50 protein-coding genes and 1 pseudogene (1 of these 51 cut by a window edge) are annotated in these 51,516 nt (G+C 62.0%); 22 read left to right on the forward strand and 29 right to left on the reverse strand.

The annotated features are described in order from the left end of the window. A protein-coding gene (locus PQQ96_RS14205; protein ID WP_408292584.1) for an L-rhamnonate dehydratase crosses the window boundary here: on the reverse strand, positions 1-794 show its 5' portion. 382 nt of this gene lie to the left of the window's left edge; only the first 794 of its 1,176 coding nucleotides appear in the window; its start codon is at positions 792-794; its stop codon lies beyond the left edge, outside the window. Positions 795-902: 108 nt separating this feature from the next. Between PQQ96_RS14205 and PQQ96_RS14210 the strand changes: the two genes are divergently transcribed. Continuing rightward, positions 903-1,829: a LysR family transcriptional regulator gene (locus PQQ96_RS14210; protein ID WP_408292586.1), complete on the forward strand. Its 927-nt coding sequence runs from the start codon at positions 903-905 to the stop codon at positions 1,827-1,829. Between the two features lie 48 nt (positions 1,830-1,877). Here PQQ96_RS14210 and PQQ96_RS14215 read toward each other — a convergent pair whose 3' ends face one another. Beyond that, positions 1,878-3,194: an MFS transporter gene (locus tag PQQ96_RS14215; RefSeq protein WP_408292588.1), complete on the reverse strand. Its 1,317-nt coding sequence runs from the start codon at positions 3,192-3,194 to the stop codon at positions 1,878-1,880. Positions 3,195-3,541: 347 nt separating this feature from the next. Here PQQ96_RS14215 and PQQ96_RS14220 point away from each other — a divergent pair, with 347 nt between their 5' ends. After that, a complete protein-coding gene (locus tag PQQ96_RS14220; protein ID WP_408292590.1) occupies positions 3,542-4,108 on the forward strand; it encodes a chromate transporter in 567 nt (188 codons plus the stop codon). A 2-nt stretch (positions 4,109-4,110) separates the two neighbouring features. Beyond that, positions 4,111-4,683, forward strand: coding sequence for a chromate transporter (locus tag PQQ96_RS14225; protein WP_408292592.1), 573 nt, complete (start codon positions 4,111-4,113; stop codon positions 4,681-4,683). 10 nt (positions 4,684-4,693) lie between these two features. Here the strand turns inward: PQQ96_RS14225 and PQQ96_RS14230 are convergent, their stop codons facing one another. The 10 genes from PQQ96_RS14230 to PQQ96_RS14275 form a co-directional block, all read right to left on the reverse strand. Beyond that, the gene (locus PQQ96_RS14230) at positions 4,694-5,941 is read right to left on the reverse strand and encodes an enolase C-terminal domain-like protein (protein ID WP_408292594.1); all 1,248 of its coding nucleotides are present in this window, start codon (positions 5,939-5,941) and stop codon (positions 4,694-4,696) included. Between the two features lie 55 nt (positions 5,942-5,996). Continuing rightward, a complete protein-coding gene (locus tag PQQ96_RS14235) occupies positions 5,997-7,037 on the reverse strand; it encodes an L-idonate 5-dehydrogenase (protein ID WP_408292596.1) in 1,041 nt (346 codons plus the stop codon). Between the two features lie 58 nt (positions 7,038-7,095). Continuing rightward, complete coding sequence (locus PQQ96_RS14240; RefSeq protein WP_408292598.1) at positions 7,096-8,424, reverse strand: MFS transporter; 1,329 nt, start codon at positions 8,422-8,424, stop codon at positions 7,096-7,098. Positions 8,425-8,531: 107 nt separating this feature from the next. Then, positions 8,532-9,824: an MFS transporter gene (locus PQQ96_RS14245; protein WP_408292600.1), complete on the reverse strand. Its 1,293-nt coding sequence runs from the start codon at positions 9,822-9,824 to the stop codon at positions 8,532-8,534. An 80-nt stretch (positions 9,825-9,904) separates the two neighbouring features. After that, positions 9,905-10,672: an SDR family oxidoreductase gene (locus PQQ96_RS14250; protein ID WP_408292602.1), complete on the reverse strand. Its 768-nt coding sequence runs from the start codon at positions 10,670-10,672 to the stop codon at positions 9,905-9,907. Positions 10,673-10,830: 158 nt separating this feature from the next. Then, a complete protein-coding gene (locus PQQ96_RS14255) occupies positions 10,831-11,550 on the reverse strand; it encodes a FadR/GntR family transcriptional regulator (protein ID WP_408292604.1) in 720 nt (239 codons plus the stop codon). A gap of 198 nt (positions 11,551-11,748) precedes the next feature. Further along, on the reverse strand, positions 11,749-12,744 hold the full coding sequence (locus PQQ96_RS14260) for an ABC transporter substrate-binding protein (RefSeq protein WP_408292606.1): 996 nt from the start codon (positions 12,742-12,744) through the stop codon (positions 11,749-11,751). Positions 12,745-12,869: 125 nt separating this feature from the next. Further along, complete coding sequence (locus PQQ96_RS14265) at positions 12,870-13,673, reverse strand: BPSS1780 family membrane protein (RefSeq protein WP_408292608.1); 804 nt, start codon at positions 13,671-13,673, stop codon at positions 12,870-12,872. Between the two features lie 78 nt (positions 13,674-13,751). Then, on the reverse strand, positions 13,752-14,918 hold the full coding sequence (locus PQQ96_RS14270; RefSeq protein WP_408292610.1) for a DUF1700 domain-containing protein: 1,167 nt from the start codon (positions 14,916-14,918) through the stop codon (positions 13,752-13,754). After that, positions 14,915-15,256: a PadR family transcriptional regulator gene (locus tag PQQ96_RS14275; RefSeq protein ID WP_408292612.1), complete on the reverse strand. Its 342-nt coding sequence runs from the start codon at positions 15,254-15,256 to the stop codon at positions 14,915-14,917. Before PQQ96_RS14275 ends, PQQ96_RS14270 begins: the two co-directional genes overlap by 4 nt. Before the next feature lie 387 nt (positions 15,257-15,643). Here PQQ96_RS14275 and PQQ96_RS14280 point away from each other — a divergent pair, with 387 nt between their 5' ends. From PQQ96_RS14280 to PQQ96_RS14295, 4 genes are all read left to right on the forward strand, one after another. Then, positions 15,644-17,002: an MFS transporter gene (locus PQQ96_RS14280; protein WP_408292614.1), complete on the forward strand. Its 1,359-nt coding sequence runs from the start codon at positions 15,644-15,646 to the stop codon at positions 17,000-17,002. Positions 17,003-17,011: 9 nt separating this feature from the next. Beyond that, entirely contained in the window at positions 17,012-17,695 is a 684-nt protein-coding gene (locus tag PQQ96_RS14285; RefSeq protein WP_408292616.1) for an RraA family protein, read from the forward strand. A 107-nt stretch (positions 17,696-17,802) separates the two neighbouring features. Further along, positions 17,803-18,579, forward strand: coding sequence for a class II aldolase/adducin family protein (locus PQQ96_RS14290; protein ID WP_408292680.1), 777 nt, complete (start codon positions 17,803-17,805; stop codon positions 18,577-18,579). A gap of 22 nt (positions 18,580-18,601) precedes the next feature. After that, positions 18,602-19,528 carry a 2-hydroxyacid dehydrogenase gene (locus PQQ96_RS14295; protein ID WP_408292618.1) on the forward strand — a complete coding sequence of 309 codons (927 nt, stop codon included), beginning with the start codon at positions 18,602-18,604 and terminating at the stop codon, positions 19,526-19,528. 34 nt (positions 19,529-19,562) lie between these two features. On the opposite strand, the gene PQQ96_RS14300 is transcribed toward PQQ96_RS14295, so the two are convergent. Then, positions 19,563-20,516, reverse strand: coding sequence for a LysR family transcriptional regulator (locus PQQ96_RS14300; RefSeq protein ID WP_408292620.1), 954 nt, complete (start codon positions 20,514-20,516; stop codon positions 19,563-19,565). A 141-nt stretch (positions 20,517-20,657) separates the two neighbouring features. Between PQQ96_RS14300 and PQQ96_RS14305 the strand changes: the two genes are divergently transcribed. The 3 genes from PQQ96_RS14305 to PQQ96_RS14315 all read left to right on the forward strand — a co-directional run bounded on the left by PQQ96_RS14305 (position 20,658) and on the right by PQQ96_RS14315 (position 24,222). Next, positions 20,658-21,890 carry a Zn-dependent hydrolase gene (locus PQQ96_RS14305; RefSeq protein ID WP_408292622.1) on the forward strand — a complete coding sequence of 411 codons (1,233 nt, stop codon included), beginning with the start codon at positions 20,658-20,660 and terminating at the stop codon, positions 21,888-21,890. After that, a complete protein-coding gene (locus PQQ96_RS14310; RefSeq protein ID WP_408292623.1) occupies positions 21,887-22,789 on the forward strand; it encodes an HpcH/HpaI aldolase/citrate lyase family protein in 903 nt (300 codons plus the stop codon). Before PQQ96_RS14305 ends, PQQ96_RS14310 begins: the two co-directional genes overlap by 4 nt. Before the next feature lie 122 nt (positions 22,790-22,911). Further along, complete coding sequence (locus tag PQQ96_RS14315) at positions 22,912-24,222, forward strand: MFS transporter (RefSeq protein ID WP_408292625.1); 1,311 nt, start codon at positions 22,912-22,914, stop codon at positions 24,220-24,222. Between the two features lie 72 nt (positions 24,223-24,294). Here PQQ96_RS14315 and PQQ96_RS14320 read toward each other — a convergent pair whose 3' ends face one another. The 8 genes from PQQ96_RS14320 to PQQ96_RS14355 form a co-directional block, all read right to left on the reverse strand. Then, a complete protein-coding gene (locus tag PQQ96_RS14320) occupies positions 24,295-24,972 on the reverse strand; it encodes an SDR family NAD(P)-dependent oxidoreductase (protein WP_408292627.1) in 678 nt (225 codons plus the stop codon). A gap of 63 nt (positions 24,973-25,035) precedes the next feature. Then, positions 25,036-25,803, reverse strand: coding sequence for a DeoR/GlpR family DNA-binding transcription regulator (locus PQQ96_RS14325; protein ID WP_408292629.1), 768 nt, complete (start codon positions 25,801-25,803; stop codon positions 25,036-25,038). A gap of 138 nt (positions 25,804-25,941) precedes the next feature. Next, positions 25,942-27,141: a sialidase family protein gene (locus PQQ96_RS14330; RefSeq protein ID WP_408292631.1), complete on the reverse strand. Its 1,200-nt coding sequence runs from the start codon at positions 27,139-27,141 to the stop codon at positions 25,942-25,944. Between the two features lie 25 nt (positions 27,142-27,166). Next, the gene (locus PQQ96_RS14335; RefSeq protein WP_408292632.1) at positions 27,167-28,591 is read right to left on the reverse strand and encodes a sodium:solute symporter family protein; all 1,425 of its coding nucleotides are present in this window, start codon (positions 28,589-28,591) and stop codon (positions 27,167-27,169) included. A gap of 131 nt (positions 28,592-28,722) precedes the next feature. Continuing rightward, positions 28,723-31,062: a 4-hydroxythreonine-4-phosphate dehydrogenase PdxA gene (gene pdxA / locus PQQ96_RS14340; protein ID WP_408292634.1), complete on the reverse strand. Its 2,340-nt coding sequence runs from the start codon at positions 31,060-31,062 to the stop codon at positions 28,723-28,725. Then, a complete protein-coding gene (locus PQQ96_RS14345; protein WP_408292636.1) occupies positions 31,059-32,228 on the reverse strand; it encodes an iron-containing alcohol dehydrogenase in 1,170 nt (389 codons plus the stop codon). The genes pdxA and PQQ96_RS14345 overlap by 4 nt, the downstream gene beginning before the upstream one ends. A gap of 31 nt (positions 32,229-32,259) precedes the next feature. Next, positions 32,260-33,150 (reverse strand): 4-hydroxy-tetrahydrodipicolinate synthase, encoded by an 891-nt coding sequence (gene dapA, locus PQQ96_RS14350; RefSeq protein ID WP_408292638.1) that lies wholly within the window; start codon positions 33,148-33,150, stop codon positions 32,260-32,262. An 89-nt stretch (positions 33,151-33,239) separates the two neighbouring features. After that, positions 33,240-34,403: a porin gene (locus PQQ96_RS14355; RefSeq protein WP_408292641.1), complete on the reverse strand. Its 1,164-nt coding sequence runs from the start codon at positions 34,401-34,403 to the stop codon at positions 33,240-33,242. A 339-nt stretch (positions 34,404-34,742) separates the two neighbouring features. Between PQQ96_RS14355 and PQQ96_RS14360 the strand changes: the two genes are divergently transcribed. After that, positions 34,743-35,036 (forward strand): DUF1330 domain-containing protein, encoded by a 294-nt coding sequence (locus tag PQQ96_RS14360; protein ID WP_408292643.1) that lies wholly within the window; start codon positions 34,743-34,745, stop codon positions 35,034-35,036. 165 nt (positions 35,037-35,201) lie between these two features. Here the strand turns inward: PQQ96_RS14360 and PQQ96_RS14365 are convergent, their stop codons facing one another. Continuing rightward, a complete protein-coding gene (locus tag PQQ96_RS14365; RefSeq protein WP_408292645.1) occupies positions 35,202-35,603 on the reverse strand; it encodes a DUF302 domain-containing protein in 402 nt (133 codons plus the stop codon). A 189-nt stretch (positions 35,604-35,792) separates the two neighbouring features. On the opposite strand from PQQ96_RS14365, the gene PQQ96_RS14370 reads away from it, so the two are divergent. Together PQQ96_RS14370 and PQQ96_RS14375 are read left to right on the forward strand one after the other, a co-directional pair. After that, positions 35,793-36,125, forward strand: coding sequence for a DUF4148 domain-containing protein (locus PQQ96_RS14370; protein ID WP_408292647.1), 333 nt, complete (start codon positions 35,793-35,795; stop codon positions 36,123-36,125). Between the two features lie 114 nt (positions 36,126-36,239). Continuing rightward, positions 36,240-36,566: a DUF4148 domain-containing protein gene (locus PQQ96_RS14375; RefSeq protein ID WP_408292649.1), complete on the forward strand. Its 327-nt coding sequence runs from the start codon at positions 36,240-36,242 to the stop codon at positions 36,564-36,566. Between the two features lie 55 nt (positions 36,567-36,621). Here PQQ96_RS14375 and PQQ96_RS14380 read toward each other — a convergent pair whose 3' ends face one another. Both PQQ96_RS14380 and irlR read right to left on the reverse strand, forming a co-directional pair. After that, entirely contained in the window at positions 36,622-38,079 is a 1,458-nt protein-coding gene (locus tag PQQ96_RS14380; RefSeq protein ID WP_408292651.1) for a heavy metal sensor histidine kinase, read from the reverse strand. Beyond that, positions 38,067-38,747: a heavy metal response regulator transcription factor IrlR gene (gene irlR, locus PQQ96_RS14385; protein ID WP_408292653.1), complete on the reverse strand. Its 681-nt coding sequence runs from the start codon at positions 38,745-38,747 to the stop codon at positions 38,067-38,069. Before irlR ends, PQQ96_RS14380 begins: the two co-directional genes overlap by 13 nt. Before the next feature lie 278 nt (positions 38,748-39,025). Here irlR and PQQ96_RS14390 point away from each other — a divergent pair, with 278 nt between their 5' ends. From PQQ96_RS14390 to PQQ96_RS14410, 5 genes are all read left to right on the forward strand, one after another. Then, complete coding sequence (locus tag PQQ96_RS14390; protein ID WP_408292655.1) at positions 39,026-39,694, forward strand: carbonic anhydrase; 669 nt, start codon at positions 39,026-39,028, stop codon at positions 39,692-39,694. Positions 39,695-39,767: 73 nt separating this feature from the next. Beyond that, entirely contained in the window at positions 39,768-41,327 is a 1,560-nt protein-coding gene (locus PQQ96_RS14395; RefSeq protein WP_408292657.1) for a SulP family inorganic anion transporter, read from the forward strand. A 221-nt stretch (positions 41,328-41,548) separates the two neighbouring features. Then, the gene (locus tag PQQ96_RS14400) at positions 41,549-42,307 is read left to right on the forward strand and encodes a dimethylarginine dimethylaminohydrolase family protein (protein WP_408292658.1); all 759 of its coding nucleotides are present in this window, start codon (positions 41,549-41,551) and stop codon (positions 42,305-42,307) included. A 92-nt stretch (positions 42,308-42,399) separates the two neighbouring features. Continuing rightward, entirely contained in the window at positions 42,400-42,864 is a 465-nt protein-coding gene (locus PQQ96_RS14405) for an Lrp/AsnC family transcriptional regulator (RefSeq protein ID WP_408292660.1), read from the forward strand. Positions 42,865-42,895: 31 nt separating this feature from the next. After that, positions 42,896-44,440, forward strand: a complete 1,545-nt coding sequence (locus PQQ96_RS14410) for an amino acid permease (protein ID WP_408292662.1) — start codon at positions 42,896-42,898, stop codon at positions 44,438-44,440. A gap of 134 nt (positions 44,441-44,574) precedes the next feature. Here PQQ96_RS14410 and PQQ96_RS14415 read toward each other — a convergent pair whose 3' ends face one another. Both PQQ96_RS14415 and PQQ96_RS14420 read right to left on the reverse strand, forming a co-directional pair. Beyond that, complete coding sequence (locus PQQ96_RS14415) at positions 44,575-45,258, reverse strand: group II intron maturase-specific domain-containing protein (protein ID WP_408292664.1); 684 nt, start codon at positions 45,256-45,258, stop codon at positions 44,575-44,577. Further along, on the reverse strand, positions 45,149-46,462 hold the full coding sequence (locus PQQ96_RS14420; RefSeq protein WP_408292666.1) for a recombinase family protein: 1,314 nt from the start codon (positions 46,460-46,462) through the stop codon (positions 45,149-45,151). Before PQQ96_RS14420 ends, PQQ96_RS14415 begins: the two co-directional genes overlap by 110 nt. 444 nt (positions 46,463-46,906) lie before the next feature. Between PQQ96_RS14420 and PQQ96_RS14425 the strand changes: the two genes are divergently transcribed. The 3 genes from PQQ96_RS14425 to PQQ96_RS14435 are packed head-to-tail and all read left to right on the forward strand — an operon-like array spanning position 46,907 to position 50,039. Continuing rightward, the gene (locus tag PQQ96_RS14425) at positions 46,907-48,145 is read left to right on the forward strand and encodes a tyrosine-type recombinase/integrase (RefSeq protein ID WP_408292668.1); all 1,239 of its coding nucleotides are present in this window, start codon (positions 46,907-46,909) and stop codon (positions 48,143-48,145) included. Further along, positions 48,139-49,050 (forward strand): tyrosine-type recombinase/integrase, encoded by a 912-nt coding sequence (locus tag PQQ96_RS14430; RefSeq protein ID WP_408292670.1) that lies wholly within the window; start codon positions 48,139-48,141, stop codon positions 49,048-49,050. The genes PQQ96_RS14425 and PQQ96_RS14430 overlap by 7 nt, the downstream gene beginning before the upstream one ends. Then, entirely contained in the window at positions 49,047-50,039 is a 993-nt protein-coding gene (locus PQQ96_RS14435; RefSeq protein WP_408292672.1) for a tyrosine-type recombinase/integrase, read from the forward strand. The genes PQQ96_RS14430 and PQQ96_RS14435 overlap by 4 nt, the downstream gene beginning before the upstream one ends. Here PQQ96_RS14435 and PQQ96_RS14440 read toward each other — a convergent pair. From PQQ96_RS14440 to PQQ96_RS14450, 3 genes and pseudogenes are all read right to left on the reverse strand, one after another. Then, complete coding sequence (locus PQQ96_RS14440) at positions 50,019-50,504, reverse strand: recombinase family protein (RefSeq protein WP_408292674.1); 486 nt, start codon at positions 50,502-50,504, stop codon at positions 50,019-50,021. The two genes, PQQ96_RS14435 and PQQ96_RS14440, sit on opposite strands and share 21 nt — an antisense overlap. Positions 50,505-50,647: 143 nt before the next feature. Next, positions 50,648-50,941 (reverse strand): hypothetical protein, encoded by a 294-nt coding sequence (locus tag PQQ96_RS14445; RefSeq protein WP_408292681.1) that lies wholly within the window; start codon positions 50,939-50,941, stop codon positions 50,648-50,650. Between the two features lie 112 nt (positions 50,942-51,053). Continuing rightward, positions 51,054-51,242: pseudogene (locus PQQ96_RS14450) on the reverse strand (group II intron reverse transcriptase/maturase); the annotation flags it as partial. A 50-nt stretch (positions 51,243-51,292) separates the two neighbouring features. On the opposite strand from PQQ96_RS14450, the gene PQQ96_RS42360 reads away from it, so the two are divergent. Beyond that, positions 51,293-51,516 (forward strand): DUF5372 family protein (locus PQQ96_RS42360; RefSeq protein ID WP_494478203.1); only part of this gene is annotated, 224 nt, incomplete at its 3' end.

Raw genomic sequence — 51,516 nt, forward strand, 5'->3', positions numbered from 1 at the left:
CCGGACACCGGCATGAGGTTCATCTTCTTCAGTTCCTGATAACCCTCGACGTCGTCGGCGATCACCGGCTCTTCGATCCAGCGCGGATTGAATTCGGCAAGGCGCGGCAGCATCCGCCGCGCGTATTCGAGCGTCCAGCCCATATAGCATTCGAGCATGATATCGACTTCGTCGCCGACCAGATCACGCAACAGACGCACCTGGTCGATATTTTTTGCCATGCCTTTCGGGCCGTCTTTGGGACCGTAGCCGAAGCGCATCTTCATCGCCGTGAAGCCTTCGTCCAGGTAACCCTTGGCCTCGCCGAGAAACGCATCGCGATCGTCGTTGTTGTAAAGCTTCGAGGCGTAGCACCAGATCTTCTCTTTCGTGCGGCCGCCAAGCAGCTTGAACACCGGCTTCTTCACGGCTTTGCCCATGATGTCCCACAGCGCGATATCCACCGCGGAGATCGCCGCCATGCCGATGCCCTTGCGGCCCCATGCGAGCGTGCGACGATACATTTTCTGCCAGATGTACTCGTTGTCGAACGGATCCTCACCGATCGCGATCGGTGCGAGATAGTCGTCAATGATCTGCTTGGCCACACGTGGTGCCAGCGCGCAGTTGCCGATGCCGACCGTGCCGTCGTCGCATTCGATTTCCACCACCAGCCAGCCGTGGAACCGGAACGAGCCCATCGCATCGCCACGCTCGTAAAGAATGTCGACCGCGTTCGTGCAGAAATGCGCTTGCGGCGGCACGACCTTGCCTTTCCATTCAAAGACGCGCGTGCGGATGTGCTTGATCTTCATGATTGAGGGTGTCTCCCGTGTCGTTCAATACCCTGTAGTGTGCGAAACTATGCAATAACTGACCACTGAATAAATCGAATCGGTTGATTCCCTGGAGTTATCGCTCAAATGATCGCGCCCGCCTCCACCATTCGCAAACGTCTGCGTCTGCGCCATCTGCAACTGATGGTCGCGCTCTCGGAGACCGAGTCGTTGCGGCGCGCCGCCGACGACCTGGCCATGACCCAGCCCGCCGCCACCAAAGCACTGCAGGAACTCGAGGACACGATCGGTGTTTCGCTGTTCGTGCGGCACGCGCGCGGCATGAAACCAACGATCTTCGGTGAGGCCGTCATGCGCTATGCGCGTGTGGTGTTCGAGGATCTCGACGAGTTGCGCGAGGAACTGGCGGGCATCGAGGCCGGCGACATCGGCAAGGTGCGCATCGGGGCGGTGATGGCGCCGTCGCCCGAACTGCTGACCCATACCATCGTGACGTTGAAAGAGGCCCATCCACGCCTGCAGATGACGGTGACGATCGACACCAGCGACGTGCTCGTGCAGGCCTTACAGCAAGACCAGCTGGATATCGTGATCGGGCGAATTCCGGATGGCTTTCCAGCGCTCGATCTGAGCTTCGAGACCTTGGCCGAAGAAGCCTTGTCGATCGTCGTGCGGCCGGATCATCCGGTTGCTCACGCAACGGTTCGGCCGAAGCTGGCGGAGCTCGCGCGCTATCCGTGGATCGTTCAGCCGCATCCGAGCCCGATGCGGCAGGTCATCGACCAGACCTTTCGCGAGTCGCGCGTCCCGGCGCCGGTCAGCACGGTCGAAACGTCGTCGATTCTGACCACGTTGTCGCTGCTGCGCAACTCGGACATGCTCGCCGTGCTGCCCCATTCGGTGGCGCAGTACTACGTGGACCTCAACGCCATCGCCGCGGTGTCCACGCCGCTGCGTGGGCGGCTGGCGCCGTATGGGTTGATCCTGCGAAAGAATCGCCGTATCACGCCGGCCACTCAACTCGTGATCGACTCGATCCGCGCGGCAGCGTGAGCCGTGTAGCGGTGGCTGTGCTTCGGAGGCTTGCGCCCGTAGTGTGATTCAGTGGCCCGGACGTTCGGCAAACTTCAGATCGCTGCCGTTGGCCGCATCGGCCGGCGAGATTGCCGCGTCGAGCGGGATATCCGGCCGCATGAAGAACGTCGCGACAATGCCGACCGCGAGCAGCACGAGCGAACCGGCAAACGGCAGCGTCCAGCTACCGGTGCGATCCACCACGAGACCGAATACGATCGGCGTAAAAATGCCCGCCACCGCCGATCCTGCATTCACCAGGCCACTCGCCACGCCGACGTGCTTCGGCGTGATGTCCATCGGCACGGCCCAGATGGGCCCAATGGTCATTTCGAGGAAGAAGAACGAAAGACTCATACACGCCGCCATGACCGGCAACGACTTCACGACCATCACCGGCGCAAGGAATACGAGCGCGCCGAGAAACGCACAGATGATCACGTTGCGCCGCGCGGCAACAACGTTTTGGGTCCGCTTCAGAATGCGATCGCTTATCACGCCGCCCGCTGTATTGCCGACCACGCCGGAAAGAAACACGCCCGCAGAAAACATCGCCGAGCTTTTCAGGTCGAGGCCCCGGCCGTGCATGAAGAAAGTCGGCAGCCAGGTGAAGAAGAGCCAACCGGTCCAGCCATAGCAGAAGTACACGACCATGGTCGGCCCGATGCGCTTGAGCAGACGCCGCCATGGCGTCGGTTCGCGTGTCTTTTCGATGACCACCTTGCCCGCCGGCGGCAATTCGGCTTCCTCTTGCGCCGTCATATGACGATGCTTGCGTGGGTTGTCGGTGAAATACCATGCGTAGACCACCACCCACACCAGCGTCAACGCGCCGACCACGAGGAATGACGCGCGCCACGACGAGAACGCCACGAGCAAAGCGACAAACGGCGGCGTAATGGCATTGCCGTGGCGGGAGAAGGAATGCGTGAGCCCTTGCACGAAGCCGCGCTTATTGGAGGGAAACCAGTTGGTCAGCGCCCGGGCTTGCGCCGGCAAAGCCGCGCCCTCGCCGACGCCAAGCAACATCCGCGCGCAGAACAGCGACACCATACCGCCCGCGAGACCGGTCGCCACCGTGGCGACGATCCAGATACTCGCGCAGGTGATCAGCGTGAGCTTCGCGCCGAAGCGGTCGCTAACCCAGCCGCCGATGACCTGACAGATCGCATACGTGTAGGCAAACGCGGCGAATACGAGGCCGACGTTGGTATTGGAGAGATGCAGGTCATCGCGGATCAGACCGGCGGCGGCCGAGAGGTTGACGCGGTCGAGATACATGATGAACGACATCGCGCACATGATCGCGAGAATCGCCCGACTGACTTTCGGTCGATGGAACATTGTCTCCTCCGGATTTCCGCCTCGGTGCCCGTGTCGTTCAGGATGCGGGCAGGCTAGTACGCAGCGCTCTGTTTTGTGGACACATTATCTGAACGCCAGCGATAGATGACTAATGAATTGTTTCGATACAGCGATCACCTCTGGTTATAGCTGCAATCGCGCCTGATTAACCGCTCCAGCAACCACAGGACAGTGCCGACAGCATTTCGCGCACGGCATTGGCCATACGAGATGTTGTCCAGAGAAAGGTCAGCGGTTGATATAATTTTTCAAGGCGTACGGAATCGGGCGTGCATCAGCCACGCCCCCATTTCGCCCGTCAACCGTCAATCTGACTGGAAGATTCGATGTCCCAACAAATAGCCAACACGAGTCGACCGCCCACCCTCACCGGGCTTTTTCTTATATTCAGCCGCATCGGGCTCACCAGCTTCGGTGGCGGCCTGAGCGGCTGGCTGCTGCGGGAATTTGTCCAGGATCGCGACTGGATCAGCGAAGAAGACTTTCTGAACGGCCTCGCCATTTCGCAAGCGCTGCCGGGCATCAACGTCAAGAACATGGCGATATGGATCGGCCACCGTCTGCTCGGCTGGCGCGGCGCGCTGCTGGCGGTCACCGGCATCATCGTCCCGCCCGCCATCCTGATTATTATTCTCGGCACGGTTTTCGAGCATCTGCTGCATTTCCCGATCGCTCACGTCCTGCTTGCGGGCGCGGCAGCAGCGGCCACTGGCCTGTCCTTGTCGATGGGCGTGACGACCGCACTCCGGGTGCCGCGCAGACTCCTCCCTCTGATCTTCCTCGCGGGCACCTTCGTCGCCGTCGGCATACTGCGCCTGCCGCTGGTGTGGGTGGTGATCGGCGCGGGCGGTCTAAGCGTGCTTGTCGAATACATCAAACTACGCAAAGCCTAGCCATGTCGAATCGTGTTCTTCTGCAGCTCACTGCCGTTTTCGCGCCCCTGTCACTGGTGACGATAGGCGGTGGCCAGGCCATCATCGCCGATATCCAACGGCAGGTTGTCGACGTGCATGGGTGGATGACGCATGCCCAGTTCGGCGTCGACTTTGCCATCTCGCGCATGGCGCCGGGCCCGGGCTCGCTGCTGGCCACCTTGATCGGCTGGCAGATTGCCGGGTTCTGGGGCGCTGTGGTGGCCACGCTGGCATTGCTCCTGCCGACCGGCATTCTGATCTACGGTGTGACCCACATCTGGACACGTTATCAGGGCGCGGCCTGGAAACTGGCGCTCGAGCGTGGGCTACGGCCGGTTGCTTCCGGGATGATTCTCGCTGCCGGATGGGTTCTGCTGAAGTCGCTCGACGGCGGGCTTCCTGCCCAGGCGATTGCCCTCGTTTCAGTTGGGACGCTGCTCAGCACCCGAATCAACCCGCTGCTTCTATTGCTATGTGGCGCATTGCTGCTGCTCGGCATGTCCGAACTCAGCGCGAGCCTGCCGTCCATGCTTCAGGTGCATATGGCAAGCTAGCGCTATTGCATCATGGCGTCTGCAGCGTGCCATCCTTCAGGCGCGTTTGTGTCCACGTCGTCACGGTGTTTTCGCACGGATACTTCGCGGCCTCGGTTTCGTCAAGGTCGACGCCGAGGCCCGGTTTGTCGTTGGCATAGACGTACCCATTCCGGAACTCGGGCAAGCCTGGGAAAACATCCAGCAGGGCTTCTCGCGGCCCCTTGAGCTCCTGGATCACGAAGTTCGGCGGCTCGGTTCCCGACCATTCCTGCACGCCGAAATTGCGCGCGGCGAGATCGATATGAATGTTCGCCGCATGCGCCAGCGGCGACATATCGCCCGGACCGTGCCATGCGGTCCTCACCCCGAACTGCTCGGCAAATATCTGCAGCTTGCGGCCCGCGGTGATGCCACCGATCTGGCTAAGATGCACGCGGATGAAGTCGATCAGGCGCTCCGTGATCAGAAACCGCCATTCGTACGGGTTGTTGAACAACTCGCCCTGGGCGAGCGGCGTGGTTGTTTTGGCGCGTAGCTGACGCATCCATTCGCCTTCCTCGAGCGCAATGGCGTCTTCAAGAAAGAACAGTTCGTACGGTTCCAGTTCGCACGCGAAGCGGATCGCTTCGACCGGCTTCAGACGTTCATGCACGTCATGGCACAACTCGACGTCGAAACCGATCTTGCTGCGAATGCCGTCGAACAGTTTTAGCGTCTCCCGCATGTACTTCCGGCTGTCGAGATACACGCCATCTGCCGCGCCTTCGGGTGCAGTCGCGGGCGCGCTGCCGAAGCCACCCCCGCCATACCCGCCGCTCTGGCAACGAATATGCGTGATGCCCTGCTCGCGATACTTCTGGATGTTCTCGCACAACTGGTTCAGGTCGCGCCCGTCCGCATGACGATAAATTGGCACACCTTCGCGGCACTTGCCGCCGAAGAGCTGATAGAGCGGCATGTTCGCCATCTTGCCCTTGATGTCCCACAACGCCATATCCACACCGGAGATCGCGTTGTTCTCGATCGGACCATTACGCCAGTAAGCGTTCTGATGCATCAATTGCCACAGTTCCTCGATCGCCTCGGCGTCACGGCCGATCAGCAACGGCCGCAGATACTCCTCGATAAGGCATTTCACCGCCAGGTGCCGGTAGGCGAAGGTCGCGCATCCGAGACCGGCCAGACCGGGCTGGTTGGTCTCGATCTTCACGACCATCAGGTTGATGCCTTCCGGTGCGGTCAGGATGACCTTTACATCGGTAATCAGGGTTGCCATGTTCTGTCTGCCAAAATCGAATCAATGAATCGGACACGCGTTGCCTGGTTCTTCGTCAGAACGTGATCTGCACTTTCATCTGCGCGCTGCGATCCGCCGCGAGATCGAATGCTTCGATCGCGCGCTCGATTGGCAGCGTGGCGGTGATGATTGGCTTCACATTAATGCGGCCTTCCTTGATGAGCCGCGCGGCCAGCGCATATTCGCCGTGAAAGCGAAACGCGCCCTGCAAACGGATTTCCTTGCCGACCAGCGCGTTGATCGGAATCGGCACGTCGCCGGTGACGCCGACCTGCACGATGGTGCCGCGCGGACGCAACGCGGGGATGACATCCTTCAGTACCGCCGCCGCACCGGTACATTCGATCGCGACATCGAAATACCCCTTCTCCTCGGTGAATTCATCCGCCTTCAGACCCGGCTCGATTGAGACGTTGAGCGTGCGGGTGGCGCCCATTTCCGCGGCTTTCGCGAGCGGCACATCGTGGATATCGGTAGCCACCACTTCGAGCGCCCCGGCATGACGGGCGGCCGCCACCACCAGCGCGCCGATCGGGCCAGAACCTGTCACCAGCACGCGTTTTCCGGTCACAGAGCCGGCTTGACTGACCGCATGCAACGCGACGGCCAAAGGTTCAGCACAGGCCGCCTCGCCAAGCGAGACCGCGGTCCCGACCGGCTCGCATTGATATTCCTCGGCCGCGATCAGTTCGCGAAACGCGCCTTGACTGTGCGGGACTCGCATGGCGCTGCCGTAGAACCACATGTCCGCGCAATGCTGCTGTTCTCCGGCCAGGCAGAACTTGCAATGTCCGCACGGACGGCTCGGATTCAGCGCAATGCGATCGCCCGGTTTGACGCGGGTGACCTTGCCGCCGACCGCCTCAACCGTTCCCGCGACTTCATGGCCGAGCACGATCGGTTGCTTCACGCGCACGACGCCAAAGCCGCCGTGCAGGTAATAGTGCAGGTCGGACCCGCAAATTCCGCCGGCGCCGATGCGAACCAGCACCTGGTTCTCCCCGATGTCCGCCACATCGACGGCTTCTATCCGTAGATCCTTTTCTGCGTGCAATACGCAAGCGCGCGCTTCCATGAAAGACTCCCGTTTCAATAATTTCGTTGGCACCGGCGACTTCGTCACTTCCCGCGACTCATTCGGGTAGCACGATGCGTTCGATCTTGCCGACGATAAACACATAAGACAGCGCGCCGACCAGCGCCAGCGCCCCGATGAATATCAATGCCGATTCGAAGTGTCCGTCCTTCACCAGCACGCCGATCACGATTGGCACCGCGATGGCCGACAGATTGCCCATGAAGTTGAACATGCCGCCGGTGAGGCCGATCAGGCTCTTCGGCGCGAGTGCAGAGACGAACGCCCAGGTGATCGACGCCATGCCGTTACCGAAGAACGCCAGGGACATGAAGAGAATGATGGCGGTCTGGTCCTGAACATAGTTGGCTCCGACGATCGACGTTGCGAGCACCAGCCCGGTAATGACAGGCAGCTTGCGCGCAAAGCCAACCGAGAACCCCCGTCTAAGCAGAAAGTCCGACAGGAAACCTGAACAGAGAATGCCGACATAGGCCGCGAGAAACGGCACCGACGCCATGAATCCCATCGTGAGAGTCGTCATCCCGCGATACTTGACGAGATAGGTCGGGAACCATGTGAGGAAGAACCACAGGATCGACGACAGGCAAAACTGGCCGATGAACACGCCCCAGATATTGCGGTTCTTCAACACATGTTTGAAATCGGCCCAACCTCCTTTCCTCGCGCCGCCCTGCTCGCCGGCATCGACCAGACCGCCGCCCTGCCGGATGTAATCGAGTTCGGCGGCGTCGGCTTTGCTGTCCTTCGGATCGCGATAAAAAATGAACCAGATCATGCTATAGACGACACCCGCAGCGCCCGTGAAGAACAGCATGCCGCGCCAGCCGAACGTGGCCTGAATATAAACGAGCAGTGGCATGAAAAACGCAATGCCGACGTATTGCCCGGAGGTATAGAACGCAATCGCAGTCGCGCGCTCGCGCTCCGGAAACCACGTGGTGACGACGCGGTTATTGGTCGGATACGAAGGTGCTTCGAACGTGCCGAGCAGCACCCGCAAGCCGAAAAGGGCTGTGAAGCCATTCACGGCCGCCTGCAGGCAAGTCGCCACTGACCATCCGCAAAGCAGGGTTGCATACAGGATGCGCGGCTTGACGCGATCGACGAGCATGCCGCCCGGAATCTGCAGAATCGCGTACGACCAGCCAAATGCCGAAAAAATCAGGCCCAGTTGCACAGGACTCAGATTCAGGTCGCGGCCGAGTAACGGAGCCGCCAGCGAAAGATTGCTGCGATCCATGTAGTTGACGGCGATGCCGAGGAACAGCAGGAAACCGACCGTGAAACGTTTTTTCGTGGCTCTGGCCGCGACCGCGGATCGCGCCTTTCCGGTGCTCAGGGTGGATGTGCTTTCGAATTTCATCAGCAGTCCCTTAGATTGGATGGCCTGCTGTACAGGCAGGCGGCTGCTAGTCCTGCCCGGCTTGAAGGACCGGGAACGGGGGGCTGGCGCGTGCAATTCATGGCGCGTTACGAGCGATGCAATGACAAGGAAGCGTTACGCCTCGCATGCTCATCAGCATTCGCGGGCACGGTCATCATCAGGATCACCGAGGCCAGCAGGCCGGCCGCCATGAAGATATAAGAAGCCGCCGGACTGCCGGTCGCGCCGTTCAGATAGCCCACCACCCACGATCCCGCGAACGCACCCAACGCGCCGCACGCGTTGATGAGGCCGATCGCCCCGCCCAGCACGTTGCTCGGAATCAGTTCCGGCACCAGCGCGAAGAACGGGCCGTACGGCGCGTACATCGTTGCCCCTGCAACGACCAGCAGCGCGAACGAGATCCAGAAATGCGAGCCGCCGATCAGATAAGAAGCGACGAACGCAATGGTCCCGACAAGCAGTAGCGGCCACACGAACAGCTTGCGGTTGCGTGTCTTGTCCGAGAGCCACGACGCGAGCACCATCAGGATGATCGCAGCGAGATACGGAACGGCCGCGAGCCAGCCTACCGAGACGATATCGATCGTCGAAGCACCCTTGAGAATCGACGGCAGCCACATGATGAAACCGTAAACGCCGATACTCCACAGTGCGTGAATCGAGCAGAACTTGACCACGATCGACGAACGGAACGCCGCCTTGTAATTGCGCACCGGCGCAATGTGGGCCTGCTCGGCCGTCAGGCGTGCTTCGAGTTCGGTCTTTTCGGCGTCGCTCATCCAGGGGGCGTCCGCCGGACGGTCTTTCACGGTGAACCACCACACGACCGCCCATGCGAGCGCGGGCATGCCTTCGAGAATGAACATCTCGCGCCAGCCGAAGCTATGCACCAGATAACCGGACACCACCGACATCCACAGCACCGTGACCGGATTGCCAAGAATCAGGAACGTGTTGGCGCGCGAGCGTTCGCTGCGCGTGAACCAGCGGCTGATATACATCAGCATCGACGGCATCACGGCGGCCTCTACCACGCCGAGCACGAAGCGCAGCACCATCAGCATCGGAATATTGCTGACCATGCCGGTCGCCGCCGCGCACAGTCCCCACAGAATCAGGCTGAAAAAGATCAGCTTCTTCACGCTATTGCGTTGTGCGTAGATCGCGCCGGGCACCTGAAACAGGCAGTAGCCGAGAAAAAACAGCGAGCCGATCAGCGACGAGGTGCCGTGCGAGATGCCGAGGTCCCGGTCGATTCCGGCGGCAGCGGCAAAGCCGTAGTTCGCGCGATCGAGATAGGCGAGGCTATACGTGATGAAGATGATGGGCATCAGATACCACCATCTTTGCGTTGCTACGGGTTTGACGCTTTCCATGATGTCTCCGGATCTGTACGGCATACAAACTATCTGGCGCGAGTGGCGGTTTGTTTTGCTCTACTCGCGCGGACCTGCATTTAAAGTACGGCCAGCCAGCCGCCGTCGACGTAGATGATCTGGCCGTTCACATAGCTCGACGCCGGCGAAGCCAGATACACCGCCGTGCCGACGAGTTCTTCCGGCTTGCCCCAGCGTTGCGAAGGATTGCTGCTCTTGACCCATGCGTCGAAAGCCGCGTTCTCGATCAACGGCTTGTTCATGTCGGTCAGGATGTAGCCCGGCCCAATCGCGTTCGCCTGAATGTTCGCGACCGCCCACTCGGCGCTCATGGCGCGGGTCAGCATCTTGATGCCGCCCTTCGCCGCCGTATAGGCGCCGACTGTCGCGCGTCCGGCTTCGCTCGTGAGCGAGCCGATGTTGATAATCTTCCCGCCCGTGCCGCGCGCGATCATGCGGCGTGCGGCCTGCTTCGCGACGATGAAGGCGCTCGTCAGATTGGTGTCGATCACGCGCTGCCAGTCGCTCAGTTCGAGTTCGACAAGTGGCTTGCGAAACTGGATGCCGGCGTTGTTAATCACGATATCGACCTGCACGCCGTCCTTGTCCCACTGCGCGAAAGCTTCGGCTACGGCGCTTTCGTCGGTCACGTCGAAGGCGCGGCCTTGCGCATTGAAGCCCTTGTCGCTCAGACGGGCGGCCGCTTCGGCAACCGTGTCGGCGCGCGTGCCGTTCAGGATGACGTTTGCGCCGGCGGCGGCCAGTCCCTCGGCAAGCGCGAAACCGATGCCGCGCGCCGAGCCGGTAACGAGCGCCGTGCGGCCGCTCAGATCGAATAGCTGTGTCATGCGTGTGTCCTCTCGATGTTCAGTAACGAGGCGCGAGTGCGCCCCTCGCGATCGTGATAACGGTCGCGATGAAGTGGGTTCCGGTTCCGCTGGGAAGCCTTCTGGCAGGCGGTCAGACGCGCTGCCAAGTACGCCTTAGCGGGTCAATAAGCAAATCATTAAGCAGGTTGGTCGTTAGCGGTCTGGTTCAGTGCGGCGCGGTCTTCGAAGTCCTGCTCGGCGCGCCTGATAAGCGTGAGCACCGCCTCTTCCGCCGCTGCGGGATCGCCCTGCTCGATCGCGACGCACAGTGCCTCGTGCATCGGCAGCGAACGGGCCGGCCCTCCGGCGATTTCAGAGCTGAGTTCGAAACTGGTGCGCAGGATCGCCGACAGCGCGTTCTGCATCTGCTGGACAAACTGGTTATGGCAGGCCGTGAGGATGGCGCCGTGAAACGCGAGGTCGGCGGGAACGTACTCGCCGTGGCCGGCGACCGCGCGCTCCATTGCCTTGAACGCCCGCCGGACCGCGATGCGGTCTTCATCGGTGGCGCGCTTGGCGGCAAGCCGAGCCGCGTTCGGCTCGATGATCATGCGCAGCTCCATCAGGTCTTCGATGAGACCGGGCTCGACGGCGCCCGCACGCGCGCGCCACATGATTACGTCGGGGTCGAACAACTGCCATTGCGCGCGCGGCAGCACAACCGTGCCATAGCGGCGGCGCACCTGCAGCATGCCCTTCGCGGAGAGCGACTTCATCGTCTCGCGGATGGTGATGCGGCTCACCTGCATCTGCTCGGCAAGCACCGGCTCGGCGGGAAGAATGTCGCCGGGCATGAATTTGCCTGAACAAATCTGTTCGCCCATCTGATTCAGGACCTGCCTGTGCAAAGTCGCCACGATTTACTCTCTATGTCATACGTATGATGTAGAAAGATAGGCGTGAAGAGGGCTGCTGGCAATTCGGGTTGACCCGGAGGTGTTGGTCGGAGAGGCTTACCGCGCATGGGAGGCGGTGGGCAACCGTGCGCCGGCCGGGCTTGGCTTGGCTTGGCTTGGCCGGGCTTGGCACGGCGCGAGACGCGCCTGCCGTTCGCCTCAGCCCTTCGCGAGGTGCGTTTCGGCGATCGAGCGGACGTCGATACGGCGCGGCAGGATCGCGTCGCGATCCGCGCTATCGGCGACTTTCTGGAGCGTGGCGATATCCGCTTCGGTTACGAAGTGCTGTTTCAATGAGGCGCGCTGGGTAATTTGCCGCGCGGCGTCGAGCGGCGAGCGCGTCAATGTCGAGTAGATCTGCGCGTAGGCATCGGGATTCGCAAGCGCCCAATCCCCAGCGCGTTGCAACCGGAGCAGCACGTCTGCCATGGCCGCGCGTTTGCGCGCATCCGCAAGCGCGGCACCCGATGCAGTGATGAAGCCGAGACCGCTGTTGATGCCGGACCCGTCGCGCAAAATACGCGCGCCGCGTTGGATAGCGATGCCATAGTACGGGTCGAACGTCGCCCACACGTCGATCGCCCCCGACGCGAACGCGGCAAACGCATCGACGGGCAGGATAAAACGGACCTTGACGTCGTCCTTTGAGAGTCCGGCTTCGGCGAGCGCACCGTACAACTGGAATTGCGAAATACTGCCGCGCGCCGACGACACAAACACGGTGCGCCCCTTCAGATCCGCCACCGTACGAATCTGCGAATCGCGCGCAACCAGAATGCCGAGTTGCGCGCCGGAACCCACACGCGTCGCGACGATCTTCAAGGTCGGATCGCCGACAGCCGCGGCGAGCACAGGCAAGTCGCCCGCTGGAGCAAGATCGACGGCGCCTGCGCGTTGCGCCTCGAAGAGTGGCGCCGCACCCTGGAAGTTGGCCCAGCGAAATGCATAGGGCGTGCCGTCGAGCACCTTCGCCGCTTCGGCGAGCGCCCGCGTGCCGCCGGCCTGATCGCCGAGCACGAGCGTTGTCGTCGCCAGATCGGCGGCCCGCACGTTGCGTATATGAAATGCACCGGTTGCGGCGAGCGCCGGCACTGCGCTGAGCAGCTTCAGCGTGCGCCGCCGCGTGGAAAAAGACGTGGAAACAGAAGCGGCCATATGTGCCCTCGCTTGCAATATGCCTGCAAGCGTAGCGATCAGGACGCATCGTGAGAATGATTCAATTCCGATATCTTTATCTCAACGAGGCAGCTATCTTTTTCACCCACGCGCGAGCCCGTCACTTACGGCTTCCCGAATATGCCTCGATAAGCGCCGTATATCGACAGAACGACCAGCGCGCTGACCAGCGGCGTCACCACCAATCCGCGCACGAGCATCGACGTCGAGTCAGCCAGCAGCGTATCGGCCGCTATGACGATTCCGTACATGGACGCAACCCGCCAGTTGCGCACGACGGCACGCACACTTGCCGCCATCGCGTTCAGAGGCGAAACGTTGTTCAGAACAACCAGCGCCGGCGCGAACCAGACGAGTGAAGCCGCGACCGCATAGGCCAGCATATTGAGCACCGGCTCCAGCGCATTGCCCGTGCCGTTGTGCGCGCCGTAGGCGATCGTCAGATCATGCACGCCGTTCGGTGTAACAGATGCCTTCATGGACACATGAAACGCCACAAACGCGATCAGGTGCCCCGCATAGGCAACGGCAACGGCAGCGCCGCACTGCCCGATCGTGATCAACGCATTGCGATGCACGTTGACGGCTTCGACCGTCTCGCGGATCGACCACGGGCGCGCATTGCTCGCACGTTCCTGCATCAGCACCAGACCCGCGGCGAGGACCGGCCCGACGAGCACGGCCAGCATGCGCAACGGCGGTGCCAGTTCGAACACCGTCACGAAATCGGCGCAGCCGAGAATCGCCACGAACCACAGCACCGGATTCGCGCGGGCGATACGGAACCCATCCGCGAGCCAACCGGCAACGTGCTGTACGCTGACCACGCTGCTGTCTGGATAACGCAGCCCGGAAGCATGTTGCAGGTGCGCCGGGACCGCCGTACTGCCTGAATAGTGCATGTTCATGACCGCTTCCTTTTCGCCGAATGAGCGCCGAAAGAGCACCGAATGAGGATAGAGACGTCAGTCAACCTGCGCCGTGCTTCAGGCGGATTGCCCTTCGTCGAGCCGGGCAGTAATCAGATCGAGTTGCCGCTGAACGTAGCGAACCAACCCGCGCCATGTGATGCGCGTCAACCACAAACACAGCCACAAGCCAGCAATACCGGCGACCAGCAGCGCGAATCCGGAAATCATCGCGCCGATGCCCGAGCCATGCGACCCGACCATCACGACGTTATGCGCGCCGCGTCTGATCGACATGTGATCGCGATCGATCACGACCGAATCCGACCCGCTTTGGACCGCCAGACTTTTACCGCTACCGTCCATGCCTTGCACGAAGGACACGTGTTCGCCGTGGTTCCTGATGTCCCACGCCATCGACTTCGAACCGGCTCCAATGCGGGCGACCGATACCTTGTTCCATTCGTCATCCTTAAGATCGAGCGCGATGATGTCGGCGGATGCGATAGACCATGCGCCGTCAGAGTCGACCTGGAACAGATCACGCGCGCCGCCAACCGAACTGATCCTGAGTTTGCCGTCCTCATTCTTGATATCGATCGGACCGGCAAGTGTCACGATGGAAATCCGTCTGGCCGCATCCGGTCGCAGCACGAAACGGTCGCCGTCCACCCGGAACACCTTCATATTGGCTATTGCCAGGCTCAGGTTGCCCTGTGCGGGAGCGGGAGCGACATTGCTATTGTCTTTCGACGCGCTGCTGTTTCCGTTGCCGCTTGCCTGCTGATCCGTTCTCACGTCACTGCTCTCGAAGGTGAACGGCACCGAATGGAACGGCGGCCACCCGAGCACATGGTGACTCCCGAGCGCAACCACGGTCACGAACCCGGCCACCGTCAGCGCACCCGAAACCGCGTAGCCGATCGTCAGCATCAGCAGATAGAACATGAACGGGATCAGCAACAGCAATTGCAACAAGCCGAGCCCCGCGACCGATGCGACCACCCGCATCAGGTTGCCGAACGAGCGCCGCGTCTCCCACTGGCGGAAGTTCGCCTGTGCCTTGAGTTCGCGTGCGAGCTTGACCGGGTCGCCCAGCGCCGCGACCACCTCCGCCTCACTGCGGCCTGCTGCGAGCGCGTCACCGAAGTACTCGTGATAGTCTGCGACGATTTCGTCGACCACCTTTTTCGGCAAACTCCGCAGTTCGTGGCGCAATTGCTGGATGAATGCGTCCTGCGTCATCGCTTTTCCCCTGTTCCCGAGGGCGTGCCGGACAAGGCCAGCACACCGTTGACTTCATCGACAAAACTGCGCCATTCGCTTTGCATTTCCGCCAGACTGCTGCGGCCTGCCGCCGTCAGCGAGTAATACTTGCGCGGCGGCCCCGAACTCGATTCCACGAAATACGTCGACACCCACGCCTCGGCCTGCAAGCGGCGCATCAACGGGTAAATCGTGCCCTCGCTGATCTCCATGGTTTCGGAGAGCGTCGAGACGAGCTCGTACGCATAGCTGTCGCCGCCGGCGAGGACAGCGAGCACGCACATGTCGAGGGTTCCCTTCTTGAGCTGCGTTTTCATTCAATTCCATTACGTTAGTGTGCATAGCACGGTACCTTGCTATGCACTGGTGCGGCACACACTGATCCGCAAGATCACGAAGCAACTCTAGCACCCGGTATTGTTTAATGCAAGGTACTGTTTTATGCACGAGAGTGTGCGCCCGCCAGACCGCCGGGCAAAGCCATTCGCCCCGAACCGGCCAGCACGCCCTTCGGCCAGGCCCGGCGGGCCATCAACCGGACGAAACCACTCACCCGACCAGCCGTCCGACCATTCGCGACATTAATACAAAGGATTAGAAAACAGACTTTTACTTATTGTTTTTGGCTTCCGATAAAGGCATCAGGCCATGCGCGCAATGGCTGCGTTCATCCACTGAAACCGCCATGCCTCAAGGAGAAACCCATGACGTCCTATCGTCCCGCGGATACACCACCACCTGCGTCACCAGACGGCACCTCAGGCAACATGAAAAAGATCGCGGTGGCGAGTGTGATCGGCACGACCGTCGAATGGTATGACCTGTTCGTTTTCGCCACCGCCTCGGCACTCGTGTTCAACAAGGTGTTCTTTCCCGGCTTTGTCCCGTTGGTCGGCACCTTGCTGGCATTCGGCACGTTCGCCTCCGCCTACCTCGCACGCATTGTCGGCGCCGCCCTGTTCGGCCATTTCGGCGACCGCCTCGGACGCAAGGCGATGCTGCTGGTCTCGCTCATCATCATGGGCATCGCGACGTTCTCGATTGGCCTGCTGCCGAACTACGCGTCGATCGGAATCTGGGCGCCCATTCTGCTGCTCACCTTGCGTGTCATTCAGGGGCTCGCACTCGGCGGCGAATGGGGCGGCGCCGTGCTGATGGCGGTGGAACACGCCCCCGCCGGCAAGCGTGGACTGTATGGTTCGTGGGTGCAGATCGGCGTGCCCGCCGGGACCTTGATCGCCAATCTGGCGTTTCTGCTCTGCAATGCCATGCTTTCAAACGAAGCACTACTCGCCTGGGGCTGGCGTATTCCGTTCCTTGCGAGCGCCTTGCTCGTTGGGGTCGGCTTGTACATCCGTCTGAACACATCGGAAACGCCGTCGTTTCGCAAGATCAAGGAAGCCGACGCCCAGGTCAAATTGCCGATCGCCGAGGTACTCACGCGATATTGGAAGCAGGTTCTGCTCGGTGGCATCGCGACCATGTCGACGGGCACCTCCTTCAACCTGATCGTTGCTTTCGGGCTAACCTATGGGACGCAGACGCTGGGCTTTTCGCGTAACGCGATGCTCTCCATTGCATTGATTGCCTGCGCGCTCTGCATCGTGTTGCTGCCGGCCTTCGGCAAACTATCCGATATCGTGGGCCGCAAACCGGTGATCATCGGCGGCATCGTCGCGGAAGCCCTGCTCGCTTTCCCGCTTTTCTGGCTGCTGGATACGCGCGAGTTTTCGTTTGCGCTGCTCGGCTATCTGCTGATGATGACCGCCTTCGCCGCGAACTATGGACCCATCGCGACCTTCCTCGCGGAGTTGTTCGGCACGGAGGTTCGTTACTCCGGCCTGTCGGTGAGCTATATGTTGTCCGGGTTGCTCGGCAGTGCCGCTACGCCGATAGTCACCACTGCGCTTTTGTCCGCTACGGGCCGCGGCTCGTCGGTGGCGTGGTACATGATGGGCTCTGCCGCTGTTTCGGTACTCGCACTCGTGCTGCTCGCCGAGACGCTTCGCCGCGATATCTCGTCCGCGGCGCGCGCCAATGCCGCCACGGCGAGCCTTTCGTAAAGGTCTGATATGGAAACGGAAAAGATCTCTCTTATGCCAGCCACACCCGATCCATCCTTACTGCGCAGCCTCGAGGCCGTCAGCTTCCCGACGCTTGGGCATTTTCTGGAAAACGGCTTCGCGGATCATCGCCTTCGCGCGGTGGTCCCCAACGTTAAGGTGATCGGGCGCGCGGTAACGCTCAAGCTGCTGTCGCCCGACGCCATCCCGGTGAACCGCGCCCTGTCGCAACTCAGCCCCGGCGACGTGCTGGTGATCGACATGAGCGGCGACCACTCGCATGCGCCCGTCGGAGCGGTCACGGCATGCGCCGCCCTTAACGCCGGCGCGAGGGGCATCATAGTCGACGGTGTGGTGACCGATCTTATCGAACTACGCAGCGCGGGGCTGCCGGTGTTCGCGCGTGGGACGTCCTTACTGACGACCAAAAAGCGCGACACGGCGTCGAGTCTGTTCAACGAGCCCGTGGTGTGCGGCGGGGTCGTGGTACGTCCAGGCGACATCGTGCTGGCCGACGACAACGGCGTGCTGTTCGCCGAAGCGCCGGCCCTCGCCGCCGTGATCGATCTGGCGCTGTCGTCCGACCGCGCGGAGCCCGCCATACTGGCCCGGCTGAACGCTAAAGAGTCGCTCCAGGAGGTCCTGCAATGCTCCATGCCGCCGAATATTCGCGCCGCTAATGATCAGCATTAGAACAAAGAAATTGACGCACACTGACACGCTAACGAACACTACGCGCACTACAGCAAGTGAGAACCTGGGAGTCTTCTGAAATGCAATCCACGCCAACACTCGATCGCATGAGCGACAAACCGGCGCCGCTGGGTGCCGAACAGCAGGTACGAGAGGAACTGGCGGCGCTCTACCGGCTAGCCGCTCACTTTCGCATGACCGACATGATCGACACGCACATCACGGCGCGCCTGCCCGGCTCGCCGGGCGAGCCGCCGGCATTTCTGATCAACCGCTATGGCGTGCTGTTTCACGAGATGCGCGCGTCGGACCTCGTGAAAATCGATCATCTCGGCAATGTCATCGACGAGCGGGCGCACAGCGAGCCGGCGCTGTTTCGTGTGAACGCCGCCGGGTTCACGATTCATTCGGCTATCCACGCGGCACGCGACGATCTGCATTTCGTGATCCATACGCATACTGCCGCCGGAACAGCTGTATCGGCTCAGGAGCAGGGGCTGCTGCCGATCAGTCAGCATGCGTTGAAGTTCTACGGCAAGCTCGCCTATCACGATTACGAAGGCATCGCGCTCGAACTCGGCGAGCGCGAGCGTCTGGTGCGCGACCTCGGTTCCTGCAAGGCGATGATCCTGCGCAACCACGGGCTGCTTGCGGCAGGCGCCACGGCAGCCGAAGCGTTCCACGAGATCTATTTCCTTGAACGGGCCTGCCAGGCGCAAATCCAGGCGCTGGCCGGCGGCAGCGCGCTGCGCATCCCGCCACGCGAAGTGTGCGAATTGACCGCGAGTCAGTTCGCTCGCGAAGACTCCGCGGAAATTGCGGAGTTAGCGTGGCACGCGGCGTTACGCTTGATCGACGACCCGCAATCCGACTATCGCAACTAGGCCCGTTTTCCGATTCGATGCAATGACCAAATTAGTTCTGATGAGCCGTGACTACGACATGTCACACCTGGTGCAGCCGATTCTGCGCGCCGCCCCTGACCTCAATGTCGTGATGCACGGCGAGCAGTCCGCCGACGATGCTGAAATTGCCGTGTGCTGGAACCCGCCGGCCGGCGCGTTGGCGACGTTGCCGAAACTGCGGCTCGTGCATAGCATCGCCGCGGGCGTCGACAACATTCTGTCCGACCCTGCCTTGCCCGCCGTGCCGCTGTGCCGGGTCGTCGATCCGCAACACGCGCGCGGAATGAGCGAATTCGTGACCTGGGGGGTGCTGCACTTCCATCGTCAACTCGACCGCGTGCTCGCCAATCAGCGTCTCGACCGCTGGTTCCGCCACGATCAGCGTGATGCTTCCGAATGCGCCATCGGCATCATGGGACTGGGAGAAATCGGCAGCCGCGTCGCGACGGATTTGCAGCGCTTCGGCTTCGCGGTGCGTGGATGGGCGCGCAAGTCACGTGAACTGCCGGGCGTGACGACTTTCGCCGGTCCACAGGAATTCACGCCATTCCTCCAGGGGACGGACATCCTCGTGTGTCTCTTGCCGCTCACCCACGAAACTCGCTGGATTCTCAATGCGAACACCTTCGAACACCTGCGGCCGGGCGCGAAACTGATCCACGTCGGCCGCGGTGAACATCTGGTGCCCGCGGACCTGATCGCGGCGCTCACGAGCGGGCAGATCGGCGGCGCGATCGTCGACGTGTTCCCGACCGAACCGTTACCGCCTGAAGATCATTTGTGGCGGACACCGAATCTGATCGTCACGCCTCACATGGCGTCCGTCGCAAGCTCGGCGACAATCGGCGCGCAAGTGGCGCACAACGCACGCAGGCTGATCCGCGGCGAACCGCTGCAGAACGTGGTCGACGTCACGCGGGGCTATTGAGCGCGGCCACTGAACGAAGCTGTTGAGCGCGGCGCTAAAGGTCAGCACTTTCCGCCTGGCCGTCGATGAACGCATTCAGGGCGTCGATAAACGCGGCTTCGGCAGCGCTCAGCTTGCGGTCCAGTGACCACAGCATGTAGATATCGAGGTCGGCCACACCTTCATCCGGCGGCAACCGCTGAAGGCGGCCTTGAGCGATGTCATCGCGCACGACGTGTTCCGGCAGGCAACCGATGCCGAAGCCCGCAAAGATGAAGCGCCGCACCTCAGTCATGCTCGACGATGAGCCAACCACGCGCCCCGTGAACCCCATCTCGTCACGAAAGAAGGTAAGCGGCGACAGGTGATCGCCCACTTTGTCGCCGGTGAAGGAGACGAACTTCTCGCCGGCCAGGTCGGCGACCCGCAGATCGTCGCGCCCAAAGAGCGGATGGTGGCGTCCACAGAAAAGTGCATACCGTTGCCGCAGAAACACGCGGCTGTCGACCCGTTTAGGTAATGCGCGCCGCGGCGTCAGTCCGAGCGTTGCGGACTTTTGCTGGAGACTGTTCACCACATCGGCGCTGCGCATTTCCTGGCTTTCGAGTTCAATGCGCGGATACGTGCGATGAAACTCCGCAAGAAACGTGTCGTAGGCCGGAAAATCGATGCCGCTGACGGTACTCACGCGCACCATGCCGGAGATATCGTGATCGCGATCCACCTCGGCAAGCGACAGACGCGAGATTGTGCCGTACACGTCTTCAGCAATCTGCTTCACTTCGATACCGGCCTGCGTGACCTCGATGCGCGGACCGTGGCGATCCACGAGGCGCAGTCCCAACTGCTCCTCCAGGCGGCGCAGCGCCTGGCTCACGGCGGGCTGCGTCAGATGCAGCTTCGTCGCCGCGCGACTCACGCTGCCTTCTTTCGCAATGGCGAGAAAAGTACGCAGCAGATTCCAGTCGAGGCGGTCGTTCAGATAGGTGTCCGGGCGGTCTTTGCTCACGATGAGCCTCACTGTTTTCATCATCCGCCAAAATTATACTTAGGATTAGAATTAAAAATTAGACTTATCATTTTTGATTACCGATAAAGGCATCACGACGAACTCGACGCGGCTATCGCGCCGCGACTTCAGGAGTGTGTGATGCTAAAAATCAATGGTGAGCGGCTCTGGACGAGCCTGATGAACATGGCTGCGGTCGGCGCCACGGCCGGTGGCGGTGTGCGGCGCCTCGCACTGACCGAACAGGACGCGGCAGGTCGAGCGCTTTTTTCGCAATGGTGCCTCGAGGCCGGGCTCACGTTGTCCGTCGATCAGGTGGGCAATCTCTTCGCCCGGCGCGCCGGCAAACGCGCCGATGCCGCGCCCGTCGCAAGCGGGAGCCACCTTGACACCCAGCCCGAGGGCGGCCGCTTTGACGGGGTCTACGGCGTACTCGCCGCACTCGAAGTCGTCCGCACCCTGAACGATGCCGGCATTCAAACGGACAAGCCCATCGAGATCGTCGTATGGACCAATGAGGAAGGCGCGCGCTTCACACCGGCCATGCTCGGCTCAGCGGCGTTCACGGGCGTCATGCCGCTCGCACAGGCGCTAAACACACGCGATGCCGGAGGCACCTCAGTCGAACAGGCATTGCAAACAACTGGCTACGCCGGCACGCGCGCTGTGCCCGGCATCGTCTTCGACGCCTACTTCGAGGCACACATCGAACAGGGTCCGGTGCTCGAGGAAAGTGGCGTGCCGATTGGTGTCGTGACGGGTGGGCAAGCGATTCGCTGGCTCGACGTGCATGTGCGCGGACAGGCAGCGCATGCGGGCACGACGCCGATGCAATACCGCCGCGATGCGCTGTTCGCAAGCGCGGAAATGGCCGCGGAACTGGAGAGCATCGCGGCGGATTTCTTCCCGCAAGGCCTCGCCACCATCGGCGAGCTGCACATACGCAATGCATCGCGCAACACCATCGCCGCAGACCTGTCGTTCACGGTGGACCTGCGTCACCCCGACGATGCGCTGATCGACAAGATGGAAGCGGCGCTGCGCGAGAGCGTCGATACGATTGCGAAGCGCCGCCGCCTCACGGTCGAGGTGGGGCAGCATTGGGTCAGTCCTGCGACGCCGTTCGACCCGCACTGCATTGCAGCCGTCAACAACGCGGCAGAGGCGCTGGACTATCCGCATCAACGCATCGTCAGCGGCGCCGGACACGATGCGATCCATCTCGCCAAACATTGTCCGACCGCGATGATCTTTATTCCCTGCGTCGACGGTCTGAGCCATAACGAAGCCGAAGACGCTTTGCCGGAAGACGTCACGCGTGGCGCGGACGTGCTGCTTCACGCGATGCTGGCACGCGCGGGGCAGACCGTATGAGCGCATATCAAACACCGCGTCCGCCAGGCGTCCGGCGCACATGGCTCTTCGTACCGGGCAACCGTTCCGAGGCGCACGCAGCCGCGCTGCGCAGCGGCACCGACGCCGTCGTCGCCGACCTTGAAGAGATGACCTCGCCGCAAGACCGGCCGCAGGCACGCGAGCGTATTGTCACGCTATTGCGCGAGGCGCCTCCCGCCGGCACGGTCGGCTCGGTACGGATCAACAAACTGGAGCACGACGGCCATGCCGATCTCGAGGGCGTCATGCCCGGCAACCCACGGGCAATTTTTCTGCCGCACGCGGAAAGCGCGGCCCAACTGGCCGCGCTCGACAATGCGCTGGCCGTCATCGAGCGCAAGCTGGGCATTCCGGCGGGCTCGACGGAGATGGTTCCAGTTATCGAATCCGCGAAGGGTCTGGTCAATTTAGGCGCGCTGCTTCAGGTGGGAGCACGAATAAAGTGCTGCATGCTCGCGGTCGAAGACCTGGCGGCGAATCTCAGCGCGCGCCGCACGCCGGGCGGTAACGAGCTGCTGTACGCACGCAGCCGCTTTCTGATCGAGTGCGTGGCCGCCGGCTGCGTGCCGATTGATCTGCCCTGTACGTATCGGTCAGCGCAGGTGCTTGAACAGGACCTGGACATCTCTACCCAACTCGGATTCGCATCGAAAAGCGTCGTGTTTCCCGAACACGTGCCGGCGATTCACCGTGCGCTGACGCCATCCATGGAAGACGTGCAGGCAGCGCATGCGCTCATCGACGCGCACGCCGCACAGCAGGCGAATCCGCCCGCAGCCGGATCGGCATGGATCGACTACCCCGAGCGCAATAACGCGCAACGACTGATCGCGCGTAACGCCCTCCTCCGTGCCTTTGACGACAACGGCAGCACTTAGGCAGGGCGAGCATTAGCCATCCTGATAATGAAGATTAAAAATCCGAATTTTGCGGGCGTATTTCGGCGACGGATAAAGACGGCAGTCAAGCCAACGCTGCGCGTCCATCAAGAGGATTCCCCATGTCCCATTCTGAACAGACTCATCAGCCCGTGCGCGCCGCCACCGCGGCCTTTATCGGCACGGCCGTCGAGTTTTACGACTACTACACCTATGCGACGGCCGCCGCGCTCGTTCTCGGTGACGTGTTCTTCCCGAGCAGCAATCATTTCCTCAGTACGATGGCCTCGTTCGGCACGTTCTTCGTCGGCTTCATCGCACGCCCATTGAGTGGCGCGGTATTCGGGCATCTCGGCGACAAGCTTGGCCGCAAGAAGATGCTGCTGCTGACCATGTTCCTGATGGGGATCGCCACGACCGGCATCGGCCTGCTGCCCGGCTATAGCAGCATCGGCATCTGGGCGCCGGTCTCCCTGGTGCTGTTACGGATTCTCCAGGGTATTGCCGTGGGCGGCGAATGGGGCGGCGCGGTACTGATGGCGAGCGAGCACGCGCCAACCGGCCGCAAAACGTTCTTCGCGTCCTTCCCGCAGATGGGCAGCCCGGCGGGGTTGATTCTTTCGCTTGTGTCGTTCAGGCTCGTCACCTCGCTCGATCACGAAAGCTTCGTTGCCTGGGGCTGGCGCCTGCCGTTCCTGGCCAGCTTCGTGCTGCTATTGATCGGCATGGCGATCCGTCTCGGGGTAAAAGAGTCGCCCGAGTTCGAGCAGCTTCGCAAGAATCGCGAGGTGCTGAAATCGCCCGTCAAGGAAGTGCTGCGCACCGCGTGGTATCCGATCGTCATGGCGGCGATGGCCACGACGATCGGCTCCGCCGGGTTCTTCTTCACCAACACGTTCATGATTTCGTATGTCACCGGTTATCTCGGCATGTCGAAATCGTTCATTCTCGATTGCCTGTTTGTCGTCACCCTCATCCAGTTGGCGTCCCAGCCGATTTCGGCGTTGCTGGCTCAACGTGTTGGAGAAACCCGCTTTCTGACCTGCGCCGCCCTGCTCTCCATGCTCACGCCCTACCCGATGTTTCTGCTCGTCAAGACGCAAAACCCGATCGCGATCGTGGCGGGTATCTCGCTCGCGGTGGTGGTGCTGTCTGCCATCTATGCCGTCATCGCCGGTTTCATGACGCCGGCATTTCCGACGCAGGTCCGGTACTCCGGCATTTCGATTGCTTACCAACTGTGCGCGACGATCGCAGGTGGGACGACGCCGTTGATCGGTACGATGCTCGCGCAGAACTACAAGGGCGAGTGGCTGCCACTGGCGATTTTCTTCACCTTGCTGTCGGCCGTGTCGCTGATTGGCATCGTGGGACTCGGGCGTTATCGCAAAGGGATCCGCGTGGAGGGATCCGCCGCGATGCTGGCCAATTAGGGCTGGCCGACATGGGTTGATCGGGTGGCGCGAATCGGACCGGCAACGCGCCGCAGATTGAAGACAGCGGGCTTAGAGCGACGCGCCCCCGCACATCACAATCTGTTGCCCGGTAATCGCGCCCGCATCGGCACCGAGCAGGAAGGCAGTCAGCGCTGCCACTTCCGACGGTTTGACGAAGCGGCCGATCGGAGGCAATTTCGGAGGCGTACCGGCACGCGCGGGATCGCTGAGGAGTGGCGTATCGGTTGCGCCAGGCGCCACCACATTGACTGTGATGGCCTGCGGCGCAAGTTCGGCGGCCCAGGATCGGGCCATGCCAACCAGCGCCGCTTTGGTCGCCGCGTATTGACTGCGGGTGGCGGCGCCATTCGCGGTCCGGCTGCCGATCAGCACGATGCGTCCGCCCGCGGCCATCTTCGGCAGCAACGCATTGGCGAGAAAAGCGGCCGCGTCGACATGAGTCCGCCACATGGCCGCGCCGTCGGCGGTGGCCAGTTTGCCGAGTGGCGCCGTGCGCATGAAACCGGCCGCATGCACGAACGCATCGCATGCGCCGATGGCGTCGACGACGGGCTCCAGCGCGGCGAAGTCTGTCACGTCGACGGGGACGATCGTCAGGCGCTCCATGTCGTGCCTCGCCGGTCTCCGGCACAGGCCCGTCACGCGCCACCCATCCGCAAGCGGGCGTTGAACGATCGCCTCACCGATGCCCGACGACGCACCCGTCACCACCGCATGCCTTTGCACGACACATTCCACTGTCACTCCGTTTCCCCTCGAAAATCGGTCACGGAGAGGCGTCGCGAAGCTTTATCGAATCGCCGCGGTCTCCACCGTCACCTCGCCTCGCTCGTCGAACAAGGCCAGTTCCTGCGGCTGCGCCGCGTTATCGGTAATCAACGTCCAATCGCGTTCGAGCGGCGTCCAATGCTGCTGGCTGGCACGACCAAGCTTGTCGGCGGTAACCAGCACGAACACGCTTGCCGCCTGGCGGATCACACATTCCTTCAGATACGCCTGCTCGGCGGTCGCCTCACAGAGACCGCGCGTAGCCGTCACACCGTCGGCGCCGAGAAATGCCTTGTCGAAACTCAAGCGGCTCAACGCAAGCTGCGCCAGCGGCCCGAGCGTACTCATGCTCGACGAGCGGATATCGCCGCCGATTAGCGTCACCCGCACCTTGCTGGAGGCGAGCGCGCCGACCACCAGCAGGTTGTTCGTCACGACATGAATCGAACGATACCCGATCAATTGCCGCGCAAGCGCCGCTGTGGTCGTGCCGCCGTCGAGAAACAGCGTGTCGTCCTCCTGGACATGCGCAAGCGCGGCGCGCGCGATTGCCTCCTTCTGCTCACGAAAGCTTTCGCTACGCTCGTCGAGCGAAGCTTCCGGTTCGTGAGCACTGACCGCCGCCGCACCGCCATAGGTGCGCAGGATCTGGCGGTCGTCGGCGAGCGCCCGCAAATCGCGCCGCACAGTCGCCTCGGACATGCCGAAGTGCTCGCACAGCGTACCGACATCTGTCATCCCGCCCAACACAGCGTGAAGCATCGCCTCGCGGCGTTTCGCAACTTTCATGATCTTGGATCGGAGGAACCGGTTAAGCGACAGCGCGCCATCAGCGCGCGAAAAAGTGTGCCTAGTGTAGCGAATTTCCATTCGTACGCCGTGTCCCTTTCCGGTCCGCTCAAAACTGGCGCTTCCGCCCCAGTTGCCTCACTGACGGCTGTAGCCGCGCACCCATGTTTCGTCGACGCGCACGTACTTGATTCGTTGGCGGAAGTACGTGAAAGCAATGTGCAATGCACCGTCGGCCGATTGCACGATCGACGGGTACGAATACTCGCGGTTGCGCTGCTCGGCCGAGTTGTTCGTCATGCAGTAGCCATCACCGATTTCCAGATTGCGCCGGCGCGCCCATGTGCGACCGCCGTCTTCGGAAATAGCCAGTGACATCGGGCTGCGCGGGGCGCCCCAGAACGCGGAGCCGCGCGCCGACGCGCTCTGATCGCGTAACGCGCCGCTGTCTTCAGAGTCTTCGATATCGTCGTACAGCGAGGCGCGCCGCCCGGTGGCATGCGAGGCGTCGCTCTCGTTGAACACCAGCGCGAGATGGCCATTCTTCAACGACACGAACTGAATCGACGAGTTGTTGTTCGGCAACGTGGTCGCTTGCGGCGCGCTCCACGTGCGGCCATCTTTCGAGCGGCTCGCATAGACGAAGTCCGCCCACCGGCTGCGGAACAGTGCGAGCAACGAGCCGTCGGCGAGTACCTGCACGTTCATATGCACGCTACCGACGCTATCGGGCACCTCATGCTCGCGCCACGAGCGTCCCTCGTCTTCGGAGATCAGCACGGCGCTGATGTCGTTGTTGCCGACCCACCGCTCGCCGGGTTCGGTGCGGCACAGAAACACGGGGCACAACCATGCACCGTCCGGCAGCACCACGATCGGCTGACGCACGAAGGTGCCCGCACGGTCGAACAACGTCTCGATCGGCCCCCACGTCAAGCCGCCGTCGGACGAGATACGCCGCCGCACGATCGCGGTGTTCTGATGGCCGGACAACTGCGCGGTATAAGTCAGCCACACACGGCCATCGGGCGCGGTGAACAGCACGGGGTTCTGCTCGGAGCGCGTCGGATCGTTTGACAGTTTCTCGGGTTCGGACCAGACGTCACTGCCGGAACGCAGCCGCGACATGTAGATCGACACGTCGGGAATCCCCTCCTGGGTACCGCCGAACCACACACACAACAGGTCGCCATTGGGCAGCGCATGCAGATTGGCCGCGTGGTTCTGTACGCACGGGGACGGCAAATACGCATCGTGCCGCTGCGCATCGGCATAAGCCGCGCGCACGTGGGCGTCCCACGTTGCCGAGGTCGGGGCGTCTGCGAGGATGGAAGTCATCCAGTGTTCTCCTGATTACGTCACTTCAATGTGATCCACGATGCTGGAGCCGCTCGTTGCTGGCGCCGACGGGTTTCGAACCCGAAGGAAACAGCAGTTTCTCCAGCACGATAACGATAGCCGGCGTCACCAGCGACACATACATATTGTCGATGCCGAACGGATTGCCGAGCAGATACCACACAGTCGTGGAAATCGTCGCGATGATCAGCGCGGCCATCGCGCCGCGGCTGCTGTTGAAGAAAGGCAGATAGATGCCGATCAAGGCCACCACGGACACCGTCAGACGCAAAGCCCGCGTGAAGAACGACAGCGCCAGAATCTGCGGCACGAAGAGCACGAACAGGAGCGGCACGAGTCCGACCACGAGCGAAATCCAGCGTGTCATGCGCAGCTCGACGTCCGGCGCCGGGTTGTAGCGCGGCACATAGAAGTCCTTCACGACCAGCGACGCGATGGCCAGCGCCACCGTACACACGCTGACGAAAATCGACGCAACGAGCGACGTCGTCACCACACCAGCCAGCAGCGGATTCATATGCTGCAGAAACACCGGCAGCGCATAGAGGCTCTTGATGTGGGGAAACAGAAACTTGGCTGCCACGCCGAGAAAACCCAGCGCGATCGAGATCGGCACGCACAACGCCGCGGCAAGCAGCGATGCATTGCGCGCCGCCGCCGGTGAACGGGTCGCGGAAATCGCCTGAATGATGAACTGCGTCGAAAAGATCGCGCCGGCAGTGCCGATGATCCACGCGCCGATCGTACCGTTGCTGAGCGAGCCGTTCCATGTGAAATAGTGCTCGGGCATTTGCGCCATCATCGGTTTGATGCCGCCCGTCATTTGCCACGCCACGACCACCAGAATCGCGATGCCGATCAGTTTGACCGCGCTATGCACGATGGTCAGATAAGCGACGCTCTTCAAGCCGCCCCACGCGAAATACACCGTGCTGACGATCGCAGTGATCACTGCGGCGGTCGGCAGATTGATGCGCATCACCGTCGAAATCGCCGCCGCGCCGCTCACATAGTTGCCCACGTTCACGAGAAACAGCGCGTAGATCATGATTGCCGAGACGACCAGCTTCGCGCGCTTGCCGTACTTCATTGCGATGAAGCCCGAGATCGTGAATTCGCCGGAACTATAGAGGCGCTTGGCCATGAACAGGCCGAAAAACAGAAAGCCGATCGACGCGGCGATCACCGACCACGATGCCGCGATGCCAGCACTGAACGCTTCCTGCGAGGTGCCCACCGTCGACTTTGCACCGATGAATTCCGACATCAGCAATACCGCGACGACCACCGCCGGCATGGAGCGCGACGCCACCATGAACTGTTCGGAATTGCGGCTGCGCAGCTTGACGCTAAACCAGCTGGTCAGAAGAACGTAGAGCACGACCATCCCGATGATGATCGCTGTGTCCCAGTAGCTAAAAGTTGCCATGGTGTCTCCAATGTATTTTGACGACGTCTTCGCATCGAAAAATCCGGCCGCCGGGCGTGTGCCCGCCTTCTCGACGGCCGAGAATCTGTTTCCGCCGCAGCGGTAGGGTGTTGCCGGGTCGCGAACCGCGCTCAGGCTTCCAGTTCAGAGTGCCGGGTCGCGAGATCGAGTGCCTGTTTCAGCGCCTCGAGCATGCTGCGCTCGTCGGCGATACCCTTGCCGGCGATGTCGAACGCAGTACCGTGATCGACCGACGTACGAATCACCGGCAGACCGACGGTCACGTTGACACCGGCCTCGAGGCCCATCACCTTGACCGGGCCGTGGCCTTGATCGTGATACATCGCGACCACCACATCGAAGTCGCCGCGGCCAGCGCGGAAAAACAGCGTATCGGCGGGCAACGGGCCTTCGACGTCCCAGCCCCGTGCTTGCAGAACCTGCACCGCCGGAATGATCTTTTCCTCTTCCTCGCCGTAGCCGAACAGGCCGTTCTCGCCCGCATGCGGATTGATCCCGCACACACCGATGCGCGGGTTGTCGATACCGGCGCGCACCAGCGTTTCATGTGCGCGCTCGATGGTCCGTTGCACCAGGCCCGGTTCGATACGGCGAATGGCGTCCAGCAGGCCGATGTGGGTCGTCACGTGAATCACGCGCAGCTTTGGTGCGACGAGCATCATCGACACTTCGTCAATGCCGGTCAGATGCGCGAGCATCTCCGTATGCCCGGGGAAAATGTGGCCGCCCGCGTGCAGCGCCTCCTTGTTCAGCGGCGCCGTGCAGATCGCATCCAGTTCGCCCGCCGAAGTCAGTTTGACGGTGCGCGCAATGTATTGATACGCCGCATCGCCCGCGACCGCCGACAGCTTGCCGTACGGCAGATCCGCCGGTATGAGGCCGAGATCGATGCAATCCACCACGCCGCATTCGAAGCCGGCCTCCGCAGGACTGCTGATCGCGCGCACCTCGAGCGTGACACCCGCGCGCTTGCCGGCATCGCGCAGACGCGCGGCGTCGCCAATCACGAGCGGGCGGCACTGTTCGTAGACGGAGGCATGGGCCAACGCCTTCATGACGATTTCCGGGCCGACGCCGGCAGCATCGCCCATGGTGATGCCGATAACTGGACGATAGGTCATTGTGGTGAGTCCTTTGATGGTGGCCACGTGGGGCCGGGCAAGGCGTTGAACGCCGGCGAGTTTCCGCCAGGCAAGATGAAGCGTATCGGGGTGACCGAAACCGCCCGCTTTGGTGACGACGCACAGGCGATGGCCGTTGTAATCAGCGTGCAGCAGCGGTACACCGCTTTCGATTTCCTCGACGATCCGCAACTGGCGGATACCGGCAGCGGACAACAACGCGCGCGCAGTCTCCCCGCCGGTGGCGATCACACTGCCGGCGAACGGCAACGCGGGCGCGAGCAGCGCCGCGAGACGCTGACAAAACAGCAGGCCGTCAGCGACGCCCGTACGATCGGACTGGCTCAGCGAGACGACAACGTGCCGCCCCTGTTGCAGCGCTTCGCTAACCTTGTGTGTGAGATTCGCGGGCGTTTCCATAAGCGGTTCGGCCAGCAGCGTCCTCGTGTCGACTTCGAACGAAACAAGCGCGCTACCCGCTTCTGCTTTCAGGCGCTCGAGCTGGGCATGCGAAACGCTCGACATGCTGCCGACCACGGTCAGTACCGGCCAACTCGACGTGTGAGGTGCCTGTGCGGTGAGCGGCGTAGCGCCAGCCAGATTCAATGCGCACATCAGATCGCGCGCAAGCCCCGCCGAGCCGACCCAGAATACGCCGCGTAGCGGTGCGGACGCACGGGCGACCCGCTGCAGGTCGTCTTCCGTTTCGCTGTCGCACACCACAGCCTGAATACCGGCGTGACGCAACGTGTCGAGCCGGTCTGCTAATACAGCGTTGCCCGAACGCACGTCGGCCAAGGTCAGCGCGACCGTACGCACGCCGTAGTGCTCGAGCATCGCCGGAAGATTCGCCTCGCCGCCTAACCCTTCGTTACGCCACACTTCGGTTTCTTCCACCGCCACGCCGTTCAGCCATTGGCGAGCATTGCGGGTCGTGCGGCCGCCGGCCGGAAACGCCGGCGCCACGATCGCCATGCCGGCGAGTGGCACCAGTGCGCCCACTTCAGCGGCGAAGTTGCCGCGCAGCGTTGAATCGACTTTCTTGTAGAGCTTCGTCTCTGCATGACCGAGCTCGCGCCACACCTCCGCGTTACTGCGGGCCGCGGAGGTTGCGTCAAGCCGGCGCGAATCGGCATCGACGGCAAGCACATCGACCGCGTCGGGCGTATTGCCCGCTTCGCGCAGCACGGCCGCTGAAGGCGTGCGCGCATCGAGTGTCACGACGCTGCGCAAGCCGAGGCGCGCGCCTGTCACGGCGCAGTCGGCCGTACCCGACAAGTCGTCGCCGATGATCAGGAGCCGCACGCGGCGTTCGCGGGCGAGGGTCATGGCAGCAGGCGGCGATAGATCGCCTTCATGTCGTCGAGCGAAAGCGGCTTCGGATTGTTGCCAAGCAGCCGTTTGACTTTCGCCGCCGCCACCGAGAGCGCCTCGAGATCGTCTTCGCTGACGCCGAATTCGCGCAGATTCTGGGGAATGTCGACGGCCGCCGTCCATTCATTGATGCGCTCGATCAGCTTGCGCGCGGCGGTCTGTTGATCGTCGTCGTGCGTGCAGAGAGACAGCGCACGCGCGACGTCGGCGAGGCGGCCCGCGCAAGCATCCATGTTGAACGCCATCACGTGCGGCAGCAGCATGGCGTTCGCCACACCGTGCGTGATGTTGAACATCCCGCCGAGCGGATACGCAAGCGCGTGCACCGCGGCGGTGCCGGCCGCCGTCAACGCGAGGCCGCCGTACATCGAACCGAGCATCATGGCTTCGCGCGCCTTGATCGACTCGCCGTGTTCGTAGGCTTCGATAATGTTCGCACCGATCAGCCGCATCGATTCCATCGCGAACATGTCGCTGACCGGATTGGCCTTGGTCGAGATATACGATTCGAGCGAGTGCACGAACGCGTCCATGCCGGTCGCCGCGGTGATCGCCTTAGGCAGTTTCAGCGTGAGCGCGGCGTCGAGTATCACGAGTTGCGGCAACAGATGACGGCTCACGATACCGACCTTCAGTTCCTCGTCCTGCAACGTGACGATCGCATTGGGCGTCACTTCGGAGCCGGTGCCCGCGGTAGTCGGCACGAGGATCAACGGCACGCCCGGCTTTTTGATCAGATCGATGCCGAGCCATTCGCGCAGCGGCTGCTCATTGGTCAAGCGCACGGCAAACAGTTTGGCTGCATCGAGCACGCTGCCGCCGCCGATCGACAGGATCGCGTGCGGCGCGAACGGTGCGATCTGCTCGCTGAATACGCTTTCCACGTTGCCGATGGTGGGTTCGGGCTCGACATCGCGCACGATCAGCACTTCGATGTCCTTGTCGGCGAGCGCGGCCATCACGCGATCGATCACACCGAGCGCCTCCATCGCGGGCTGGGTGATCAAGGCGATGCGTTTGACCGGCGTGTCGAGTAACGCTAGTTTTTCCGCCAGCAGGTCAAGGCTGTGTGCGCCGTGTACGATGTGCTTGACGGTCTGGAAGTGATAGGTCGTGGTCATGGCAGGTTGTCGTTGGCGATTGATTGGCGTGTCAGCGTGAGCCGTCGCGGTACACCGCGAGCGCCTGTTCGAGACGCGCGCGGGCGGCAGCATCGAGCGGCTGCGCGGGCGAACGGGCAGGACCCGCCGGCATACCGAGCATTTCCGCCGCGGTCTTCAGCACCACCGGCATCGTGCCCAGCGCAAACGCGTCGCGCAGCGCGCGCAGCGATTCCTGCGCCTTGCGTGCGGCCGCGATATCGCCGGCCTGAAAGTGCCTCCAGATCGACGTGACCACATTCGGCACCGCGTTAGTGGTCGCGGCCACCGCGCCGTCGCCGCCGGCGATCAGGGACCACAGAATCATCGAGTCGGTGCCGGTGAACACCGCGAAGTCGTCGCGGCGCAGATTGATCAGTTGCAGCAGACGATCGAAATCACCACCACTGTCCTTGATGCCGCGAACGTTCGGAATCTCGGACAGGCGACGCACCGTGTCGATGGTCAAGGTGACGCCGGCCTTCGCAGGAATCGTATAAAGCATCACTGGCAGGGTGGTGGCGCGCGCGATCCGCTCATAGTGCGTGAACAGTTCCTGCTGCGTCGCACCGTTGAAATACGGCGTGATCACCGACACCGCGTCCACGCCCATGTCGAGCATCTTGCTGTTCAGGTCGATCACGTCGCGCGTGGCATACGCCCCCGTGCCGGCAATCACCGGCACGCGCGAGCGCGCCTGATCGACCGCGATCTTCGCGATGCGCAGCTTCTCTGCTTCGTTCAAGGCGATGAATTCGCCGTTGGTGCCGAGCACGAATAACGCATGCACGCCGGCCTCGATCAGGCGTTCGATCAGCGTGCGCAAACCCGCTTCATCGACGTCTTCCGATGCGGTCATCGGCGTGATGAGTGCGGGAATGATCCCTTTGAACAAGACTGTCATGCTCGACTCCACTTCTACGAAGGAAGGCTTGAGGTTTACCTCTGTGGTTTCCTTTAAGCCTTCCTGTTTAATCAAATTGCTCGAATCGTTCAGAACTTGTGACGCAGTCCAAGCGCCGTGACGAACTGGTGCGACGTGCTCGACGCGGTGATCGGCCACAACGCCGCTGTCGCCGCGTGCCCGGTCGAATCGATACCGCTCGCCGCTTGCCAGCCGGCGCTCAGATAGACGTCGGTACGCTTCGACAGGAAGTAATCGGCACCTGCATTCACCTGGTTGTAGTGCGCATCACCGGCGCCGTGCGTGCAGGTGTAGTTGTACGCCACACCGAGCAGCGTCGCCGGCGACACCTGATAGCGGAAATTGGCTTCGAGGTTGTCGAACGTCGCGGTATCGCCGACAAAACGCGCCACCGGTGCGGCGGCCGCGCCCGAACCCAGATCCTGGAACTTCGAGTTCGAGTAGATCAGGCCAAACGTGGCCGCGCCAAAGGTGTACGCGCCGCCCACCGCAGCGATCTGAAGCGTTCGCGCGGACGCGTAACCGGAGTAGATCGGCGTGTTGTTCGGCGAAATCGCCGCCGCGCCGGCGGTGCCGTCGAACAGTCCGGTGTTCGGCGTGGTTGCGTTCATGTAGGAGGCCGCGACCACGAACGGGCCGTTCGCGTAGGTGGCGCCCAGCCCCCATACGCGATTATTCGAGAAGTCGCCGGCCGTGCCGCCGAAGCTGAACAGGCCGCTAAAGCGAAAACCCGCGTAGTCGTTGCTAGTGAACTTCACGCTATTGCTGATCCGCTCATTCACGTAGAGGTTGTCCGTATTACCCGGATGCGCGCCGAGACCACCCGCCCACTGATTCGCCGCCGTCAGCGCACCCAGAAAGTCCGCGGAGGTGTCGTTCTGCCGCCCCGCTGTCACTTTACCGAAACCGCCGCTCAAGCCCACATAGGCGGCACGTCCGAACTCACGGCCGTTCTGGCCGAGCGTGCCCGTCGTGCTGCTGAAACCATTCTCAAGGACGAACAGCGCGCTCAGGCCGCCGCCCAGATCTTCCTGGCCACGCAATCCCCAACGGCTTCCCGACAATGTGCCGCTCGACATCTGGATATTCGAGTGGCCTTTCTGGCTGTTCGAATAGACCAGCGAGGTGTCGATCAATCCATACAGCGTAACGCTGCTTTGCGCGTGTGCGCTGGTCGTAGCCGCGCCGAGTACACCCAATGTGGCCAGGACCTGGAAGGAACGCTTTTTCAATTGTGTCTCCGTGATTTTTCTTGATGGCAGGCCATGGCGCTTCGGCCATTTGCAGACGGTCGGAGCCTGCTGACGTGAGCGTTTCACTCAAATAAAACGACCGATTCGGTCAATATAATGATCGATTCAGTCGTTTGCAAGTATTTTTTTCGACTGGATCACGAAAACGATTGAATCGATCAAAACCGCGTCGACTGACAGGAGGGGCGGTACGGAGGGGAGCAAACCGGCTGGCCTGGCGCGGCAGTCGCGTGCGGGGTTTCTCGAAGTGACATAATTCCCGCGTCGTTGCTTTGCAACGCGACCACTACTTTCACGCTGCAACACAAGGAGATTCAGATGAGCAAGGGATATTGGGTGACCGTGTACCGCGCGATTAAAGACCCGTCGAAGCTGGCCGCGTACGCGCAGCTGGCCGCACCCGCGGTGGCTGCCGCCAACGGCAAATTCATCGTGCGCGGCGTGGCCGACGAAGTTCGTGAGCAAGGCTTGAAGGAACGGACAGTCGTGATCGAGTTTCCGAGCTACGAGCAGGCCGTTGCCGCCTATGCAAGCGACGCCTACAAGAAAGCGCTTGAAGCCTTGAGCGACGGCGCCGAGCGCGATCTGCGCATCGTTCGCGGCGCCGAGTGACGCAGTCGATGCGACAGGCGCGACCGGTATGAACCGCGGCACGCCCGCACAGACCGGACAGCAGAACCTCTGCGGCGGATGAGCAGGTCAAGCGACGCAAGCGGGGATTGCCTCGCTGCACGATTGCCGACACGCGCTTGACCTCGATCGGCTCAGTCGATCGGCTCAGTCGGCCGCCGCTGGCTGCACGAGCGCGCCGATGCCGTCGAGTGCTTTCATCAACTCTGCAGGCGCGCCATGCCGCGCCTGCAGATAGCTCGTGGCGTTATACGAGAGCCACACCTGGCCGTCGTCGTCCTGCCACACCAGCACCTTGAGCGGCAGATCGAGCGCCGCTATCGGCACGGCTTGCATCAACGGCGTCCCCGCCCGCGGATTACCGAACACCAGCAGCTGCGACGGCAGCATGACCAGCCCCGCGCGTTGCGCATCCGCCGCGAAATCGATGCGGGCGAACAAGATGATGTTTTTCGTTTCGATCAGCGAAGCGAGTTTATCGGCGGCTTGCTCGACCGTGCGTTGCGTGGGTACGGTGACGATGCCGTTGTCGGCTGTGAGAGTAGACATGGATTTCTCCGGGTGCTGACGATTGTTAATAATAGACAACCGGCCTGGGTTTGCGGACGTACCGATCAAAGAGCCGCATGTCGCTTTTGTGACAAAAACATCATCTTGGGATCACGTTGGGGATTCATCTGCGAGCCAAACTGAAGTCACTCGGAGTCAACCACGACCCCGACCTTCAAGGAGGCTCAAATGAAAGTTCGAAACGTGCTTGGTGTTGGCCTGCTCACGGCCTTCCTCGCTCCGCTAGCTTATGCAGACGTGGCGAGCCCATCTTCACAGCACCAGCCCGTCCAGCAGCCCCAGGTGCACGCCGGCACCCTGCATACGATCGCTTCGTCTGGTGCGGTACCGCAGGTCAATCCCAAGCCCCAGGGCAAGACGCGCGCTGAAGTCCGGCAAGAACTTCTTCAGGCACAGCGGGATGGCCTCATCCCCACGAACGATACCGATTATCCGCCAAGCAAACGCACGATCGAACGCAATAAGGCGCGTTTTGCCGGGCTCGAGCGCCACTACGAGTAATCAGCAAGACTGCCTGTTTTCGCCTCGCAGCACCTTGCGTGCAAACGCCTCACCGTTCAATCAGGAAGTGCATTGGGCACAGCACGCCTATCTCTCAGCTAACCGGAGTCAAACATGAAATCGATCACCACGCTCATCCTCGCCTCGGCGCTACTCCTTTCCTCCGCTGTTCAGGCACAAGGTCTGACACGTGCCGAAGTGAAGCAGCAACTCATCGAAGCGCAGGCCAACGGGCTCGCCTACATCACGGACACGTCCTATCCGGCGATTCATCCGAGCTTCGAACACAAGGTCAAGGCACAACCGTTGCAGGCTGGCTATGGTGGCGTGCCTGACGGAACGCAGCAATCGGGCGTTGCGCCGCACGGACATCCGATGCCGCACGGCAACCCCCACTGCGTTGGGCCGGTCAGTTTCTGCAACATCTATGCGGGTTCATAAATGCTGCTTCGTCAGCACGGCGGCGACGGCCGCATGCGCAGGCCGCTTGCCGTGCTCATTCGAGGATGCGCGACTCCGTTCGCCGCGCCGTCGCACTGGCCGGCCGGATGGCGGGGCGATTGAAGCTCAGCACGAACGCCGTGCGCACGCCGGGCTCGCTCGTCACACTGCAGGCGCCGTCATGCTCGTCCATGATCGAGCTGACGATCGCGAGTCCGAGCCCCGCACCCAACGCCGATTCATAGCGCGCCGGATCGACCCGATAGAAGCGATCGAAAATGCGCCCGAGGTGCTCGGGACCGATGCCCTTTCCAGCATCAATGACGGCGACCTCCGATACCGCGTCGCGCTCCGTGCATTGCACGACGACTTCGCTGCCCGCCGGCGCATGGGCCACCGCGTTCGATAACAGGTTGCTCAGCGCACGCTGCACCAGCAGTTGATTGCCATCGAAACGCGCCTCGCCTGTCACAAGAATCCTGACGTCTTTGTCCCCCGCGAGCGTTTCATAGTAGCCGGCAACCTGCTCCGCCTCCTCACGTGCATCGATCCTCTTGAAGTTCACCCGAAGCATGCGGTTTTCCGATCGGGCGAGGAACAGCATGTCATCGATCATTCTCGATAGACGCTGTGTTTCGTCGATGCCTGATTCGATGACCGAACGGTATTCGTGTGCTTCGCGTGGCTTGGACAAGGCCACCTGCGATTCCGCGAGCATGTTGGTCAGCGGCGTACGCATGTCATGTGCGAGATCGGAGGAAAAGCGCGACAGGCGATCGAAGGATTCATCCAGGCGTTGCAGCATCCGGTTGAACGCCTGGTTCAACGCGAGCATCTCGCCGGACATGGCGATGCCCGGTAACGGTTGAGTCAGTTTGCTGCCTGACACCTGATCGGCCCGCTCGGCGAGCAACTTCAAGGGCCGCAGGCCCAGTTTCGCGAGCGAATACGCCCCCAGCGCGGAAATCACCGTGCCGAGCAGCGTCACCAGCATGACGTTGATCGAATAGGTGCGAAGCAAGGCATTCTGACGGCTGTCGTTGTACTGGACCACGACGCGAACCGCCCGACCGTCTGAACTCGCGCCGCCTAGCGGCACCGACTCGCTCACGTAGCGATACTCCCCATAGGTCCGGTCAAAGGCCTTGGGGCGGCCGCTGCCGGAATCAACGAGAATGCCGTCGCGCAACCGGAAACCCGCCGAGCGAACGAGTTCGCGCCCGTCCCCGGCATAGATAGCCAGCTCGATGTTTTCGTGCGCATGAAACGGGTCGAACCACGCAGGGCCATGGCTCGCCACCCCCTCGTCGCTGCTCTGCGTGGCCAGGCGCGACCGCGTAGCGGCCAGTGTCGTGTAGATCTCCTGCGCAGCGTCAGCCCGAACGTTCTGTTTGAGCGCCGCGTATAGACACAGCCCGTTGACCGCCAGCAGGATCGAACTGGCGAGCGCGAACAGGATGGTCAGCCGCACACTCAACGTACGCGGCAGGAAACGGGAAGTTAGGCGGCGCAATCGCGTACCTCCAGCACGTAACCCATGCCTCGAACCGTGTGAATCAGCTTGGTCGGATACATCTCGTCGATCTTTGCGCGGACCCGTCTGACGGCGGAATCAACGACGTTGGTGTCGCTGCTGAAGTTGATGTCCCAGACCTGCGAGGCGATTGTCGATCGCGGCAAGACTTCGCCTTCGCGCCGCATGAGCAGCCATAGCAGCGTGAATTCCTTGGCGGTCAGAAGGATCGTGTCGCCCTGGCGCGTCGCCTTGCGCCGCGTGAGGTCCAGTTCGAGGTCCGCCACCTGCAGAACCGACGGATCGCGGCCCTTCCCCCTGCGCAGGATCGTGCGAATGCGCGCGAGCAACTCCACGAAATCGAAGGGCTTGACCACGTAATCGTCGGCCCCCATCTCGAGGCCTTTGACCTTGTCGCTGGTGTCGTCGCGGGCCGTCAGCAGCAGCACCGGCGTCATATGCGTGCGCCTCAACGACGACAGTACCGACCACCCGTCGAGACCCGGAAGCATGACATCGAGCACGACGAGGTCATAAGCCTCGGTGGTTGCCTGATGAAGTCCCGTCACGCCATCGCGCACCCAGTCAGTGACAAAACCCGCTTCATTGAGGCCTTTTTGCAGATATACCCCCGTTTTCGCCTCGTCTTCAACAATCAGAATTCTCATCTCAACTCTTTCCATTAAAACGCGCTACACAGCGCGCCCGCACATGACGAATTTGTCATTTGGCGGTCATGCACGCGCACTGGCTCGTCGCTAGATTAGGTCACTGAAGTGCGGATGCACGCTGCTTCGTTAGCGGATGCATCGTCTCAATCAAGCGCGTCGTTCTGCGGGCCAGCGGAACGACGAAAGCTGAATGTAAGCATAAAGTCCACTGCAACAGACATCAAACTGACATCGCAGTTCCGCAGAAGCGAACAAACCCTCTACAGGAGCACCCAATGAACCGAACGAAACGCATGCTGCTGGAAAACATTGCATGGGCCGCCGAATCGGCACAGAGCGACCCCGCATTCTTCGACGGCCTCGCACTCGGGCAGAGTCCGAAAGCCCTCTGGATCGGCTGTTCGGACAGTCGTGTCCCCGCGGAGATCGTCACGAATTGCTCCCCGGGCGACCTGTTCGTTCATCGCAACATCGCGAACCTTTTTTCGAGTACCGACGACAACGTCATGAGCGTGCTCGAGTACGCGGTTCAGGTGCTGAAGGTGCAAGACATCATCGTCTGTGGGCACTACGGATGTGGCGGCGTCAAGGCAGCGTTGCTACCCATCCCGTCTGATCTTCCGCATGTCGCAAGGCGCATCTCGCCGCTATGCGCGCTCGCTAGCGCGCATAGCGCGGAGTTGAACCAGTGCGGCACCGGCGATGAGCAGGTCAACCGCCTGGCGGAGCTGAATGTGATGGAACAGGTCCGGGCAATCCGTGCGACCTCGATCGTGCGCAACGCGGCGCATGCACCCTCAGTGCATGGCTGGATTTTCGGTCTGCACGATGGCCGTATCAAAGTGCTGATGGCGGGCGACCTTCCTTCGCGGCACAACGAATCGACCCGCCGCATGGTTTCGGTACGTGAGTATCTGGTCACCGCAGGGACGATGGCCCACTGACCGGCGCTGTTCCGAGCACCTGGTCAGTAAAACCTTTTAGCCCCCGTCAAGAATAGTCTGGAATCCAAAGCATATGACTCTACGTGAACAGTTTGCATCGTTCCCGCGCGACATGTTTGCCGGCACCGTCGTCTTTCTCGTTGCGTTGCCGTTGTGCCTCGGCATCGCCAACGCATCCGGCGTCGAGCCGTTCGCCGGGCTGCTGTCCGGCATCATCGGCGGGCTCGTCGTGGCCCTGCTGAGCGGCTCACATCTCAGCGTCAGCGGGCCGGCCGCGGGGCTGGTGGTGATCGTCGTCGACGGCATCGCGAAGCTCGGCAGCTTCCCCTCGTTCCTGATGGCGGTCCTGCTCGCGGGCGCCATCCAGTTCGGCTTCGGCATGCTCAAGGCCGGGCGCTTCGCCGCTTACGTGCCTTCTTCGGTCATCAAGGGCATGCTCGCGGCAATCGGCCTGCTGTTGATCATCAAGCAGGTGCCGCTCGCGGCGGGCTTCGCCAACGGCAGCGCGAGCGCCACGAATGCTGCCGCCGGAACCATCGACACGCCGTTCGGCGCCATGTCGCTGGCCGCATGCGCGGTTGCGATCCTGTCGATAGCGATCCTCGCGAGCTGGGAAACCCGCGCCATGCGCCGCTTCGCGCTGGTGCGCCTCGTGCCCGCGCCGCTCGCGGTTGTCGTGCTCGGCATCGGCGTGACGTTGTTGCTGGACTTCGCCGCGCCCGGTTTTGCGCCGCCGGCTGAACATCGCGTGTCGCTGCCTTCGCTCGCATCGTTTGCAGCGCTGGACAAAGCGTTCGGCTGGCCCGAATTGACGCACCTGATGAACCCGGACGTCTGGCGCCTGGCGATGACCATCGCCATTGTCGCGAGCCTGGAAACGCTGCTCAGTCTCGAGGCCGTCGAACAGATCGATCCGAAGAAACGCGTCGCCCAGCCGGATCGCGAGCTCAAGGCGCAGGGTATCGGCAACATGGTGGCGGGCGCGATCGGTGCGCTGCCCATCACCTCCGTGATCGTGCGCAGTTCAGCCAACGTTCACGCGGGTGCACAGAGCCGCTGGTCGGCGGTCGTGCACGGCATGCTGCTGCTCGTGAGCGTGTTCGCGTTGACCGCCGTGATCAACCTGATACCGCTCGCCTGTCTCGCCGCCATTCTGATCTTCACCGGATTGAAACTCGCGAAGCCGTCGATGTTCGCGGCTGTCGCGAAGCAAGGCATCGCGCGTTTCGCCCCGTTTATCGTGACAATCGCGGGCGTGCTGCTGACGGACTTGCTGGTCGGCATCGTACTGGGGATCGTGTGCAGCGTCGCACTGGCCATTCATGCGCACATGCAGCGGCCGATCACGATGGCGCGGCACGACGATCACTTCCTGCTGTCATTCCGCAAAGACGTGTCGTTTCTCGCCAAGGTCAGTTTGAAGGAGCATTTGAAGTCGGTTCCCGATCACGCCACGGTGGTCGTGGATGGCAGCCGCGCGGATTTCATCGACCCCGACGTGCGGGAACTGATCGATGAATTCGTGCACGACGCTCCCGCACGCGGCATTCATGTTGAATGCCGGCAACTTGAGCCAGTCGCGAAGGAAAGCGGCAGGCCGTCGGGATTGCGGATGTTCTTGCGCCCGAGGTAACCGAGGTAAGAGGGAGGGCGCGTAGAACCTGAACCCCATCGAAACCGGCCGCACGCAGTCGCCGAATCGGCTGCCGGCCGGCCAAAATTCGACGGAACCGGCTGCGCGCACGGCCCAAATCGACGTTCTCCTCCATTTTGACGGCGAATAATGAATCCGAATACGAAGCGGCGATGTCGCGTATCGTGCCGGGCGCCGCTCGATACCATGGAGGAGTTCAGATGTATTTCACGAAGGCAATCGTCCGTCGTCCCGCCGCTTCGTGCGGCGCAGGTCTCACCACCGCCCAAAGCGGCGCCCCCGACTACAACCGGACGCTGACGCAATTCCACGCGTACTGCGACGCGCTGCGCACGCACGGTGTCGAACTGATCGAGCTGCCCACGCTCGACGCGTTCCCGGACTCGCATTTCGTCGAGGACGTTGCGGTCGTCACGCCGGAATTCGCGGTCATCACCCGCCCCGGTGCACCCGCGAGGCGCGGTGAGATCGATTCGATCGGCGCGCCGCTCGCCGCACACCGCACACTGCTGCCGATGCAGGACGGCCGCCTCGACGGCGGCGACGTGATGCTGGTTGGCAAGCGCTTCTACATCGGCCTGACGGGCCGCACTGACGCAACCGGCATCGCGGCGTTCGAGAAGCTCGTGGCGCCATACGGATATACGGTCGAGGCGATTCCCGTCGGCGCCGGGCTGCACCTCAAATCGGTTGTCAACTATCTCGGCGACGACGTGCTGCTCGTGACCGAAGCGCTCGCGGAGCATCCGGCATTCAAAGGCTTCCGCCTGATGGAAATCGACGCGACCGACGAATACGCGTGCAACACGCTGCGGATCAACGACACGCTGGTGACGCCCGCCGGCTATCCGCGCGTGCACGAGAAGATCGACACGCTCGGCGTGCCGCTGCATGTGATCGACACGAGCGAGTTCCGCAAGATGGACGGCGGACTAACCTGCCTGTCGCTGCGCTTCTAGCCGGATCGTGCGGGCCGCGTTGGCGGATAATGTGCCGCGCGCCGGGATGGGAGACGTCCCGGCGCGCCCTACATGCCGACAGGAGCACGCCGATGACCGACAAAAAAATGCAACTCGACAAGATCGATCTCCGGATCCTCGACATTCTGCGAAACGATGCGCGCATCTCTTACCGAAAACTCTCAGAGCTCGTCAACCTGACGCCGCGGCCCTGCCAGGCACGGGTGGAAAGGCTCGAGGCGCTCGGTGTCATCACCGGTTATCGCGCGGTGATCAAGCCACCGCGCGACAAGCAGTCGATCGTCGTGCTCGCGCAGATCGTGCTGGCCGATCACGGACGCTCGCAAGCGCCATTCGAGCAGGAGATGCGTGCGAACCCGGCCGTGCTCGACTGCTGGCTCGTCAGCGGCAGTTTCGACTTCCTCGTGCGGCTGGCTTGCGAGGATCTCGACGAATACCGCCGGATCGCAAACGCGTGGCTCGAAAGTCCGCGCTACCGGATCGAGAAGATCGTGACGTCCGCCGAGTTGCAGGCGATCAAGCGCAGCGTGGCCTGATGGATGAGACGTAAACCTTCAAGGTGAAACGATGGACAGTGTGGAACTGACGGGACAAGCGGAATCAGAATCAGCATCCCCGGCCGCGACGACGCTCAAGCGCCGTCTGCAAAGCAGGCACATCACGATGATCGCGATTGGTGGCTCGATCGGAACTGGCCTGTTCGTCGCGTCCGGCGCGTCGGTGGCGCAGGCGGGACCCGGCGGCGCAATCGCCGCGTACATGCTGATCGGGTTGATGGTGTATTTCGTCGTGACCGGGCTTGGCGAGATGGCCGCGCTGGTTCCGGTATCCGGGTCGTTCGCGTACTACGGCGCAAAGTATGTCGACGAAGGCTTCGGTGTCGCGCTGGGCTGGACCTACTGGTATAGCTGGGCGGTCACAATCGCGGTCGAACTGGTGGCCGCACAGATCGTGATGCACTTCTGGTTTCCCACTGTACCCGGTGTGTGGTGGGGCGCGGCGTTCCTGGTGGTGATCTTCCTGCTGAACACGCTGTCCGTACGCGGCTTCGGTGAATCCGAATACTGGTTCTCGCTGATCAAGGTCGTCACGGTGATTGCATTCATTGCGGCCGGACTGCTGATCGCGAGCGGGGCGCTGCAAGGCAGCCCCGCCGTCGGATGGCGCAATTTCACGACCGGCGACGCGCCGTTCGTCGGCGGCGTACACGCGTTGATGAGCGTCGGCCTGATCGCGGGATTCTCGTTCCTCGGCACCGAACTGGTCGGCGTCACGGCTGGCGAATCCGAGAACCCGCGCACGACGATTCCACGCGCGGTCAAGCAGATCTTCTGGCGGATTCTGCTGTTCTACGTGCTGGCCATCTTCGTGATCGGACTGCTGATCCCGTACACCGATCCGAATCTGCTGAAGAGCGACGTCACGGACATCGGCGTGAGCCCGTTCACACTCGTGTTCCGTCACGCGGGCTTCTCGCTCGCCGCCGATGCAATGAATCTGGTGATCCTGACGGCCGTGCTGTCGGCCGGCAATTCCGGCACCTATGCGGCGACGCGGATGCTGTACAACCTGGCGACGGAAGGGAGCGCACCCGCGATGTTTGCGAAACTGTCACCCAGTGGCGTGCCGCGCAACGCGCTATACGCAACGATGGTGGTGGGCGGCCTATGCTTCCTGACCTCGCTGTCCAACAGTCAGGGCATCTATCTGTGGCTCTTGAACACGGCGGGCATCACGGGCTTCATCGCATGGCTCGGCATCGCCGTCAGCCACTACCGATTCCGCAAGGGTCTCCTGAAGCAGGGATTCAGCGTCGAACAGTTGCCGTACCGGGCAAAGTGGTTTCCGTTCGGACCGATATTCGCGCTCGCGCTGTGTCTCGTGATCTCGCTCGGCCAGGACTATCAGGCGTTCTTCGCGCCGCGGATCGACTGGATGGAGGTGCTGTCGATCTATGTGTGGGTTCCGCTGTTTGTTGTGATCTGGCTGGGATACCGGCGGATCCGTCGGAGCGGGCTGGTGCGCTACGAGGACATGGAGATCGGGCCATGGATGACGCGCCTGGGCGAACGCGTCGAGTCGACGTCGACGTCGGCGGCACGCGAGCGGTAGCGTGCTAAGCGTTTGCCGCGCGGTTTGCCACGCAGTTTGCTGAGTTGTTTTCGCGTTGCTATCGAGTAGGGGACGGGGTTGCCCCCGTCGCCCTCTCACACCACCGCACATGCGGTTCCGCATACGGCGGTTCATCAAACACACTGGAAGCGCCGCTGGGTGTCCAGCAGCGAAACCAACCCTGAGGCATCAAAGAAGCTCTTGGGGTAGGCCGCGTTCATGTGGCTCGCACCGGCGTTCCACCAAGGACCTCGGCCATTGCTGGCCGATTTCCACGCCCGCGTCGAGTCCAGCCCGCGAGCCTGTAGCTTCCTGTTCCGGGTAGCCGGGCGCTTCCATTGCCGCCATAGCAGGCAGCGCAGTTTGCGTCGTATCCACCCGTCCAAATCCTGCAACACCCCTTTGACCTCCGTTAGCCGGAAGTACGAGGTCCAGCCGCGTAGCACCGGATTCAGCGCTGCAATCGTGTCGCCGAGCTTGCGCGAGGCGTTCCCAGCCACGATTTCACGCACCCGGTCTTTGAGTCGCTTCAGACTGCTTTCCGCGACCTTCAGACGAGCCTGTTTGTGCCACGTAAAGCTGTAACCCAGAAACTTCCGGGTCCAAGGTCGGGCAACGGCGCTTTTCTCTCGATTTACCCGAAGCTTGAGCTTCTTTTCCAGGTAACCGGTGATCGCGTCCATCGCGCGGTGCCCTGCCGTTTCGCTTTTAACGTAGATGTTGCAGTCGTCGGCGTAGCGGCAGAACCGGTGTCCCCGGCGCTCCAGTTCGCGATCCAGGTCTGTCAGCAGGATATTCGACAGCAGCGGTGACAGCACGCCATGGACGCAAAAGGTAACTTTGGTCGGCGTGAGCGCCGTGTGGAGATCCAGGCAGGCGGGAGGGGCCTCCATTTCCGCCGGCCGGTCGCGTGGCGGTGGGAATCGAATGGCGAATGGTGATGCTGTCATCGGCAACCACCACTTCCTTGACGAGCAGTCTTGTGATGCGCTGACGGTCCTGAATGTCGAGGGTCGTGGCACTACTGCGCAAACGCCCCAGGAACGCCGTTAGCGTTTCCGCCAGGCGTAGGTAAGCCGCCTGGTCGACCAACTGGGCACTGAGCCCGCGCAGTTCCTCCTGAAGACTCTGCTCGCGTTGGCGCAGCGCAGGCATGCGCCGCCGCAACTCGTTGAGAGAAAGCAGGTCCTCCTGGTACGCGGTGAGCAATCGGTCCATCCGTTTCTGCGCTTGCGCCAGATCCTGCGTGACGCGGTCCTGCTGCCGTTTGGCCGGACTTGAATTGCGCGCCGTCTCAAGGCGCCGATTCAATTCGGTCTGGATGAGCGCGGGATCCTCCAGCAGGCGCACAACTTCGGACCACACGATGTGCTCCAGCAGATCCAGTCGAATAGGGCGCTGCTCACACCTAGCGTGGCCGTCGTAGCGCCAGGCATCAGCGCCCAGGCAGCGGTAGTAGGAGATCTTGCGCGCGCTACTGCGTGTCGAAGTCCGGTACAAGGCGTAGCCGCACTGGCGACAGTGCACAAGGCCTTGGAGAATGCTGGGTTCGAGCGTTCGACGCGAAGCGTGCTTCCTGTTGCTTTCCAGGCGCTCCTGCGCCAGGGCAAACGTATCCGGGTCGATCAAGGCAGGAACCGGAATTTCGATCCATTGATCATGCGGCAGTTCGTGATTGGCACTGTTGCGGGCCGGCAGGCCGCCGCGCTGGCGCAACGTCCGGTTGTTGGTGCGTTCTCGCGCGGCCTGTTGGGTCTTGCCGAAGCAGGCCATTCCACGATAGGCAGGATTACGAAGGATGGCCCAAACAGTGGAGCGTTCCCAGCGTGCTGCGCCCTTTCTGGTAGGTACCCCCAACTCGTTCAACCGGCGCGTGACAGCACCGATGCTCAGCCCCGCCACGGTATATAGCTCGTAGATCTGGCGGACCACCTGCGCTTCGGCGGCGATCACCGTATAGGCCGCGGCCTGCTCGTCGCTCTTGCGTTCGTAGCGGTAACCGTAGGGCGCGCCACTCAACACGCTGACCTCACCTTGCTTCGCACGGTGTCGCTTGCCTCGCCGCGAGCGTTCGAGGATCTGGGCCCGTTCGTACTCGGCGTTTTGCGGTTCTCTGCAAAACGCCGATGATGCGGAGCGCGGAATTATGCGAAGCCACACCGCCAAAGTGGCAGCGCGGCTTGCATTGCAAGCACTGCGCTGTGCATTATCCCGGCTCGAACAATGAGGCGATCAGCGCGTCCGGCGCCTTGAATCGACTTAACGCAATCACTTCCGCAGAGGCCCGGTTTCATCGGCTTGGGCCAATGGTGTTAAATTCGCATGCTGCAATACGGCCGGTTGTGGCGCCGTGCCTCGATCGGCCTCACTCCTGAAAACTCAACGCGTTAATCAGTTAAACGAAATAAATGGTCTTGCATACAGGCGGCGCATACTTGTTCTGCCTTTTAACCAAGTGAGGCCATCATGCTGGAAACACACTTGAAGTCACCTGTAACGCGCGAGCGGCTCCGCGCGGGTCCCGCCGCAGATCACGTCGACGGGTTTGCCGACTGGCTCGAGCGCTGTGGGTATGCCCCCAGTAGCATCGACTGGATGCTGCGCTGCCTCGCCGGCTGGACAGATTGGATGCTCGCCAGCGGGTTTGGCGCGCAAGAACTGCTGCCCGGGTTCGAGGCGTGCAAGGTGGAACTCGACAAGAAGCGGCATGTTCCCTACAGTCGCGGAGCCAATCGCCAGTCGTTGACGGCGGCCTCGGTCTTCATTCGATTCCTTCGACACGAGGGTAAGCTTGCGCCCGCCGTGGCTCCGCCATCTGCCAGTGACCTTTGGCCTGTGCTCGGAGAATTCCGGTTATGGATGTACAAGCACCGTGGGTTGACTGAAACGACGCTCGACATCTATCAGCGGACTCTGAAGGGGCTGTGCACCGTGCTCGGTGATGACGCGCACGCCTATTCCGTCGAAGCGCTACGGGCCTTCGTCCTTGACCGTGCGCGTCCTCACGGAATTGAAAGTGCCAAGAGCATCACTGTCGCCGTACGCTCTTTCCTTCGCTTTCTCTGTGCCACTGGACAGTGCCCTGAGGGCCTCGAGCAAGCCATCCCTGGTTTCGCATGCCGGCAACTCGCGGCAGTCCCCCGGTTTCTCCTTCCAGAGGATGTCGAGCGACTGATCTGCTCTTGTCCCGAGGATCCCAACGGGTTGCGCGATAAGGCAGTCCTCCTGCTCCTGGCCCGGCTCGGGCTGCGTGCCAGTGAGGTCGCTCAGCTCAAACTCGCCGACATTGACTGGCGACGAGGGGTCATTACCGTCTGCGGGAAGGGACGTCGCCAGGAATTGCTGCCTCTAGCGCAGGAGGTCGGCGACGCGATTTTGCTTTATCTGAACCAGGGCAGGCCACCGTTGCAAGTACCTGAGGTATTTACGACCGTTTTGGCTCCGCTTCGTGCGTTGACGCGCGCCGCTGTCACACACATCGTGCGCAGCGCACTGCACAGGGCGGGGGTCAAATCGCCAATCAACGGCGCCCATGTTCTGAGGCACTCAGTCGCCACTGCGATGCTGCGTCAGGGGGCATCCCTGGCGGACGTCGGTGCGGTCCTACGACATCGCTCTCCTATGACGACAGCTCATTACGCCAAGGTGGACTTCGGCCTGCTGTCGGAAATTGCTCAGCCGTGGCCGGGGGTACCATCATGTTGATCGCCCATGCTGAACGTTACGTGGCGCTTCGCCAGGCACTCGGCTTCAAGCTTCGTGAGGTATCGATGAACATCCGGGCGTTCGCCAAGTTCGCGACTGCCCGTGGCGACACTCACGTCCGCGTTTCCACTGCGGTGGACTGGGCAACCCAGGGTTCCTCCCCGAATGTGCGGTACATCCGGTTGCGAGACGTTGTGCAGTTTGGCCGCTTCCTCCACGCCGAAAATCCGGCCCATGAGGTCCCAGTCAACCTGTTCCATTTCACCAGGCGGCGGCGCTTGCCCTACATCTACGCACCAGAGGAACTGGAGAAACTGGTCGAGGCAGCTAACCACCTGCGTCTGACGTACCCGCTTCGACGCGAGGTCTACGCGACGATGTTCGGACTTATCGCTGCGACCGGGCTCCGTGTTTCGGAAGCACTCAACCTCGGGCTGGGTGACATAATGCCCGGTGGCATCCTGCGGATCCGAAACGCCAAGAATGGAAAAAGTCGTCTCGTCCCGTTGCACCCCACGGCGGTGACCGCCATCAACCGATACCTCGAAGCGCGCTGCCAGATGGCGGTGACGGACGACCACGTATTCCTGTCGGCGGGTGGGCGACGGATTGCCTCCAGCACCGTGGGGAGTACCTTCCACCGGGTAATGCGACTTGCCGGGATTGCTCCAGCACGAACCCGCAAGCCGCGCATCGTCGATCTGAGGCACAGCTTCGCAACACGAGCGCTGGTGCAGTGCCCGACACGACGCGAGGCGGTCGCCCGTCACTTCGTTGCACTGGCAACGTACATGGGCCACACGGACATCGCTAGTACCTACTGGTACCTGGAGGCCACCCCGGAACTGTTGACCGACATCGCCGCTGCGGCCGAAGCCCTGATCGCCACGACGGAGGGCATATGATACCCATTGCACCGTTGATTACCAGTTTCCTGCGCGAGCACATGCCGGTCGAGCGCGGCTACAGTCTTCACACATGTGAGACCTACGCCCACGCCTTTCGCCTTCTGTTCATCTTCGCCAGCAAGCGCCTTGGGATCCGGCCCTCACAGCTGTGCATCGAGCAGATCGACGCCGCATTGATTCTTGCCTTCCTTGCCTACATCGAGGAACAGCGCGGCAACTCGCCGGCGACGCGCAACGGACGACTCGCCGCAATCAAAACCTTCTTCCACTACGTTGAATTCCGTGTGCCCTCCGCTCTGGAACAGGCGAGGCAGATTCACGCCATCCCTGTAAAGCGGTACGACAAAGCGCTCATCCAGCATCTCACGACCGACGAAGTTCGTGCCATCATCGACGCGCCAGACGTCACAACACGCCCCGGGATTCGGGACCGCGCAATGTTGCACCTCTGCTTTGCCGGCGGGCTACGTGTTTCCGAATTGGTAGGGCTACCGTTAGAGAACTTGTCCCTGCACCGAACGCCGAGCATCCGCGTTCTCGGGAAGGGTCGGAGGGAAAGATGCCTTCCACTCTGGAAAGCGACCGCCGCAGATCTCCGAGCCTGGCTTGCAGTGCGAGGCCAGGTTCCGGTCCCGGAGCTATTCGTGAATGCGCAAGGAGAGGCAATGACGCGAGCTGGCTTCGAGTATGTCCTCGACAAACACGCCCGCACCGCCGCGAAGAAGTGCGCCTCTTTGAAGGGACGCTCGGTCTCTCCTCATCAGCTCCGACATGGCTGCGCTATCACCATGCTTCAGGCCACTCGTGACATCCGCAAGGTGGCCTTGTGGCTTGGCCATGCTGACATTCGCACGACCGAGATTTACCTGCGCGTGGATCCGTCGGAGAAGCTCGAGGCTATGGAAAGGGTATTGCCGCTTGGTTTGCGCCGTGGGCGATTCAAGGCGCCGGACGCGCTGATCGCCTCATTGTTCGAGCCGGGATAATGCACAGCGCAGTGCTTGCAATGCAAGCCGCGCCGCCACTTTGGCGGTGTGGCTTCGCATAATTCCGCGCTCCGCATCATCGGCGATCATGCCCTGAAACTGCAATAGCAACTGATCTTCCGGCGTTCCCGAGTGCGGCGCCTTGATGAATACCATCGCCACCCCATGGCGGGCCAATTCCTCAATGAGCAACACCTGGTAGGCATATTTGCGGCTCAGGCGATCGGGTGCGAGCGCCAGCACCGCCTGAATCTCGCCCGCCGCCGCCAGGTCGCGTACCCGCTCCAGCCCAGGCCTCACCAGACTTGCCCCGCTGTAGCCTTCGTCCTGGAAGACCCACTCATCCGGAACGCTGTAGCCTTCGCTTCGGGCAAACTCCATCAGCGCCGCCGTCTGACTGGCGATGGTCTTCTCCTCCCTCTGTTGGTCGGACGACACCCGGGCGTAGATCGCGGCAACCTTCATCAGTCTCTCCACTCAGTCCAGTTTGCTCGCCAGTGCGGCGCACACGATCCGGCACCAGGATGTCATAGACCTGCTCCAGCTTCCTTGCCAGCAGGCGGTCAAACGTATATTCCAGGTCAACGTGCCGACTGCGTGGACGTCGATCAGCCACGCCCGCCTGCCGTCGCTAGCAAAGCACAGACGGCACGCGTGAGCGTTTCGCCCATCGTTAAGTCATTGGCCTGCGCATACGCCCGCAATGTGACAGCAACGGCCGCAGGAACCTTGAGCGTGATGGGAATGGTGGGTTCGGCCACAGCGACCGGAGACGACAGGTGCTGCGCCTCTTGCAGGTAACGGTAGGCCTGGCGCCGCGAAATCCTGTGCTGTTCGGCCATGGCTTCGGCGGCCTCGTTGAGGCTGCGACCGTCGGCAAGCAGATGAAAGGCGGCATTCAAACGCTGAGCCCTTTCGGAGAGAGTTGAGCGCGACATATGACATTTTTATATTACTTCTTGTGACGCAAATCAAGGACTGAATCGGAACGGCACAACGGAATCTGCCGCTCAAACTCAAAGTTACCTTTTGCGTCCATGGCGTGAGCGGGCCGCCCTGCGGCGTACCTTCCGTCCTCACGCTGACGACACCCTCTGACATCATGCCCGCTTCCAGGTAGCGCCGAACCAGTTTCAATACCCGTCCATCTTTCACCTTGCGGGCGACCCGCGACATCAGGATGTCGTGGTTCACCCGGTCAAAGGAAACCACGACAGACTACCCCATCCCAAGACGTTCCTGAATCGGTCGTCATCACACGAGCAGGCCATCCATTCGAAGGCCTGCGCCTGCAGGTCATCAGCCGGCGGCAACGCGCTGGTCGACCACATCTCCTGCTGCTTCTTCCAGACCAGTCACGCGGACTGATTCCTGTCGACTGGACCGATTCCATTGCCGATGTCGTGGGGACCGCCCCGGCATCCGACGTGCTGGGTTCACTCGCCGACCTGCTCCACGCTCGCGTCATCATTGACGC

The organism is Paraburkholderia sediminicola (genome assembly GCF_046027825.1).
GTDB lineage: Bacteria > Pseudomonadota > Gammaproteobacteria > Burkholderiales > Burkholderiaceae > Paraburkholderia > Paraburkholderia sediminicola_D.

What these genes read in the sequence shown, in the direction of transcription:
- PQQ96_RS14215 (WP_408292588.1), bottom strand. Translation starts at nt 3,194, where the DNA reads ATGTTCCATCGACCGAAAGTCAGTCGGGCGATTCTCGCGATCATGTGC.
- PQQ96_RS14240 (WP_408292598.1), bottom strand. Translation starts at nt 8,424, where the DNA reads ATGAAATTCGAAAGCACATCCACCCTGAGCACCGGAAAGGCGCGATCC.
- pdxA (WP_408292634.1), bottom strand. Translation starts at nt 31,062, where the DNA reads ATGACCCTCGCCCGCGAACGCCGCGTGCGGCTCCTGATCATCGGCGAC.
- PQQ96_RS14235 (WP_408292596.1), bottom strand. Translation starts at nt 7,037, where the DNA reads ATGGAAGCGCGCGCTTGCGTATTGCACGCAGAAAAGGATCTACGGATA.
- PQQ96_RS14250 (WP_408292602.1), bottom strand. Translation starts at nt 10,672, where the DNA reads ATGACACAGCTATTCGATCTGAGCGGCCGCACGGCGCTCGTTACCGGC.
- PQQ96_RS14230 (WP_408292594.1), bottom strand. Translation starts at nt 5,941, where the DNA reads ATGGCAACCCTGATTACCGATGTAAAGGTCATCCTGACCGCACCGGAA.
- PQQ96_RS14400 (WP_408292658.1), top strand. Translation starts at nt 41,549, where the DNA reads ATGTATTTCACGAAGGCAATCGTCCGTCGTCCCGCCGCTTCGTGCGGC.
- PQQ96_RS14310 (WP_408292623.1), top strand. Translation starts at nt 21,887, where the DNA reads ATGAGCGCATATCAAACACCGCGTCCGCCAGGCGTCCGGCGCACATGG.
- PQQ96_RS14335 (WP_408292632.1), bottom strand. Translation starts at nt 28,591, where the DNA reads ATGGCAACTTTTAGCTACTGGGACACAGCGATCATCATCGGGATGGTC.
- PQQ96_RS14410 (WP_408292662.1), top strand. Translation starts at nt 42,896, where the DNA reads ATGGACAGTGTGGAACTGACGGGACAAGCGGAATCAGAATCAGCATCC.
- PQQ96_RS14245 (WP_408292600.1), bottom strand. Translation starts at nt 9,824, where the DNA reads ATGGAAAGCGTCAAACCCGTAGCAACGCAAAGATGGTGGTATCTGATG.
- PQQ96_RS14260 (WP_408292606.1), bottom strand. Translation starts at nt 12,744, where the DNA reads ATGGCCGCTTCTGTTTCCACGTCTTTTTCCACGCGGCGGCGCACGCTG.
- PQQ96_RS14375 (WP_408292649.1), top strand. Translation starts at nt 36,240, where the DNA reads ATGAAATCGATCACCACGCTCATCCTCGCCTCGGCGCTACTCCTTTCC.
- PQQ96_RS14365 (WP_408292645.1), bottom strand. Translation starts at nt 35,603, where the DNA reads ATGTCTACTCTCACAGCCGACAACGGCATCGTCACCGTACCCACGCAA.
- PQQ96_RS14305 (WP_408292622.1), top strand. Translation starts at nt 20,658, where the DNA reads ATGCTAAAAATCAATGGTGAGCGGCTCTGGACGAGCCTGATGAACATG.
- PQQ96_RS14345 (WP_408292636.1), bottom strand. Translation starts at nt 32,228, where the DNA reads ATGACCACGACCTATCACTTCCAGACCGTCAAGCACATCGTACACGGC.
- PQQ96_RS14405 (WP_408292660.1), top strand. Translation starts at nt 42,400, where the DNA reads ATGACCGACAAAAAAATGCAACTCGACAAGATCGATCTCCGGATCCTC.
- PQQ96_RS14330 (WP_408292631.1), bottom strand. Translation starts at nt 27,141, where the DNA reads ATGACTTCCATCCTCGCAGACGCCCCGACCTCGGCAACGTGGGACGCC.
- PQQ96_RS14265 (WP_408292608.1), bottom strand. Translation starts at nt 13,673, where the DNA reads ATGAACATGCACTATTCAGGCAGTACGGCGGTCCCGGCGCACCTGCAA.
- PQQ96_RS14285 (WP_408292616.1), top strand. Translation starts at nt 17,012, where the DNA reads ATGGAAACGGAAAAGATCTCTCTTATGCCAGCCACACCCGATCCATCC.
- PQQ96_RS14275 (WP_408292612.1), bottom strand. Translation starts at nt 15,256, where the DNA reads ATGAAAACGCAGCTCAAGAAGGGAACCCTCGACATGTGCGTGCTCGCT.
- irlR (WP_408292653.1), bottom strand. Translation starts at nt 38,747, where the DNA reads ATGAGAATTCTGATTGTTGAAGACGAGGCGAAAACGGGGGTATATCTG.
- PQQ96_RS14430 (WP_408292670.1), top strand. Translation starts at nt 48,139, where the DNA reads ATGTTGATCGCCCATGCTGAACGTTACGTGGCGCTTCGCCAGGCACTC.
- PQQ96_RS14435 (WP_408292672.1), top strand. Translation starts at nt 49,047, where the DNA reads ATGATACCCATTGCACCGTTGATTACCAGTTTCCTGCGCGAGCACATG.
- PQQ96_RS14390 (WP_408292655.1), top strand. Translation starts at nt 39,026, where the DNA reads ATGAACCGAACGAAACGCATGCTGCTGGAAAACATTGCATGGGCCGCC.
- PQQ96_RS14395 (WP_408292657.1), top strand. Translation starts at nt 39,768, where the DNA reads ATGACTCTACGTGAACAGTTTGCATCGTTCCCGCGCGACATGTTTGCC.
- dapA (WP_408292638.1), bottom strand. Translation starts at nt 33,150, where the DNA reads ATGACAGTCTTGTTCAAAGGGATCATTCCCGCACTCATCACGCCGATG.
- PQQ96_RS14325 (WP_408292629.1), bottom strand. Translation starts at nt 25,803, where the DNA reads ATGAAAGTTGCGAAACGCCGCGAGGCGATGCTTCACGCTGTGTTGGGC.
- PQQ96_RS14225 (WP_408292592.1), top strand. Translation starts at nt 4,111, where the DNA reads ATGTCGAATCGTGTTCTTCTGCAGCTCACTGCCGTTTTCGCGCCCCTG.
- PQQ96_RS14315 (WP_408292625.1), top strand. Translation starts at nt 22,912, where the DNA reads ATGTCCCATTCTGAACAGACTCATCAGCCCGTGCGCGCCGCCACCGCG.
- PQQ96_RS14290 (WP_408292680.1), top strand. Translation starts at nt 17,803, where the DNA reads ATGAGCGACAAACCGGCGCCGCTGGGTGCCGAACAGCAGGTACGAGAG.
- PQQ96_RS14295 (WP_408292618.1), top strand. Translation starts at nt 18,602, where the DNA reads ATGACCAAATTAGTTCTGATGAGCCGTGACTACGACATGTCACACCTG.
- PQQ96_RS14220 (WP_408292590.1), top strand. Translation starts at nt 3,542, where the DNA reads ATGTCCCAACAAATAGCCAACACGAGTCGACCGCCCACCCTCACCGGG.
- PQQ96_RS14270 (WP_408292610.1), bottom strand. Translation starts at nt 14,918, where the DNA reads ATGACGCAGGACGCATTCATCCAGCAATTGCGCCACGAACTGCGGAGT.
- PQQ96_RS14280 (WP_408292614.1), top strand. Translation starts at nt 15,644, where the DNA reads ATGACGTCCTATCGTCCCGCGGATACACCACCACCTGCGTCACCAGAC.
- PQQ96_RS14360 (WP_408292643.1), top strand. Translation starts at nt 34,743, where the DNA reads ATGAGCAAGGGATATTGGGTGACCGTGTACCGCGCGATTAAAGACCCG.
- PQQ96_RS14440 (WP_408292674.1), bottom strand. Translation starts at nt 50,504, where the DNA reads ATGAAGGTTGCCGCGATCTACGCCCGGGTGTCGTCCGACCAACAGAGG.
- PQQ96_RS14210 (WP_408292586.1), top strand. Translation starts at nt 903, where the DNA reads ATGATCGCGCCCGCCTCCACCATTCGCAAACGTCTGCGTCTGCGCCAT.
- PQQ96_RS14370 (WP_408292647.1), top strand. Translation starts at nt 35,793, where the DNA reads ATGAAAGTTCGAAACGTGCTTGGTGTTGGCCTGCTCACGGCCTTCCTC.
- PQQ96_RS14425 (WP_408292668.1), top strand. Translation starts at nt 46,907, where the DNA reads ATGCTGGAAACACACTTGAAGTCACCTGTAACGCGCGAGCGGCTCCGC.